This is a genomic window from Paraburkholderia sp. JPY465 (assembly GCF_050436725.1).
GTDB classification, from domain to species: Bacteria; Pseudomonadota; Gammaproteobacteria; order Burkholderiales; family Burkholderiaceae; genus Paraburkholderia; species Paraburkholderia youngii.
In genome coordinates this window covers 2181804-2239474 of record NZ_JBNDMT010000002.1, presented here as the reverse complement: position 1 = coordinate 2239474, position 57671 = coordinate 2181804, and the positions used below count along the sequence as shown (strand labels likewise).

The window sequence follows — 57671 nt, the reverse complement described above, 5'->3', positions numbered from 1 at the left end:
TTTCCTGATCTCCCACGTCGGCGCACTCGCGCTGCTGCTTTGCTTCGGCATCCTGCAGGCGCGCACTGGCGACTACACGTTTGCCAACCTGCGCGCGCAGTCGCCCGACGCGTTCTGGGCCTCGCTCGCCTTCCTGTTCGCGTTGGTCGGCTTCGGCGCCAAGGCGGGCGTGTTCCCGTTGCACGTGTGGCTGCCGGACGCCCATCCCGCGGCGCCATCCCCGGTATCGGCGCTGCTCAGCGGGTTCGTGCTGAAGGTCGGTCTGTATGGGCTGATCCGCACCGTGTTCGACCTGCTGCACGTGCAGATCGCGTGGTGGGGGGTGCTGCTGCTCGTGCTGGGTATCGCCACAGCGCTGCTCGGCGTGGTGTTCAGTACGATCCAGGTCGACATGAAGCGTCTGCTCGCGTATTCGTCGATCGACAACATCGGCCTGATGATCGTCGCGCTCGGGCTCGCGGTGCTGTTTCGCGCGTACGGGATGACGGAGCTGTCCGCGCTTGCGCTGACCGCGATGCTCTACCAGATCGTCGCGCATGCGGCCTTCAAGAGCCTGCTGTTCCTCGGCACCGGGGCTGTGCTGCACGCGACCGGCGAGCGCAATCTCGGCAAGCTCGGCGGCCTGATCCGTGTGATGCCGTGGACCGCCTGGGCCGTGCTCACAGGCGTCGCAGCCAGCGCTGGCTTGCCTCCGATGAGCGGCTTCGTTGCGGAGTGGCTGCTGCTGCAAAGCTTCCTGTTCACGCCCGGTCTGCAGAATTCCGTGCTGGCGATGACGGTGCCGATCGCGGCCGCGCTCGTCGCGATGACGGCAGCGCTGGCCGGTTACACGATGGTCAAGTTCTTCGGCATCGTCTTCCTCGGGCAGCCGAGAGAAGCAAAACTGAGTCGCGCACACGACGCGAACAGATGGGAACGGCTCGCGTTCTGCTGGTTCGCGGTGGCCGGTGTGCTGCTGGGACTGATGCCCACGCAGTTCGTCAAGGTACTGGACCGGGTCACGCGCGCGCTCGTCGGCGCCGGCATCGGCGCGGAGAATCATGGCTGGCTAATCTTCGTGCCCGTATCGACCGCGCGGGCGAGCTACATGCCCGTCGTGTTCATGCTGTTTTTCGTCGCCTGCTGCGGCCTTGCGTGGGTGCTGGTGCGGCGCTTCTACCACGGTCGGCTGCGACGGGCCGCGCCGTGGAGTTGCGGCTTCCCGTTCACGACCGCGCGGATGCAGGACACGGCCGAAGGCTTCGGGCAACCGATCCGGGAGATCTTCGCGCCGCTGCTGCGCATCGAGCGGCAACTGCCGTCGCCGTTCGACGCGCAGCCGTCCTACCGCGTCTCGGTCGCCGACCGCACGTGGTCGATTCTGTACGACCGTATCGCGGCACTCACGCAACGCGCGGCGGAATGGGCGGGTCGATTGCAGACGGGCCGGATCGCCGTGTACCTGACCTACAGCTTCGCCGTGCTGATCCTGCTCCTGATGCTGGTGAGACGATGGTGACTGTATCCGGCGTGCTATCGCAAAGCCTCGAGATCATCGTGGCGCTTGCCGCCGCGCCACTGCTCACGGGCTGGGTCAACCAGTGCCGCGCGTGGCTGCAGAACCGGCGCGCGCCCAGCATCTGGCAGCCGTACCGGATGCTCCACAAGCTGTTCAACAAGGAGTCGGTCGTCGCTCATGGCGCGAGTCCGGTGTTCCGCGGCGCGCCCTATGTCGTGTGGGCAGCGATGACGCTCGCCTGCGCAGTCGTGCCGACGCTGTCGACCGAATTGCCGCTGTCTCCCGCCGCGGATGCGATCGCGCTCGTCGGCCTGTTCGCGTTCGCGCGCGTCGCGTTGTCGCTAGCGGCAATGGATATCGGCACGGCATTCGGCACGCTCGGCGCGCGCCGCGAGATGCTGGTCGGTTTCCTCGCAGAACCGGCCCTGCTGATGGTGCTGCTGTCGGCCTCGCTGATCACGCAGTCGACCCTGCTTACGAGCATCGTCGCGACGCTCGGCCACAGCGAACTCACCATCTACCCGAGCCTGGCGTTCGCCGGCATAGCGTTTACACTGGTGTCGCTCGCCGAGAATGCGCGGCTGCCGGTCGACAACCCGACCACCCACCTCGAGCTGACAATGATCCACGAGGCGCTGATCCTCGAATATTCGGGGCGGCACCTCGCGCTGATGGAATGGGCGGCCAGCCTCAAACTCTTCGCCTACTCGTGCATCGGCATTGCGCTGTTCATGCCGTGGGGGATCGCCGCAGCCGGTAATCCGCTCGCGCTGGTGTTCGCGGTGCCGGCGCTGTTCGTCAAGCTGATGGTCGGCGGCGCTGCGCTGGCGGTGGTCGAGACCGCCAACGCGAAGATGCGGATTTTCCGGGTTCCGGAGTTCCTTGCGACCGCCTTCCTGCTCGCCGTGATCGGCATGCTCGTCCATCTGCTGCTGGGAGCCTGAATGCACGCCTACGCGACGCAACTGATCAATTTCCTCGCGGCTGTACTGCTGATGCTGTCGTTCGCGATGCTGAGCCAGCGCCGCATCCTGTCGCTGATCCATCTCTATACGTTGCAGGGCATGGCGCTGGTGCTGGCAATCCTGATCCTCGGTTTCGTGACGGATGATGCGCATCTGTACGTGTCGGCCGGACTGACGCTCGTGCTGAAGGTCGGCGTGATTCCGTGGATCCTGTATCGGCTCGTGCGCAGGCTCGACATTCAGGCCGACGTCGAGCCGCTGATCAACATTCCGACCACGCTGCTGATCGGCATCGTGCTCGTGATCATCGCGTTCAACGTCGCGTCGCCGATCAGCCAACTCGCGACCTCGGCCGCGCGCGGCACGCTCGGGATCGCGCTGGCGTGCGTGCTGTTGTCGTTCATGGCGATGATCACGCGCGCAAAGGCGGTTCCGCAGGTGATCGGCTTCCTGTCGATGGAGAACGGGCTGTTCTTTGCCGCCACTGCCGCCACCAACGGCATGCCGATGATCGTTGAACTCGGCATCGGGCTCGACGTGCTGGTCGGGATCCTGATTCTGGGCGTGTTCATGTTCCAGATTCGCGAGCAGTTCGACAGCCTGGACATCCATCACCTCGAGAAGCTCAAAGATGAATGACGCCCACGTCGTGCTCGCCGTGCTCGGCATTCCGCTGGTGGCGGCCGCGTCTCTGGCGGCCGTGCGCCCCGCCCCGGTCGCGCGCAACCTGAACGCCGGCTTCAGCTTCGTGACGTTCGCGGCGACGCTCGCGCTCGCCGCGCGTACCGTCGAGCACGGACCGTCGTTCGCGTTCGACCGTGCATTCTTCGTCGATCCCCTGAACGTGTACCTCGTCGCGCTGACTGCGTTCGTCGGCTGGACGACGTCGCTGTTCTCCCGGCCGTACATGCAGATCGAGGAAGCGCGCGGCCGGATGACGGCGACGCGGATGCGCCTCTATCACAGCATGTACCAGTTGTTCATGTTCGCGATGCTGCTCGCGTTGCTGACCAATAATCTCGGCGTGCTATGGGTCGCGATGGAAGGCGCCACGCTCGCGACGGTGCTGCTCGTCAGCGTCTATCGAACCGCTGCAAGCCTCGAGGCCGCCTGGAAGTACTTCATCCTGTGCGGTGTCGGCATCGCGCAGGCCTTGTTCGGCACGATCCTGCTGTACCTCGCCGCGAGCCGGCAACTGAGCGACGGCGATGCGCTGCTGTGGACGAGCCTTGCCGCCGTCAAGACGCACCTCGACCCGTCCATCGTGTCGATCGCCTTCGTGTTCCTGCTGGTCGGCTACGGCACGAAAGTCGGACTCGTGCCGATGCACAACTGGCTGCCGGACGCGCATGCCGAAGGCCCGACGCCGATCTCAGCGGTGCTGTCCGGGCTGCTGCTGAACGTCGCGCTGTACGCGGTGCTGCGCTGCAAGGTGCTGGCGGACGGCGCACTCGGCAATGGCCTGCCGGGACGATTGCTGGTCGGCTTCGGGCTCGTGTCGGTGCTGATCGCGTCGTTCTCGCTGTTTCGGCAGAAGGACGTCAAGCGGCTGTTTTCGTATTCGTCGATCGAGCACATGGGACTGATGACGTTCGCGTTCGGCCTCGGCGGCCCGGTCGCGACATTCGCCGGTCTGCTGCACATGACCGTCCATTCTCTCGTCAAGTCGGCGATCTTCTTTGCCGTGGGCCACGCGGCGCAGAAGGCGGGGACGCAGGCGATCGAAGGCATTCGCGGGCTGCTGCAGGTCAGCCCGACGGTCGGCTGGGGCATGATGCTCGGCGCGCTCGCGATTCTCGGTCTGCCGCCGTTCGGCGTGTTCGCAAGCGAATTCCTGATCCTGACGACCGCGATGAACACGCTACCGTGGACGGCGCCGCTGTTGCTGCTCGGCCTCGCCGTCGCGTTCGCGGCGATCTTCGCGCGCGTGCAGCGAATGGTGTTCGGTGAGACGACGACGGCCAAGCCGCTCGAACATCGCCCCGCACCGCTGCCGGTATTCGTGCATCTCGGCTTGGGGCTGATGCTGGGGCTCTATGTGCCGCCGTATCTGGCAACGTGGTATCGCCAGGCCGCAACGATGTTGGCGGGGTGAACGATGCGACTCGAATCGATACAGCTTGCCGCCACCTGCCTCACACATCGTGCGGGCCAGATTCCCGCAGCAGTGGTGAGCGCCGATGAATCAGCGTGGCTCGAGCTTGCGCGCACCGCGCGATCGGAGCAGCGGCGCCTCGTTGCAATGTGGGGCAGTGAAGCAGTCGAAGACGGATTCTCGGTGAACGCCGCGTATGAATGCGATGACGGCATCGTGTGGGTGCGCCTGCCGATCGGGCGTCAGCAGAGTGCCGGTGGAGACTATCCCGATCTCGCCACCGTTTTCCCTTGTGCGACTCGCATGCAACGGGCGATCTTCGATCTGATCGGCCTGCGCGCGCGTGGCGCCCCGGACACGCGCCCGTGGCTCAATCACGGCAACTGGCCCGACGACTATTTCCCGCTGCAAAGGCAGGCGACCGGTGTCGAAGCCTTCGAGTCGAGCGAGGCGGACTACCCGTTCGTGCAGGTTGCGGGCGATGGCGTACACGAGATCGCTGTCGGGCCGATTCATGCCGGCACCATCGAGCCGGGGCATTTCCGCTTCTCGGTCGTCGGCGAGAAGGTGCTGCGCCTCGAAGAACGTCTCGGCTATGTGCATCGCGGCGTCGAGCGGCTGTTTGAACGGACTCCTGGATCGCAGGGTCATCGGGTTGCCGCCAGAATTGCGGGCGACTCGACCGTCGCGTTCTCGTGGGCCTTTTGCATGGCGCTCGAGCAAGCCAGCGGCACGCAGCTGTCGAAGCGCGCACTATATCTGCGTGCGCTTCTGCTAGAACGCGAGCGCGTGGCCAACCACCTCGGCGACCTCGGCGCGCTGGGCAACGACGCCGGGTTCGGCTTCGCACTCGCGCAATTCTCGCGGCTCAAGGAGGACTGGATACGGACGAACGCCCGTCTGTTCGGACATCGATACCTGATGGACCGGATCGTACCGGGCGGTGTATCGGTCGACGTTCGCGCCGACCACGCGGCGGTGCTGACGGAGCAATGCGAACGCATCGAACGCGAGGTTCATGTGATGCGAAAAGTCTACGAGGACCAGTCCGGGCTGCAGGATCGATTCCTCGGCACGGGCCGATTGACGCCCGCTGTCGTCGAGCATTTCGGCGTGCGTGGCATGGCCGCTCGCGCCAGCGGTCGGACCTTCGACGTTCGCGCGAACTTGCGCGCCGCTCCGTATGACGACGTAGCGGTCAATGCGGTGACTGATGCGCGCGGCGACGTTGCGGCGCGCGTGGCCGTGCGCTTCGCCGAAATCGATGAATCCCTGCGCCTGATCCGCGAGCTGCTGGCCAATCTTCCTGATGACGGTCCCACGGTCGTCGCGATGGCGCCTGCAACGGCGGACGCGCAAGGCATAGGCTGGGTGGAAGGCTGGCGAGGGGACGTATTCGTCGCACTGGATCTCGCCCCGGGCGACGTCATCGGCCGATGCCATTGCCACGATCCGTCATGGCAGAACTGGCCGGCGCTCGAACACGCGATCATCGGCAACATCGTTCCCGATTTCCCGCTGATCAACAAGTCGTTCAACCTGAACTACGCGGGGCACGACCTCTGATGTGGCAACTGATCCGGCAATTCGCGCGCACCGATTTCCCCGACGAACCCGCGCCGGCGGCGGAAGACGCATGGCTTCACGAGGAGCGACGCATTCGCGAGGACATACTCGGTCTGCTCGGGCGGGCGCTGTGCATCCGGCAGATCGATGCGGGTTCATGCAATGGTTGCGAGCTGGAGATCCACGCGCTGAACAACCCGTACTACAACCTCGAAGGGCTCGGCATCAAATTCGTCGCGAGTCCGCGGCATGCGGACTTGCTGCTCGTGACCGGGCCGGTGACGCTGAATATGCGCGCGGCCCTGCTCGCCGCGTACGACGCGACACCCGCTCCGAAACTCGTCGTTGCCGCCGGCGAATGCGCATGCACGGGCGGCATATTTGCCAATAGTTACGCGGTGTGCGGCCCCGTTTCGTCGATCTTGCCGGTCGACGTGACGATCCCCGGCTGTCCGCCGCCGCCGATCGATTTGCTGCGAGGCATCCGCACAGCCTGCCGGGCGCGTTGAACCGCGGGTCCTTTTCGCTTTTTTCCAAGCGCAAAACGTGCAATTTCGCACGTGTTTGCGCGATTCCAGCCGGGTTCCCCCGTGGTCATTGCGCATATTGGCCTGCCTTTATTGCGCAGATCGGCTTTGCGCTTGCAGCGCGTTTTTAATACCGTTGTAGCTGCGCCTGCAACGGCACTTAAATTGCTGCTCAATGGTTTTGTGTCAACGCGATGCGTTGGACATCGACGCGTCGTCAGCCTGCATTGACCTTTCAATGGAGTCAACAGATCGTCATGACCACGCCTACAGAATGTCAGCATTGCGGGGACACCCCCGCTTCAGAGTCGACTGCCGAGCAAACCACCACACCTTCCCAACCGTCCCGCCGCCGCTTCCTGCAATCGGCGGCGGCCGCCGCGACGATCGGCGCGGCGCCGCAACTGCGCGCGCAAGCGCAGGCACCCACCGGACCCGCGCCGCAAAGCAACCCCGTCGTGCCGCCGCGCTCCGTCACATTGACCGTCAACGGCCGCGCGTACGCGCTGCAACTCGAACCGCGCGTGACGCTGCTCGATGCATTGCGCGAATACGCCGGTCTGATGGGCACGAAGAAAGGCTGCGACCGTGGTCAATGCGGCGCCTGCACGGTGCTCGTCGACGGCCGCCGCATCAACTCGTGCCTGACACTCGCGGTGATGCATGAAGGCGAGAACATCACGACCGTCGAAGGACTCGCGAACAACGGCACGTTGAGTCCAGTGCAGGCCGCGTTCATCGAACACGATGCGTTCCAGTGCGGCTACTGTACGCCCGGGCAGTTGTGCTCGGCGACCGCCCTGCTCGGCGAATTCCGCAACGGCACGGCGAGCACCGTGACCGCCGACGTGCGCGCGCGTCCCGCCGCGCTCACCGACGACGAAATCCGCGAGCGCATGAGCGGCAACATCTGCCGCTGCGGCGCGTACGTGAACATCGTCGCCGCGGTGCGCGCCGCGCACGAGCACGCCTGACGGAGAGCGACATGGATGCGATCTCCTACGAACGCGCCGGCGACGTCGCCAGCGCGGTGCGCGCCGCGCAACAGCCCGGCGCGGTGTTCATCGGCGGCGGCACGAATCTGCTCGATCTGATGAAGGGCGGCATCGCGCGGCCGGTGCGGCTCATCGATATCACGCACATCGGCGGCCTCGACTCGGTGACGACGCTGCCCGGCGGCGGTATCCGCATCGGCGCGCTGGTGCGCAATAGCGACGCGGCCAATCACGCGCTGGTGCGCGAGCAGTACCCGCTGCTGTCGCAAGCGCTGCTCGCGGGCGCGTCGCCGCAGTTGCGCAACATGGCGACGGTCGGCGGCAATCTGCTGCAACGCACCCGCTGCGGCTACTTCTACGACACCGCTTTTACGCATTGCAACAAGCGCATCCCCGGCAGCGGCTGCGCCGCGCTCGACGGCCATAACCGCGCGCACGCGATCCTCGGCGCGAGCCCGCAATGCATCGCGGTCAACCCTTCGGACATGAGCGTCGCGCTGGCCGCGCTCGATGCGCTGGTGCGCGTGAACGGCCCCAGCGGCGAACACACGATCGCGTTCGCCGACTTCCATCGGCTGCCGGGCGACCGGCCCGACGTCGATACCACGTTGCAGCCCGGCGAGCTGATCACCGCGGTCGATCTGCCGCCGCCGTTGTTCAGCGCGCATTCGCACTATCTGAAGGTGCGTGACCGCGCGAGCTATGCATTCGCGCTCGTATCGGTCGCGGCCGCGTTGCAGATGGACGGCGAGCGCGTGCAGAGCGCGCGCATCGCGCTCGGCGGCGTTGCGCACAAACCGTGGCGCGCGAACGTGGCCGAACACATGCTGAGCGGCCAGCCGCTCAACCAGGCCACGCTGAAGGACGCCGCCGCGGCCGCGTTGAGCGGCGCGCAGCCGCGTCACGACAACGCCTTCAAGGTCCAGCTCGCGCAGCGCGCGATTGTGCGCGCGGTCAACCAGGCCGCCGGCAATGCGGGAGGTGTCGCATGAATCTGATCGGACAACCGCTCGATCGCGTCGACGGACTGCTGAAGGTGACCGGCGACGCGCGTTACGCAGCCGAATTCCCCGGGGCGCGCCTCGCGCATGGGGTGCTCGTGACGAGCACGATCCCGGCCGGCACGATTTCGTCGATCGATGCGAGCCGCGCCGAAACCGTGCCCGGCGTGCTGCTCGTGATGACCTACCAGAACGCGCCGCGTCTGCCGAACGGCGGCAAGCCCGCGCTCTCGCCGCCGGCCGGCCGGCACCTGTCGCTTCTGCAAGACAACCAGGTGCACTACAGCAACGAGCCGGTCGCGGTGGTCGTCGCCGATACGCTCGAACATGCGACCGATGCCGCGCGCCAGCTGCGCATCGTCTATCAGCCGGGCGCCGCGGCGCTCGACTTCGAGCAGGCGAAGCCGCACGCGCATGCGCCGGACAAGCCGCAAGGCCGGCAAACCGACACGCAGCGCGGCAGCTTCGAAGACGGCATGCAAAGCGGCGACGTGCATATCGAGGCCACCTACACGACGCCGATCGAGCATCACAACCCGATGGAGCCGCACGCGACGATGGCGCACTGGGACGGCCCGCAGTTGACGGTCTACGACTCGACCCAGGGCGTGAGCGGCGCCGCGCAGGTGCTCGCGAAGACGTTCGCGATCCCCGTGTCCGACGTGCGCGTGATTTCGCCGCTGATCGGCGGCGGCTTCGGCTGCAAGGGCTCGTCGTGGTCGCACGTGTCGCTGTGCGCGATGGCCGCGCGGCAAACCGGGCGGCCCGTGCGGCTCGTGCTCGAACGGCCGCAGATGTTCGGCCCGGTCGGCGCGCGGCCGCGCACCGAACAGCACTTCGTGATCGCCGCGCGGCATGACGGCACGCTGACCGCGATGCGCCACGACAGCATCTCGAACACGTCGATGATCGAAGACTGGACCGAGACCTGCTGCATGGTCACGCGCATGCTGTACGCGGTGCCCAACCAGGTGACGACGCACCGGCTCGTGCAGCTCAATGTCGGCACGCCGACCTTCATGCGCGCGCCGGGCGAGACCACCGGTTCGTTCGCGCTCGAATCGGCGATGGACGAACTCGCCGTTGCGCTGAAGATGGACCCGCTCGCGCTGCGCCTGAAAAACTACGCGGAAAGCGATCCGCAGGAGCACAAGCCGTGGTCGGGCAAGTCGCTGCGCGAGTGCTATCAGATCGGCGCCGAGAAGTTCGGCTGGTCGCGCCGCTCGCAAACGCCACGTTCGATGCGCAACGGCAACACGCTGATCGGCATGGGCATGGCGACCGCGACCTATCCGGCCAACCGCAGCGAGGCGTCGGCGCTCGCGCAGATTCTGCCGGACGGCACCGCGGTGGTCGCCTCGGGCACGCAGGACATCGGCACCGGCACCTACACGGTGATGACCCAGGTCGCCGCCGACGCGCTCGGCTTCACGCCCGAGCAGATCCACTTCGCGCTCGGGGATTCGTCGCTGCCGCGCGCGCCGGTGTCGGGCGGCTCGCAGTCGGCGGCCAGCGTGTCGCCCGCCGTGCGCGACGCGGCGAGCGAGGCGCGCAGCCAGCTGATCGCGCTGGCGCTCGCCGATACGGCTTCGCCCGTGCATGGCTTGCCGCTCGACGACGTCACCGTCGAAAGCGGCTGGGTCGTGAGCCGCTCGCAACCAAACAAGCGTGATCCGGCCGCGGCGATCATCGCGCGCGCGGGCGGCAAGCCGATCGAGGCGACCGCGACCGTGAAGCCCGGCGACGAGAAGCAGAAGTACTCGTTCCACTCGTTCGGCGCGGTGTTCGTCGAAGTCCACGTCGATGCGGAGTTGGGCACGATCCGCGTGCCGCGCGTGGTCGCGGTGTACGACGTCGGCCGCGTGCTGAATCAGAAGACCGCGCGCAGCCAGATGATGGGCGGCATCGTATGGGGCATCGGCGCGGCGATGCAGGAAGAAAGCACGCTCGATGAGCGCTTCGGACGCTTCACCAACGCGAACCTCGCCGAGTATCACGTGCCGGTGAACGCCGATATCGGCACGATCGACATTGCGTTCATCGACCGGCCCGATCCGTACATCAACTCGCTCGGCGTGCGCGGTATCGGCGAGATCGGCATCACGGCCGTGGTGGCCGCGATCGCGAACGCGGTGTACAACGCGACCGGCGTGCGGGTGCGCGATCTGCCGATCACGCTGGACAAGGTGGCGCGGACCTGAACCGGCGGCAGCGCCGGAAAATGAGCAACAGCGAAAGCGGGAGCGGCGGGCTTGCGTTGCCGCGCTTGCCTCCCGCCCCGTTGCATCGCACAATCTGCGCATTCCTCTCTACCGGTATCCGCCGATGGCCTATGCCTCGCTCGCCACTGGCGTGTTGCTCGCCGCCGGTTACGGCTCGCGCTTCGATCCGCGCGGGCTGCACAACAAACTGCTCGCACGTATGCCCGATGGCACGCTGGTCGCGCATGAAGCCGCGCATCGGCTGCTGCAGGTCGTCACGCGGGTGCTCGCCGTGGTGCGGCCGGGCTCCGACGCGCTCGCCCGCGTGCTGAACGATGCCGGCTGCGATGTTGTGTTCGCGGCTAGCGCCGAGCGCGGCATGGGCGCGAGCCTCGCCGCCGGCATCGAAGCGAGCGACGACGCCGAAGGGTGGATCGTCGCGCTCGCCGACATGCCGCGCATCGCAATTCCGACGATCGAAGCGGTAGCCCGCGCGCTCGACAACGGCGCGCCGCTCGTCGCACCGTTCTACGACGGCCAGCGCGGCCATCCGGTCGGCTTCGGCAGCGAGCACCGCGACGCGCTGCTCGCGCTGGACGGCGACACCGGCGCGAAAGCGCTGCTCAAGTCACGAACGCTGACACGCATCGACGTCGACGATCCCGGCATTCTGCGCGACGTCGATACGCCGGACGATTTGCGCACGCTTTAGCGGCTAACCTCTGCGTTGCCGGGACGCGACCTGTCGCGTATCTGACAGATTTTCGGCGGCTTCGAGTACATCATATGGACTCGTATCGTCAAACGAGGAGTATCGACGTGAGCTCATCCGCCATCAGTCTGAAGAACGACGTCTCCCCGGCCGAGTGGGAAGCACGCGTCGATCTCGCGGCCGCCTACCGTCTCACCGCGCTGTTCGGCTGGGACGATCTGGTGTTTACCCACATCTCGGCGCGCGTGCCGGGCCCCGAGCATCATTTCCTGATCAACCCCTACGGCATGATGTTCGATGAGATCACCGCGTCATCACTGGTCAAGATCGACCTCGACGGCCGCAAGGTCAGCGAATCGCCGTACGAGATCAATCCGGCCGGCTTCACGATCCATAGCGCCATACATGCGGCACGCGAAGATGCGCTTTGCGTGATGCACACGCACTCGATCAACGGCGTGGCCGTATCGGCTCAGGCGGAAGGCTTGTTGCCGCTGTCGCAGCAGTCGCTGGGTGTGCTCGCGTCGCTCGGCTATCACGACTATGAGGGCATCGCGCTCAACGAAGCGGAAAAACCGCGCCTCGTTCAGGACCTCGGGCACAACACGAATCTGATGTTGCGCAATCACGGCTTGCTGACGGTCGGCCGGACGCCGGCGGATGCGTTCGTCGCGATGTATTTCTTCGAAGCGGCCTGCATGATTCAGGTCCGCGCGCAGGCGGGCGGCGGCAAGCTTCTCCCTATCGCGCCGCCGATTCTCGACAACATCAAGGAGCAGATCAAGCTTGTGACGCGGGGCGCGACGCCAGGCGCGCTCGTCTGGCCGGGGCTGCTGCGTCGGCTCGAGCGCCGTAACCCCGGCTTTGCGGACTAGAGGGTGTTGGTTGGCGATTCGTACCACGCGGTTTCCTCGATCGCGGTTGCGACGCGGCAGCCGGAGGGCTGAAGGGCCTGGTGCTCTCGGGTGTTTTGCCAGGAGCCCGATCACCTCGCCCTTGCTCAAGATGCTGGCGGCGCTTGCACCGTTCTTCCCGGGCCCTTTTATCGACGGTTGACTCTTTCATTCCAGGATTGCGACGGCTCGGCAAACGCGTGTCCTCCGGCGAGGCCGTTGGCGTATCATCGAACGAGGTTCCCGAACCGTTATCCGGGGCTGCAGATCGATCTTCGCGATGGAATCCGTAGTGACTCGGTGTAGCGCTGTGGGGGATCGTCAGGGTTGCCCCCGGCCTGCGTAACCACCAATGCAAACGATCGACGTGACATCGCGAGGCAAACCCTCCCTGCTTCTGACCACGAAACTCGTGCCGCCGCGCTTGCCATCCGGCTTGATCGAGCGGCCGCGGCTCGTCGCTCTGACGGCCCAGGCCGAAAACAAACGGCTCATCGTGATCAAGGCGCCCGCGGGCTTCGGCAAGACGTCGCTCGCACTCGTGTGGCTCGAGCGGCTGCGCGCCACCGGCGCTCACGTGGCGTGGCTGTCGCTCGACCCCGAGGACGACGAGCCCGCCCGCTTCCTGCACTATCTCGCGCAGGCCTTGCGACACGCGTGCGGCAATGTCGGCGCGTCGGCGATCGGCCTGACGGCCGAGGCGTCCCTCGTGCCCGCGCAATCGATCGTCGCAACGCTGATCAACGAACTCGTCGAAGTCGATGACGAGGTCTATCTGTTTATCGACGACTATCACCTGATCGGCCTGCCCGTCATTCACGATGCCGTTGCGTTCTTCATCGAGCACATGCCGTCGCGGGTGCACCTAGTGGTCTGCACGCGGAACGATTCCACGCTGCCGCTCGCGCGCTTGCGGGCCAGCAACGAACTGCTCGAAATCGACTCGGCGGCGCTACGCTTCAGCTTCGACGAGACGCAGCGCTTCATCGAACATGAATGTCCGGGCCTGGGTCCGTCCACCGTCAAGTCGTTGTTCGCGAGCACCGAGGGCTGGGCCGCGGCGCTGCGCATTTCGGCCTCGGTGCTGGCCCGCGAGCAACGTCCCCCCGGTGCGGAAGCTGATATGCCATCGGGCGCGTCGCGGCCGTTCGCCGCCTACCTCGAAGACATGCTCAAGCATCTGCCGGCGGACATGGTCGACTTCATGTTGCGCACGTCGATACTCGACCGGCTTAGTGCATCGCTGTGCGCGGCGGTGACGGGCGTCGAGGACAGCCAGCACATGCTGGAGGCGATCGTCGCGCGTCAGCTTCTGCTGCAACCGCTGGACATCGAGGGACGCGCGTTCCGCTATCACCATCTGATGCGCGACTACCTGTGCCAGCGGCTCGAAACCCGGTACGGTAAAGAAGTCGCCGACGTGCATCGCCGCGCTTGTCGGTGGTACGCGCAACAGCAGCAATGGACGGACGCGGTGCGCCACGCGATCGCGGCAGGGGCAACCGACGACGCGATCGCGCTGATGGGTCGCTGCGCGATGTCGCTCGTCACGAAAGGCGATCTGCTGACGCTGCTCGGCTGGCAGCGCCAGTTCCCCGCGCACCTGATGCGCGGGCAGTTGCAGGTCAGGCTCGCGATCACGTGGGGCATGGCGCTGGCACTGCGCTTCGACGACGCGCTGACGATGCTCGATGCGCTCGAACGCGAAACCGCAATCGACAAAGACCCCAAGACCACGCGCATGCGCTGGGAGTGCGAAGCGATCCGAGCGGTGCTCGCGGCGTTGCAGGACGATCCGCAACGCGCGCTGTCGCTCGCGCAGGCCTGCCTCGATCATCCAGCGGCCGACGCGTGGACCGCCAACGTCCTGTCCAACGTGATCCGTTTCGCGCACTGGAAGGCGGGCCGCCTCGAAGCGCTGTATGCGACCCCGTGGATTCCCGATTCGATCGAGGACGACCAGCGCAACGTGTTCTCCTCCACATACCGGCTGTGCCTGCTCGGCCACGCGGAAATGCAGCGGATGCACTTCGTGCTGGCCGAGCGGTATTTCACCAGGTCGATGCATCTGGCCGAGCGTTACTCCGGCCCGCAGTCGATCTCCGCCGCGCTGTGCGCGCCGATGCTCGCGCAGATCCGCTACGAGCAGGGCCGCCTCGACGAAGCCGAAGCGCTGCTGCTCGATCTGATGCCGATCGTCGATGCGGCCGTGCTGCTCGATAGCGTGCTGATCGCGTATCGAGTGCTGATCCGGATCGCGATGGCGCGCGCGAACACCGCGCACGCCTATGCGCTGCTCGAGCACGCGCAAGACCTTGGCCATCGGCGAGGCTGGCGGCGTCTGGTCGCCGCGGGGTTCGTCGAACGCACTCGGCTGCATCTCGCCGAAGGAAGAATGACCGAAGCCGCCGCATGTGTTCATCAACTCGACGGACTCGCGGCACGCGACCCGCAATCGTCGACACCGGTGTCGGCGGAAATCGACAACTATCGCGCACTCGCCGCGGGCTGCCTGGCGATGGCGCGGGGCCGCACGAGCGAGGCCGTCGACCATCTGAACGCGGCACGGCGCAGCGCGGAGAGCCGTCACGGCGACTACCTGGCATTGCGCTTGCGCACCACGCTCGCGCTCGCGTGGATGAGCGCGGGCCGGTTGAGCGAGGCGATCGAGGCGTTCGGCGAGGTCGTCGAAGTCGCCGCGCCGGCCGGCATTTATCAGTCGATTCTCGACCAGGGCGCCGGCATCGGTTCGCTGCTGCAGGCGATGCGCGACGACAGCCGCAGCGTCGCGGGGAACCCCGTGCGAACGAAGGACGCGGCGCATTACATTGACCGTCTTTGGGACGGCTGGCGTGCTCTTTATCAGCCCCGCAGCCAAGCGCAGCGCGACGCCGAACGCGAAGCGCTGAGCGCGCGCGAAAGCGAAATCGTCGGGCTGATCGCGCAGGGGCAGTCGAATAAGGAAATCGCGCGCAGTCTCGGCATTGCGCCCGAGACCGTCAAATCGCACGTGAAAAGTATTTTCGTGAAACTCGCGGTCGACAAGCGCGCGCATGCGGTGTCGCGCGCGCAAGCGCTGGGACTGTTGCGCAACGGCCAATGAGGCGCTATCGCGCCAGCCATTGCGCCAAGGCTTTTGAAGCGTTGCGATCCATCAGGCGAATTGCGCGCGCAACCACTTCTTGTTCAGCTTGCCGACGCTGGTCTTTTCGAGCGCGTCGACGAACCTGACGATCTGCGGCACCGCATACTTCGAGATTCGTCCCGACTCACTGAACGTCAGCACGTGACGCTTGATGTCGTCCTCGCTGACCGCGGCGCCTTCGCTGAGCACCACCAGCGCGACCGGCCGCTCGCCCCATTTCTCGTCGCTGATGCCGATGACCGCCACTTCCGATACGCCCGGGTACAGCGAAATCAGGCTCTCGATTTCCAGCGATGAAATCCATTCGCCGCCCGACTTGATCACGTCCTTCAGTCGGTCGGTGATCTGGATGCTGCCGATCGGGCTGATCGTCGCGATGTCCTGCGTGTGCAGGTAGCCGCCGCTCCATAGCTGCACCGACGCTTCGGGGTTGTTCAGATAGCCTTGCGTGAGCCACGGCGCGCGCACGACGATTTCTCCGTACGCGCTGCCGTCGTGAGCCGCCTCCTCCATGCCTTGATCGACGATGCGCAGATCGACGAGCGGAACCGGCCGCCCGGTCGTGCAGCGCAGGCGCAACTGCTGTTCCGCGTCGAGCGCCTCGGCACCCGGCGGCAGTTGCGCGAGACTCAGCAACGGACACGTTTCGGACATGCCGTAGCCGGCAAAGATGTCGATGCCGCGCTCGAGCGCGGCACGCACGAGTCCGTGCGTGAGCGCACCGCCGCCGATCACGATCTTCCACTTGCTGAAGTCGACGGAGCGCGCCTGTTCACAGCCGAGCATCATGTGCAGGATCGTGCTCACGCAGTGCGAGAACGTCACGCCTTCGTCGCGCACCAGCTTCACGAGCCGGTCCGGCAGGTAGCGGCCCGGGTAGACCTGCTTCACGCCGAGCACGGTGGCGATGTAGGGCATGCCCCAGGCGTGCACGTGAAACATCGGCGTGAGCGGCATGTAGACATCGCCGCGGTGAAAGCGCTGCCCGGATTCGGGGCTCGCCAACGCCGCCATGCCGGTGATCGTGTGCAGCACCAGCTGCCGATGCGAAAAGTAGACGCCCTTGGGCAAGCCGGTCGTGCCAGTCGTGTAAAAGGTCGTCGCACGCGTGTTCTCGTCGAAGTCGGGGAACTCATAGTGATCCGAACTTTCTTCGAGCATCGCTTCGTATTCCGCCGAGAACGGAATCGTATGGGTAGCGACTTCGCTGCCTTCCTCGTCGATCCAGACGAAGGTGCGCACCGTTTCGAGCTGTCCCCTGATCGCTTCGACGAGCGGCAGAAAATCGCTGTGGACGAACAGGATCTCCGCGCCGGCATGGTTGATCGTGTAAGCGATCTCCTCCGGCGACAGGCGCACGTTGACCGTCTGCAGCACCGCGCCCATCATAGGCACCGCGAAATAGCATTCGAGGTAACGATGACTGTCCCAGTCCATCACCGCGACCGTGCTGCCGTGCCGCGCGCCGAGCCGCGACAGTCCATTGGCGAGCCGCGCGATGCGCTCGCGCAGCGTCGTATAGGTCATGCGAAGCTGTCCGCGATACACGATCTGTTGGTCCGGCGCCTGAACGAACGGCGTGTGCAGCAACTGCTTGATCAGCAATGGATAGGCGTAGGCCGAGGGCGCGTCGGCCGTGGCGTTGTCGCGCATCTGAGTCTCCTTGAGTCCTGAACTGGATGGATGGCCTTCCCGAATGGGCCAATGATCGGCGCGGCCGCGCGGGGGAACAATCCCCTGAACGGGGGAGGCGGGAGGACAGTGTTCGGAGAATTCGCGAACTACACAAAACACGTGCGCTCCAAAGGCCACGACAGCGACGCACGACGAGCCGAAAAGCCGCGACCGTCGCTGGATGGACCGATTGAGACCTTCGTCCGCGAACTTTCAGGCACGCGATTTGCGCGCTGCAAGTTTCGCGCGCAAGCCGCGCCGATTACGCCTAAGCTGAGGTGACGCCACGTTTTTTTACGTGCGGCGCCATGACGACCGATGGCCTCGACGCCTCATCCGCCCCGCCTCGAACCCCCAGACGCAAGCCCATGAGCGAAACCACTCCACGCCTTTTCATCGTCTCGCCCCATTTCGACGACGCCGTGTTCAGTTGCGGCGCATTGCTCGCAGCCCATCCCGACGCCGCCGTCTGCACCGTGTTCGCCGCGCCGCCCGAACACGACATGCATACCGAGTGGGACCAGAAAGCGGGCTTCGCGAACGCTCATGAAGCGGTCCGCGAACGCACGGTCGAAGACAACCGCGCGCTCGAAGTGCTCGACGCGATTCCGCTGCGCATGCCGTTTCGCGACAGCCAGTACGCCGACTCGCCGTCGATCAGCCAGATGGCGGCGGCGCTGGAGGAAACGATTTACCGCACGACCGCCAACACGCTGCTGATGCCGCTCGGCCTGCATCACGAGGATCATGCGCGGGTATTCGAAGCGTGCTGCGAAATCCTGCCGCGCCTCACGCATCTGGACTGGTTCGGTTACGAGGAAGCGATTCACCGGCTCACACCGGGCGCGGTGCAGGCGCGGCTCGCCGATCTCGCGCAGCGCGGCATCGTCGCGACGCCGGCGACGCCGAGCGCGGGCCACACGATCGACGTGCAGCGCCGCGCGCATCTGAAACGCGAAGCGGTCAACGCGTACGCGAGCCAGTTGCGGGCGTTCGGCCCCGGCAATTACGAAGACGTGTTCGCGACCGAGCGCTACTGGCAGCTCAGCGTTGGCCGCAAGCGCCCGAGAAAATAGCAAAAGGAGCGAGCAGGAAGCGCGGCGAGCGCCTACGCTTGAAGACAGATAACCGACGCGGCGGCGGGCATCGGCGGTAACAACCGCCCACGCCGGACCCGCGCATTTCAACCACAAGGGTGACGCAATGAGCTACGACATGCATACCAGCCCGATTCCCGACCCGAACGCCGATCCGAACCGCGACCCGGAAGCCGACCCGCTGGTGCCGCCGTCGCCGGGGCATCATGTCGAGGAGCCGCAGCGGCCCGACGGGCCGCCGGACAAAGACCCGGTATAAGCGAGCCGCGCTCGACGCAGCGTCAGCCTGCCAAGTCGCTGAAGCCCTGCAGCAGGCGGTCGATATCGGCCGCGTGGATGTTGCCCATCGTCGAGATGCGGAACAGCTCCGCCGACAGCCCGCCCTGCCCCGCATAGATCACGAAGCCGCGCGCCTTCAGCGCGTCGTGCAGTTGCGGATACGCGATACCGTTGGGCAAGCGGTACGCGCGCAACACCACCGACGACTCCCCGGCCGGCAACACACTGCCGATGCCGCGCGCGGCCAGCCCCGCGCGCACCTGCTCGGCAAGCGCCGCATAGCGCGCATGACGCGCGCGCCAGCCGCCTTCGTCGGCGAGCTCGCGCAGCGCCTCGACCAGCGCGTAATACGCGTGCACCGAAGGCGTAAACGGCGTGTTGCGCTGATCCTGCAAACGCGCGAGCCGCGCAAGATCGAGGTAGTACGTGCGGCTCGCCGCGCGTGCGAGCGCCGCACGACGCACCAGCACGAACGACGCGCCCGGCACGCCATGCAGGCACTTGTTGGCGGTCGCCGCGAGCGCGTCGAGGCTCGCGTCCGCGAAATCGATCGCTTCGGCGCCGAAGCTGCTGACACCGTCCACCAGCAAACGCAGGCCGCGCTCGCGGCACAACGCGCCGAGCGCCGCGATGTCGTTCAGACGGCCCGTGGTCGTTTCATGATGAATCACCGCGACGTGCGTGAACGACTTGTCGGCGTCGAGACGTTCGGCGATCTTCGCGAGATCGGGCGCGGCCATCCAGTCGTGCTTCAGCGCTTCGTGCGCGATGCCGTATTGCGCGGCGATCTGCGCGATGCGCTCGCCATACACGCCGTTCTCGACGACCAGCAGCTTGCCGTTCTGCGGCACCAGCGCGGCCGTCATGCTTTCGACGGCGGCCGTGCCGGAACCGGTCATCAGCACTGCCTGCCATTCGTTCGGGTCGAGCCCGTACACGTCGACGAGACGCGTGCGCGCCTCTTCCTGCAAATCGAAGAATTCGCTCTCGCGATGGCACAGATCCGTCTGCAACAGGCTGTTGCGGACACGTTCGGTGAGCGTCACCGGGCCGGGATTGAGCAGCAGCATGGGCGCTCCTATTTGGTACGGGTTCAGATCGCGCCGATGTGGCGCATCAGGCGCGTCTTCACATCGGGCGGCGTAATGGTCGGGCGCGGCAGGCCGTCGGGCGTGCCGCGGCGGATCGTCAGGCGCGCGAAGCGAGGGCCGTCGAGCGGCGGCGCCGCGAACAGCTCGTCGATGACGGCCGGATCGTCGCTCTCGACCGCCGACGCGTAACCGCATGCGGCCGCGACACCAGCGAACGACACCTGCGACGACACCGTCGCCTGGCCGCCGGTCGAATCGTGCGCGCCGTTATCGAGCAGCACGTGCGTGAGGTTCGACGGTCCGTACGCGCCGAGGGTCGCGAAGACGCCCATGCGCATCAGCGCGGCGCCGTCGCCGTCGAGCGCGACCACGCGCAGGTCGGGGCGCGCGAGCGCGAGGCCGAGCGCGAACGGGGTCACGCAGCCCATCGAGCCGACCATGTACAACTGGTTCGCGCGATCGTCGATCGCGTAGAGTTCGCGGCCGCAAAAACCGGTCGACGCGAGCACCACCGTTGAGTCGAGCGGCGTATGCGCGATGACCTTTTGCAGCGCGTCGTGGCGCGTTGCGAGTTCGTTCGCGGCGACACCGCGGAACTGAGCGCGCGGCTCGACCGGCGTGCGCCGCGCGGGCGCGCCGCCGTCTTTCAGTTCATACGTCGCGACGCTGCCCTTCTGCATCACGAGCGCGTACGGACGGCCGGTGGCGTCCATGTGCGCGATCGCGCGATCGAGCGCCGGGCCGATCGCGTCCGCCTCGGTCGGGAACGTCTCCCACGGAATTTCCATCGTGTCGAGCATCGCCGGCGTGATCGGGCCCATCAGCGCGTGCTGCGGCTCGTCGGCAACGCCGGGCTGGCCGCGCCACGTGACGATCAGCAGTTGCGGCAGACGGAAAGTCCACGTCAGCGACGTCAGCGGGCTGACCGCGTTGCCGAGCCCGGAGTTCTGCATCATCGTGATGCCGCGCCGGCCGTTCTTCGCGCCGAGCGTGACGCCCGCGATCAGCGCGACCGCGTCGCCCTCGTTGGCCGCCGACACGTAGTGCAGCGATTCGTCCTGCAGCACGTAGTTGATGAACGGCGTCAGATACGAGCACGGCACGCCCGCATACCAGTCGATACCGCGCTCGCGCGCCGCCTCGACGAACTGTGCTGCTTCGATCATTGCGCGCCTCCGTGTGCATCGTTCGCCGTTGCGCCGCCGACGGCCGTCGCGAACGGCGCCTGCGCGTGCGCGAAGTCGCCCGCGCGGCGGAAATCGTCGAGATCGTTGACGCCGCGCCAGTGGCCGTGCACGTATTGCACCTCGATCGACTCGCCCGCTTCGATCAGTGCGTTCAGCAGCGCGGGCATGTCGAGCGACGCGAAATCGCCGCGCGTCTGCAACTCGCGCATCACCGCTTGCAGGCGTTCAAGGCCCGCGCCGCGCACATTCAGCAGACCCACCCAGCGGCCGTGCGGCACCTGCGCGGCACTCGCCGACGACGACTGCTCCCGCCCGCTCGCGACATGCCGCAGCACGACCTTGTTGCCGAACAGACCGCGGTCGTCGGCGGCCGAGCACCACGCGAAATCGCGCACGCTCGCGTTCTCCGTATCGGTCAGCGACGAATCGACGACCACGCTGAAGGCGGCCTCGCTTTCGACGAGATCGCGCAGGATGTAGCTGCGAAACAGCAGGTCGCCGTACGAAATGACGGTATCGCCGGTCAGTTTATCGAGTGCGCATGCGAGCGACGCGAGCTCGCCGGTCTGCGCGTGCTGCTCGTTGACGACGAGGCGGATGCCCGCGGTATCGATCGCGTCGGCGCGATAGCCGCCGACCACGGTGATGTCGTTGACGCCCTGCTTCTTGAACGCATCGACGAGCCAGCGCAGCAGCGGTTTGCCGGCGATCGGCAGCATCACCTTCGGACGCTCCCCGGTCACCGCTTCGAGGCCCTTGCCGCGGCTCGCGGCGAGCACGACGGCCGAGCCGGCCGCGCGGCCGCCCGACAGATAGCGGTCTTCGGCCTCCGAATATTCGTCGGCGTCCTGCAGACGGAAGATTTCGTTGACCGCGGCGATGCTGTCCTCGACGTTGACGAGCGTCTCGCTCGCATGGATTTCCTTCGCGACGGCCTGCATCGCCGACGTCGCCGCGCGGATCAGATGGTTCGCCCAGATCACGGTGCTGATGCCCGCTTCGCGGAACACTTCAGTGGGCGTGCTGTAGTACTTGGTCGGCACGATCACGAGCGGCGCGCGGCCGGCCCATTCGCGCGCGAATTCGAGGATCTCGTCGGGGCGCGACAGCTTGCTGTGAATCAGGATCGCATCGGCGCCGGCCCTTCGATACGCTTCCGCGCGGCGCAGCGCTTCGTCCATGCCCCAGCCCGCGATCAGCGCCTCGACGCGCGCGACGATCGAGAAATGCTCGTCGTTCTGCGAGTCCTTGCCGGCCTTGATCTTGCCGCAGAATTCGTCGATATCGGCAAGCGGCTGCGCCTCGCCATTGATGAAGCTGTTGGTCTTCGGAAACTGCTTGTCCTCGATGCATACGCCGGCGATGCCGCGCTGTTCGAGCTTGCGCACGAGGCGGCGCACGTTGTTGAAGTTACCGTAGCCGGTGTCGCCGTCGAGCAGGATCGGCAGATCGCTCGCGTCGGCCATGAATTCGAGCGTATCGACCACCTGGGTCCAGCTCGCCTCGTTGTTGTCGCGCACGCCGAACTGCGCGGAGATCGCGAGACCCGAGCCCCAGATCGCCTTGAACCCGGCTTCGCGAACGATGCGCGCGGACAGGCCGTTGTGCGCCTCCATCATGAATTCGAGTTCACTGCTGACGAGCATCTGGCGCAGGCGCGCGCTGCGGGACTGGGAAACGAAAGCGGGTTCGCGTGCATTCATTCTTCGGGACTCCTGGTGGCGGGCTGATTGACGTTCTTCTATGCCCGGCTGGCAATCGGAAAAGGGCGACTATAGCGGAATTTTTTATCGCGAGTCTTTTGAATGTCTGAGCGGTTTTTCGTGGTTGCGCTTAAGTGGAAAAATGTGTCGTTTTTTGCATGCGCCGTCATTTAATGGGATTCCTGCATTTGATTGGCGTTTTGTGGAATGTTGATGCGAACCCTGCTGGATTTGGCTCCACAGCTTATCCGGCACCTCGTGGCGGCCGTTTTTACGTCGATTTTCGTGCGCATTTTTCAATCGCTGTGCCTTATCGAAAAATCGCCGGTTAATTCAAATTCCCGAATATTGCGCAAATGTCTTTTTCGAATTAGGCGCGCGCAGGCGCCGCTAAAAAACCAATAAATCCGCTTATTAATCAGATGAATAGCGATGTAAGACAGCGGGTTTCCCCTGCCTCGACCAACAAGATTTCCCGCCGTTAACACAGCGAGCGGCATCCGACCGCAAACCACTAGACCTACTGGCAACAACGTACATTTCCCTCGCTATGACTCTGAACCGAAAACTGACGTCGATGATCGCCGTGCTGTGGGTTGGCCTGATCCTGATCGGCGCGTTCGGCGCGTGGCAGAACCGCGCGTCGATGATCTCGGACCGACGCGAGCAATTGCGCTCGCTGATCGAAGAGGCGAACCACGTCACCGCCCATTACTACACGCTCGCGCAGCAGCATGCGCTGTCCGAGGACGACGCGAAAAAACAGGCGCTGGCGACGCTCGGCGCGATGCGCTACGGCAAGGACGGCTACCTGTCGATCAACGACTCGCAGCCGGTCATGCTGATGCATCCGTTCAAGCCCGAACTGATCGGCAAGAACCTCGCGCAGTTCACCGATCCGGCCGGCAATCATCTGTTTGTCGATATCGTCAACGCGGGCAATCACGACGGCGGCGGCTTCGTCGACTATCTGTGGGCCAAACCGGGCAGCGAACAGCCGGTCGCGAAGACCAGCTACTCGATGCACTTCGCGCCATGGGACTGGTACCTCGTGACCGGCATGTATATGGACGACGTGCAAAGCGCGTTCTACCGCAATCTGCTGCGCTGGCTCGCGATCACGGTCGCACTCGGCGCGCTCTCCACGGCTGTGATGCTGGTCGTGCTGCGCAGCATCCGCCGCTCGCTCGGCGGCGAACTCGAAGTGGCGGTCAAGCATGCGCGGCTGATGGCGCAAGGCAACCTCGCGACGCCGGTGCCGATCGCGCCGCACGACAACGGCAGCCTGCTGCATGCGCTGCGCACGATGCAGGCGGGACTCGTCGACACGGTCTCGCGCGTGCGCCAGGGCACCGAGAACATCAACGTCGGCGCGAACGAAATCGCCGCGGGCAACACCGACCTGTCGCAGCGCACCGAGGAGCAGGCGGCCGCGCTCGTGCAAACCGCGTCGAGCATGGATCAGATGACGGTCAACGTGAAGCAGAACGCGGACAGCGCAAGCCAGGCCGCGCAACTCGCGAGCGACGCCGCGAACGTCGCGACGCGCGGCAGCCGCGTCGTCGACGACGTGGTGCGCACGATGGGCGAGATTACCGCGAGCTCGCGGCAGATCGGCGACATCATCGGCGTGATCGACGGCATTGCGTTCCAGACCAATATCCTCGCGCTGAACGCGGCCGTGGAAGCGGCCCGCGCCGGCGAACAGGGCCGCGGCTTCGCGGTGGTCGCGGCCGAAGTGCGCAGCCTCGCGCAGCGCTCGGCGACGGCCGCCAAGGAGATCAAGGCACTGATCGAAACTTCGACCGATACCGTCGAGACAGGCGCGTCGCTGGTCGCGAACGCGGGCGCGACGATGGGCGAGATCGTGCAGTCGGTGCGGCGCGTCAACGAAATTCTCGAAGAAATCAGCCACGCGTCGCGCGAGCAGAGCGCGGGCATCGAGCAGGTCAATCGCGCGGTCGGCGAGATGGACCAGGTCACGCAGCAGAACGCGGCACTGGTCGAAGAGGCCGCGGCCGCCGCGCATTCGCTGAAAGACCAGGTCGGCGTGTTGCGCGACGCGATTGCGAGTTTCGCGTTGCCGGCTTGACGCTCCCGCGCCGCGCCCGCGACGGGCGCGCATAAAAAGAAGGCGCTCCACAGGCGGGGAGCGCCTCATCAACACGCCGCGTCGGAGTCGACGCATCAATCGAACGAATCAGCCGCGCGGATTTTGCAAGTCCGCGCGGCTGTTCGTTTTTTGAGCTTCGGCTCGGCTCGCGGTTGCTCGAAGCCAAACGCCGCTTCTTTCACATGCCTCGCATTTAAATTACGTTTTGTTTACACTCGGCCCAGCGACAGTCCTTGCCGCCAGGCCTCGTGGTTTTGGCGGCCTTGTTCAATCGAAGCTACGTAGCGCCCGCTGCCCGCCGCCATGATCCGCCAGAAAAAACCTCCGTCACCCGATCCCTATGCGTTAGCCGCGAAGAACCCGCTGCTCGATGCGCGGCTGCCCGCGTGGCGCTCGAAGTTCATCGTGCTGCTGGTGTTCGCCGCGTTCGCGACGCTCGCAGCCCGTGCGTTCTGGGTGCAGGTCGTAAATCAGGACTTCTACGTCGACCAGGGGCAGAAGCGCTATCAGCGCCTGCTCGAACTCGACGCGACGCGCGGCCGGATCGTCGATCGCAATGGTTCGATGCTCGCGGTCAGTCTCGCGACGTACGAAATCTGGGCCACGCCGAAGCTCGTCGACGAAAGCGCGTTCGCGCCGCTCACGAAGCTGCTCGATCTGCCGCCCGCGGAACTGCGCCGGCGTCTGAACGGCGAGCGCAGCTTCGTGCTGCTCAAGCGCCAGGTCGATGCCGACACCGCCGAGCATCTGTCGCGCCTCGGGCTCGCCGGCATCACGCAGGTCGCCGACACCAAACGCTTTTATCCCGAAGGAGAGTCGGCCGCGCACGTGGTCGGGTTTACCGACATCGAGGACCACGGCCAGGAAGGCGTCGAGCTCTCCGCCGACGCGCAACTGCAAGGCGTGCCGGGCGAGCGTGAAGTGATCCGCGACCGGCTCGGCCGCGTGATCTCGGAGACGCGGCCGCTCGTGCCCGCACGCAACGGCGCGACGATCCAGCTGACGATCGACCGGCGTATCCAGCAACTCGCGTACACGCAACTCAAAGCCGCGATCGCGGAGCATCGCGCCGAAGCGGGCAGCGTGGTTGTGCTCGATGCGCGCAACGGCGAAATCCTCGCGCTCGCCAACTACCCGAGCTTCGATCCGAACGACCGCACGCACCTGTCCGGCCGGCAACTGCGCAACCGCGCGGTAATCGACACGTTCGAGCCGGGTTCGACGATCAAGCCGCTCGTCGTCGCGCTATCGATCGACGAAGGCAAGGTGCGGCCGCAAAGCATCATCGATACCGCGCCAGGCTGGTATCGGATCGGTCCGGCCGTGATTCACGACACGTCGAATCACGGCGCGATGACGGTCGCCGAGGCGGTGCAGAAGTCGAGCAATATCGCGCTCGCGAAGCTCGCGCTGAACCTGCCGGCCGAAACGATCTGGACCAAATACCAGCAATACGGTCTCGGCATGAAGCCCGAGCTGCCCTTCCCCGGCGTGGCCGCCGGCAAGCTGCGGCCGTACAGCCGCTGGCGCCCGATCGAGCAGGCCACGATGGCGTATGGCTACGGGCTGTCGGTGTCGCTGCTGCAAATCGCACAGGTCTACACCGCCTATGCCGGCGACGGCTCCCTGCGGCGCGTGAGCCTGCTGCGCGAGCCCCTCGATGCGAACGACCCGACGTCGTTCGCCGCTCGCAGCGAACCGGTCACGACGCCCGCCACCGCGCGCGCGATCCGCAACATGCTCGAAATGGCCACGGGCGCAGGCGGCACCGGGCGCGCCGCGAGCGTGGCGGGTTATCGCGTCGGCGGCAAGACCGGCACCGCGCGCAAGCAGATCGGCGCGGGCTACGCGCCGAATCGCTACCGCGCGCTGTTCGTCGGGATGGCGCCGATGAGCGATCCGCACCTGATCGTCGCCGTGATGATCGACGACCCGGCCGGCAAGGCGTTCTATGGCGGCACGGTCGCCGGACCGGTGTTCAGCGGCGTGATGGGCGGCGCATTGCAGCTGCTCGGGGTGCCGCCGGATGCGGCCGGGGTGTGATGCGCAGTTGGTGTTGGGGTTGGCGTCGCTCGATCAGCCCTGCTCATCGAGCGCATCGGCGTGCGCCTCGATGCGATTGCGGCCGTTGCGCTTGGCCTGATACATCGCGCGATCGGCCTCGTCCATCATCGCCTGACCGAGCGACATCGCGTCGGCCGGGCTGCCCGCGACCACGCGCGCAGCCACGCCGATCGACACCGACAACTCGATGCGCTCGCCGTGCGCGTCGCGCACATCGAGATTCTCGACCGCCAGCCGCACGCGCTCGGCGACGGTCAGCGCGTCGCTGAGATCGCCTTGCACCAGCGCGGCGAACTCCTCGCCGCCGTAGCGCGCGACGGTGTCGCCAAGCCGCACCTGCTGTCGCACGCAGGCCGCCACCGCGGCGAGCGCGCGGTCGCCGATCTGATGGCCATGGCTATCGTTGATGCGTTTGAAACCGTCGATATCGATGAACAGGCACGCGACCGGCGCGCGATAACGGACCGCGCGCATCAACTCCTCGCGCAGCCGCTCGTCGAAATAGCGGCGATTCGCGAGGCCGGTCAGCGCATCGGTCATGCCGAGCTGCTTGAGCCGCTCGCGATGCGCGACGTTGTCGAGACTCGCGGTGACGATGCTTGCGAAGCGCTCCAGGATGTCGGTGGCCATGCCGGCGACGAAGCGCGCGGGGTCGTCGCTGCCGAGGCATAGATAGCCGCTGACGCTCTTGCCCGCGGCGAGCGGCAGCAGGATCGCGCTGGCCGGCACCTGGGCCGGCACGGCGCCGAACAACGCGCGGCGCGCGTCGTCGTCGATCTCGCCAGGGCGGCCGAGCCACGGCCGATCGTCCTCGCACAGAGACCGCGCGATGAGACCGCCCTCGCGCGACGTCTTCAGCTGCGCATGATCGAGCGCTTGCAGGTTGCCCGGCTCGAGCAGTTCGAGCAGCATCGGCGCGCGGTCGTCGAGCCACAGCACCACGTTCGCGAGAGCGAATTCGCGCGGCAGATGGCTGAACAACGTATCGAGAAACGACGCGAAATCCTGCGCGCCGATCAAACGCAACTCGACGTTCTGGAAGCGCCGCAACGTGCGCTCGTTGTGCTGCACGGTGTCGACGAGCGAGCGAAGACGCTCGGAAAGCGGCGATTGGGCGGGTTTCGTCACGGTATCAGCAAGGCGGCCCTGAAGGCGAACGGGGTCGACGCCCCAACTCTACTGATAACGGCCGATCCGCCGGGGTCTTGAGGGCAGGCTCGCGACGCTTCGGCCAGCATGGGAGCGTGCGCGTCCACTGTTGTCAACTCTCGCTTGCATTCGCTTGCACTCGCTTACACGCTGCGAGGTCCGTTTGCGTAATGATTGCGGCTCTTAAGTTTCGCTTAATAGTTCGCTGCAAGTATGTACTTCATCCCCTGTTGAGCCGCCAGAACATCGGCGGCGTTTTTTCTTGAAGGGTGCCGAAAACGCGGCCGAGCATGGTCCCGCGCACAAGAAGAAGGAGGTAAATCATGGTTGAAGAGATGGTAGTCGAACACCTGCGTGCGATGCCCGGCCATCAGTGGACTCGCCAGATTCATTCCTGCAAGGTCTCCGATCCGCTGCAACAGCCTTGGGGCCGCTCATACCGGCTCGTCGAATGGACGATGAAGCACGAACCCGAATCGAGCCGTCGCGTCGTTCCCGCCGAAAGTACTCCACTCGAAATCGCCCAGGCCGTGGTCTCACATGTACCGGGCCGGCGCTTCTGTCAGCAGGCTGATTGAGCGCTCCGGTCGACGTTCATTGGCGCGCCGCGATCGCGTCGCAGTAGTCCAACGCGTCCTCCAGCCTGTCATTCCCCCAGAACATCTCGCCGCCGACAAAAAACGTCGGCGCACCGAAGATGCCCTTGCCGATGGCCCGTTCGGTCTGCTCGCGCAAGCGGAGCTTGTTCGCGTCGCTTTGCGCGGCGTCGATCACGCTCTGCACGGGTAAGCCAAGCGAGTCGAGCGCTTCGCTGACGACGTCGATCGAGCCGATGTCGCGGTCGTCGGCGAAATTCAACCGCATGATCTGGCGGCACCAGGCACCGATCCACGGCTCGTTCGCACCCAGCAGCGCGATGCGCATCGCGAGAAGCGCCGCGCGCGGAAACGTGCTGGGACGCGTGAGCGCAAGGCCGTATTTGCGGCATTGACGCTCCATGTCTTTCCACACGTATGCGCCTTTTTCTTTCTGCAATACGAAGGGCGAGTTCTCGAACCCGAGCTGGCGAAATACCGGGCCGAGCAGAAACGGCCGCCAGACGATCGTCACGTTGCGCGCGGCCGCCAACGCTTCGATCCGCATCATGCTCAGATAGCTGTAGTTGCTGCCGAAGTCGAACCAGAACTCGATCGCGCGCGCCGACGAGGTTGGATCTTCATTCATCGCTGTCTCCGGAATCGTGCGTGCCACTCGCGCATCCGCACTCAGCGTGTTTGCACCGCCACGCGCAGGCCGAGTGAAATGAACAGCACGCCGATGAGCTTGTTCTGCCAACGCGTCAACCACGTCAAACGCTTCACGAGTTTGCCCAGCGGCCGGATCGTCAGAACGATCAGCGTCGTATAAAGCGCGCTCATGGCAACGAAAATCAGCCCGAGGGTCGCGAACTGCAGGAAGGTCGAGCCATGTTCGGGGCGAACGAATTGCGGCAGAAACGCGAGGAAAAACAGCGCGGTTTTCGGGTTCAGCACTTCCGCGGGAATCGCCTGCAAGAACGCCTTCGAACCCGACACCGGCGCGACGACCGGCAGATGCGCACTCGCCTGCTTTTCGCGCAACGCGCGAATGCCCAGATAGACGAGGTATGCGGCACCGACGAATTTCACCGCATTGAACGCGAGCGCGGATGTCATCAGCAGCGCGGAGAGGCCGATCGCGGCGCCCAGCGTATGCACGAAATCGCCGGCTGCGATGCCGAGACCGGTCAGAATGCCGGCCTTGCGTCCACCTTGCATGGTGCGCGTCAAAACCAGCAGCACGGCCGGGCCTGGAATCAGAAAGAGCCCGAGCACGACGGCAACGAAAGTCCCCAACGTGGATAGATCAAGCATGTCGTCTCCTCGCGATGCGCGGCATCGAAATGATGGGCGCGGGTTCAGCGGACCATTGTAGTCGAAGCCGCGAACCTGCCCGCGGCGCCTCGCTCGCCTGGACGATCCGTTACCATGTCGGACATCGCGACGCGTACCGCGTGCTTCTTTTCATCCACCGACGTTTCCGCCTTGCCCACCTATACCCTGCCCGCGCCGCTGAGCGCGGAACTCGAGATTCGCAAGAGCCGCTTCATCGCGTATGCGCTCCCGGTCGCCGATCGCGATGCCGCGATGGCCGAATTGCAGCGTCTGCGCGACGAACATCCGGCCGCGACGCACGTGTGCTGGGCGCTGCTCGCGGGCGGCCAATCCGGCATGTCCGACGACGGCGAACCGTCCGGCACCGCCGGTCGGCCGATTCTCGAAGTGCTGCGGCATCACGATCTGGATGGCGTGCTCGCGGCCGTCGTACGCTATTACGGCGGTGTGAAGCTCGGCGCGGGCGGTCTGGTGCGCGCGTACACCGATGCGATCGCGTCCGCGCTGCTCGACGCGCCGCGCGTCGAGAGGATTGCCCAGGTTTCGCTGGGCGTCGAAGTCAGCTATGCAGACGAAGCCAAAGTCCGTCGATGGATGGACGCCGAAGGCTATCCGCTGGTGGACAGCGCCTACGGCATGCTGGTGAAGATGACGATGCGCGTGCCCGCCAATGCTTTCGACGGCGCCAAGGCAACGCTGACCGACATCACGCAGGGCAAGGCGGGCTTTTTCTGAGCGGCTGTGGTCGAACGCCCTTCGGGCGTTGTCCCGATGTCCATCGCTATCGCGGCCCGTTATGATGGCCGGGCTAGCCAGCCAGACGCAAGCTTCGCTGCTACCATGCTGTTCTTCACCGGGCTGACTCCACTTAAAAGGGCAACTCCTCTGACTTCGACCGCCGCTTTCTCCCGCATGGCTGCTGCGCGTTCGCCGTTGAGATCCGTTGTGCTCAAGGGCTGCGGCGCCGTGCTTCTGCCCACGCTGCTGTCCGCGTGCTCGTGGTCGTGGTTCGGCCTGAATAGCAGCGCCAGCGCGACGCACCCGAAGACCCACGGCACCGGCTCGCTGAGCGTCGCCCCTGCAAGCGACTTCGCGTATCTGCCCGCGCGCGACGGTCGTCTGTCCCCGAACCGCATCGAAAACACCGGGATGACCGGGCTCGTGCTGAAGGACGAGGTCAGCCTCGTCGTGCGCAATGGCGTCGCGAACAGCCTGCGAGTGGCCGGTTTCCGTATCGACGACAACAAGCGCGTGCTCAGCGGCAGCATCGAAGCCTTTACGGTGGACGATAAGCGCTCGCCGGCGCTGTGGACGCTGAAAATGCACTACGTGGTCGTCGATGCGGCGACCCAGAAGGTCGTGTACACGACCACGCGCACCGTGAAGCAGAAGTCACCGAAATTCACCAGCAACACGATCGCGATCGAAGACACGGTCAAGCTCAGCGTCGATACGTTGATCGGCGATCCTGGCTTTGTCAAGGCGGTGAACTAAACACTCGGCAGGCGGAGGCGCGGCGTGGTTTCGCTACAATCCCGGTAACGCATCGCGCGCGATCCTCCGCGCGATGCATCATGATCTATTCGGAATGCAGCCGTCATGTCCCTTACCGCCTGGCTATTCTTCTTGCCCGCCTGCTTTGCCATCAACCTCGCACCCGGGCCCAATAACCTGCTTTCGATCAACGTCGCGGCACGGCATGGCTTCATCAAGGCATTCGTCGGCGGCAGCGGCCGGCTGCTCGCCTTCGCGATGATGCTCGCGCTCGCCGCGACCGGTCTCGCCGTCGTGCTGCATGCGTCCGAGTGGATCTTTCTGACGATCAAACTCGCGGGCGCCGCGTATCTGATCTGGCTCGCGATCCAACTGTGGCGCAGCGACGCGCCCGCCATCGACACCTCGCAACCCCAGGAAGCCGCGCTCACGCGCATTGCACGGCACGAATTCTTCGTGGCGGCCGGCAATCCGAAGGCAATTCTGGTTTTCACCGCGTTTCTGCCGCAATTCGTCGACGTCGCGCAGCCGATCCTGCCGCAATTCGCCGCGCTCGGTGCGAGCTTTCTGATACTCGAATGGGTCGCGATCGCCTTGTATTCCTGGGCCGGCATGTATCTCGGCAAATGGCTGATGCGCGCGAAGATTCGCCGCTGGTTCAATCGCTGCTGCGGCGGCTTTCTCGCGGCGATCGGCGTGAGTTTTCTGCTGGTTCGGCGCGCGTGAGGCGGGGCCTTTTCATAACGAATAGCTAATACATCGGCGGAGAAACTTTAACTATCAGCTTTCGTTGCTCCCCCTTATGCTCGAACCGTGACCGGCCGCGAAGTGGTGCAATGCGGCATTGGGCGAACGGCTTTTTCATCGTCACGGAGCGACATCATGAAGATCTGCATCTTCGGAGCGGGAGCGATTGGCGGTTTAATGGGCGTGCAATTGGCGCGCGCCGGCGCGGACGTCAGCTTCATTGCGCGCGGCCCGCATCTGGCGGCCATGCGTGAACACGGCGCGCGCCTGATCATGGATGGCGAAACATTCAGCGCGCCGGTGCGCTGTACTTCAGACCCAAGCGAACTCGGCGTCCAGGACGTCGTCATCGTCACGCTGAAGGCGCATTCGCTGCCCGGCGTGGTCGATTCGATGCAGCCACTGCTCGGCAAGCACACAGCGATCGTTACCGGCGTCAACGGCATTCCCTATTGGTACTTCTATCAGCATGGCGGACGCTTTGCCGGTACCCGCCTCGCGAGCGTCGACCCCGACGGTTCGCAATGGACCAAGCTCGGACCCGAGCGCGCGATCGGCTGCGTACTCTATCCGGCGGCGGAAATCGTCGAACCGGGGGTGATCAAGCACGTGTACGGCAAGAAGTTCCCGATCGGCGAACCGAGTGGCGAACGCACCCCGCGCATTCAGCAATTGCACGAGATCATGCAGGCAGCCGGCTTCGAAGCGCCGATTCGCGACAACATTCGCGACGAAATCTGGCTCAAGCTGTGGGGCAATCTGTGCTTCAACCCGATTAGCGCGTTGACGCATGCAACGCTCGATGTCCTCACGAGCGACCCGGGCACGCGCGCGGTTTCACGCACGATGATGCTCGAAGCGAAGCGAATCGCGGAACAGTTCGGCGTGCACTTTCGTGTCGATGTGGAAAGGCGTATTGACGGCGCCGGCGCGGTCGGTGCGCATAAGACATCGACACTCGTCGATCTCGAGAACCGCAGGCCGATGGAAATCGATCCTTTGCTGACCGTCGTGCAGGAAATGGGCCGACTCGTTGCCGAACCGACACCCACCATCGACGTCGTGCTCGCACTGATCAAATTGCGCGAGAAGATGGCATTGCAAGGTAATTGACCAGGTACCCGTTAAGCTCATTTTTCTTCTTGCAACACGACAGAAAGGATCGGATGCCATGCATCCGATCCTTTTTCACATTAGCCGCTATTGATCGATCGCTACCCACACCGCTTTCGGTTCAGTGAAGTTCTCGATCGCGACATCGCCATGCTCGCGACCGAAGCCCGAATCGCCAGCACCACCCCACGGCAAACGCACATCCGTATAGCCGTAGGTATTGATCCACACCGTGCCCGCCTTCAGGTCGCGCGCCACGCGATGCACGCGGCTCAGGTCAGCGCTCCATACGCCGGCCGCGAGACTATACGATGTGCCATTGGCGATGCGGATCGCGTCCGCTTCGTCTTCGAACCGGATCACGCTTGCCACGGGCCCGAAGATTTCTTCCTGTGAAATGCGCATCTCGTGCTCGACATTCGCGAACACGGTGGGCTCGACGAAAAAGCCGCGATTGCCGACGCGCGCGCCACCCGTCACGAGCGACGCGCCTTCCGAGCGACCTGTGTCGACATAGCTCAATACGGTCTTCATCTGAGCGGCCGAAATCAGCGGTCCCATCGACGTTTCGCGTAGCGACGGATCGCCGACCTTGATCGACTTCGCGCGCGTTGCCAGACGCTCGACCACTTCGTCGTACACGTCACGATGCGCGAGTATCCGCGACCCAGCGGAGCACACTTGCCCCGTATTGAAGAAGACGCCCGACGCCGCGGCGCGCACCGCATTGTCGAGATTCGCATCCGCAAAGATCACGTTGGCCGACTTGCCGCCGAGTTCCAGCGTCACGCGTTTGAAGTTGCCCGCCGCGCCCTGCAGGATGCCTCGGCCGACCGAAGGCGAACCGGTGAACGTGACCTTGTCGATACCGGGATGCGTCACCAGCGCGTCGCCCACCACACTGCCCTTGCCGGTGACGATATTGAGCACGCCCGGCGGCACACCGGCTTCGAGCGCCAGCTCGCCGACGCGCAACGCGGTGAGCGGCGTGATCTCGGCGGGCTTGACGATCAGCGTGCAACCGCATGCGAGCGCGGGCGCGATCTTCCACATGCCGATCATCAATGGAAAATTCCACGGCACGATTGCGGCGACCACGCCGACCGGCTCGCGCAGCGTATAGGTCAATGCATCGGGACGCGTCGGCACCACCTGGCCGTTGATCTTGTCGCACCAGCCTGCGTAGTATTCGACGGTATCGATCGCGGCGGGCACGTCCTGACGCATCACCGCGGCAATCGGCTTGCCGCAGTCGAGACTTTCGAGCGAGGTGAGTTCTTCCATGTTCTCGCGCATCAGACCCGCAAGCCGTTGCAGGATGCGGCCGCGTTCGGCGGCGCGAATCGAATTCCATACCTTCAATGCGCTGCGCGCCGCGCGCACCGCGGCATCGACGTCGGCGGCGCTGCCTTGCGCGACCAGCGCGATCGGCTCCTCCGTCGCGGGGTTGATATCGACGGAATATTCGCCGGTGCCTGGCGGCATGCGCTTGCCGTCGATCAACAGATCATGTTGCCTGAGGTCGGACTGGATATCCATCATGAAGCTCCTTGAGTAGGACGTTATATGGCTGACTGGCGGCGCATCGATCGAATCCCGCGCATTGCGCGAGCTTGTCGGTCGGCCCCTATCTAAGGTTCTGGCAACAGGCTTTGCCGCACGGACTGCCAGCTGAAGCTTTGCGTTGCGACAGCGGCTGCGGCAGGCATTTCGTCGGCGATCCGCGCATGACCGGTCGTCGATGCGACGAACTGTGCCCACGCAGCAGCCGCATTGGGACGAAGCGAGCGGTTTCTGCGGTGCACGAGTACCGTCGTCAATGTCGCTTCGGGGATCAGCGGACGACTCACCAATGAAGCTCCCGGCGATGGCCAATACGCATCGACAGGCAATACGCCGACACCCAGTCCCAATTCGACCATGCGCACTACTGCCGCAACGTGTCCGAGTTCCTGCATCGGCCGGCGCTTCAATTCGTTCGCGGCGAGTACCGGTTCGAGCGCAGCGCGCACGCCGGTATCGCCATTCAGCGTGATCAACGGACATTCGCGCAACGCGTGCCATCCGATGCTGTCGTGCTGGGCTAGCGGATGCACCGACGGAAGCACCGCATGCAATGGCGTAGTGAAAAGTACCTGAGCATGTAATAGTGGATTATCGACGGGTGCAGTCACACAGAGAGCGCCGAAATCCACCTCGCCCTGCTCGACACTGGCCAGTACGCTGCATTGAGGCTGATCCTTCACCGACACGACCAGCTCGGGATAAACCGACGCGCACTGCGCCAAAGCCCGCGGCACCCAGCCCGACGACAACACCGGATTACTCGCGAATAACACGACGCCCGTCTGTCCGTCGTAAGCAGCGCGCTCTTCGAGCAGCGTCAATTCGATTTCGTCGAGCAGCCGGCCGATTCTTCTCTCGAGACTCGCACCCGCATTCGTCAGTTCGACCTGGCGTGTCGTGCGATCGAATAGCTTCAATTGGACCGCGTCTTCCAACTCTCGCACACAACGGCTGATGGCCGACTGCGTCAGATCGAACTCGCGCGCCGCGCGCGTGAAACTGCGCTCGCGCGCGACCGCGACGAATACCTTGAGCTGCTGCAACGAAACATTCATGGCGTCGGTTCCGGGCGCGCGACGCTCAGCTTATTCGCCGGACTGTTCCGGCCAGTGACTCATTCTCGACGCATTGCCATTGCCATGGCCCGCGACGGCCAGCGCGCCCTGAGGTTCATCATGCGATTCGATCCAGCGCGTGCGCATCGGCTCGAGGATGAACTTCGCGGAAATACCGGCTGCGATCGTGATGACGGCAGAAACGATGAAGACGAGGTTCCAGCCGCCCGTCGCCGCGAGCACCGACGCGATCGGCACCAGCAACGAGGCCGTGCCCTTCGCGGTGTACAACGTGCCTGCATTGGCGGCCGCATACTTGCTGCCGAACGTATCCGCGCAAGTCGCCGGGAAGATCGAGAAGATCTCGCCCCAGAACAGGAAGATCAGCGCGGCAAAGACCATGAAGGCATACGGATTGCTGCCGAACTGCATCATGCCGAGCAACGCGAGTCCCTCGCCGATGAAGATCACGAACATCGTGTTTTCACGGCCGATCTTGTCGGAGATGAAGCCGCACAGCGGACGCGTCAAGCCGTTGAAGATATTGTCGATCGACAGCGTGAGAGTCAGCAGCGGCAACGTAGCGCCGAAGACCGACATCGGAATGCGCGCTAAGCCCCAGTCTTTCGCGATCGGGCCGATCTGTGCGGTCGCCATCAAACCACCCGCCGCGACCGCGACGAATGACGCGTAGATCACCCAGAACACTGGCGTTTTGATCATCTGGCGCGACGTGAAATCGACTTTCGACACCGCGAAGCGGCTCTTGCGTATCCCTGCCTGACGCAAGATCGGCCGCGTCAGGAGCATCGCGAGCAGCAGAATGCTGACGCCTTGCACGATGCCGAAGAACAGGAACGTCGCTTCATAGCCGCGGCTCGTAATCATGTTTGCAATCGGAATCACCGTCAGCGCCGCGCCCGCGCCAAAGCCCGCGGCCGTCAAACCCGCGGCTAGACCGCGCCGGTCGGGAAACCACTTCAGCGCATTGCCGACACATGTTCCGTACACACCGCCCGCGCCTATCCCGCCAATCACCGCGGCGAAATACAACATGCCGAGCGTCGTCGCATACGAATTGAGAATCCAGGACAAACCCGCGCATATCGCGCCGCCTGCCACCACCGGGCGTGGCCCGAATCGATCCACCAGCCAGCCCTCGAACGGCACGAGCCACGTCTCGGTCAGAATGAAGATCGAGAACGCGAGCTGGATCGACGCCTCGCTCCAGTGATGCCGCGCATGCATAGGAGCCACGAATAACGTCCACGCATATTGCAGATTCGCCACCAGCGCCATGCATATCATGCCGATGACCAATTGCGACCATCGGTTGCGCCACGACATACCGGTCGTCGATTGCTGGGTGATATTGTCCATGAGCCTTGTCTCCACTATTTATTTAGTGCAGCCGGCTTACGCGCCGCGCTGGATGTGTCCCGCCTTATCGTTATGGCCCGAGAACTTCGCTATTCGGGAAATCTAGAAGTCGATGCTTTTATGCTTTTCCGCAAATCCCCCGAACCCGTTTTTTGATGATAGTTCTTGCTTTATTCCGACCAGAACTTCGCTTCGGCCGGTAAGCATTACAGCTTATTCCCTGCTATTGAGTCCGCCACACCACATATCTATGCGTTAACCCGCGTATTTCAGTGGCTATTCGGCTTCTTATAGGTTTCATGCTAGGGTCATTGCTGAATTACTCATAATTAAAGTTTGTTATTATGTCGATTCACGTTTCCTTATACATCGACCATGACGATGCGCAATGCAACGCTGCGGCAACTGAAGGTCTTTGAAACGGTGGCGCGCCACCTGAGCTTTTCGCGCGCCGCGGAGGAATTGCATCTGACCCAGCCGGCCGTTTCCACCCAGGTCCGGCAACTCGAAGAACATGCGGGGCTGCCTCTGTTCGAGCAACTCGGCAAAAAGATCTATCTGACGCCGGCCGGTACCGAAATGCTCCACTACAGCCGCGCGATCATGCAGCAGTTCCATGAAGTCGACGAAGCGATGAGTCAGTTGAAGGGCGTCTCCGGCGGCAAGCTGAATGTCGCCGTGATCAGCGCCGGCGACTATTTCTTTCCGCGCCTTCTCGCCGAATTCACGCGTCGCTATTCCGGTGTCGATCTGAATCTCGCGGTGCACAACCGCGAAGAACTGCTGCATCAGTTGGCGACCAATCAGACCGACCTCGCGGTGATGGTGCGTCCGCCGCACGAAACCGACGCGACCAATGAACCGTTCGCGCCGCATCCGTACGTGATCGTCGCGGCGCCCACTCATCCGCTTGCGCACAAGCGCAATATCCGCTTCAGTCAACTCGCGAACGAAGCGTTCATCGTGCGCGAACGCGGCTCGGATACGTGGAATTCGATGGAAGAGGGTTTTGCCGGCCGTCTGTCCAATCTGAAGATCGCAATGGAGATCAAGAGCACGGAGACGATCAAGCAGGCGGTCATTGCCGGAATGGGCATCGCGTTTCTGTCCGCCCATACGATCAGCCTCGAATTGCAATTGGGTCATCTGGTCGTGCTCGACGTCGAGAGCTTTCCGGTCATGCTCAATTGGTACGTCGTGCATCGGAAGAACAAACGTCTGCCGCCGGTGGCCGTCGCCTTCAAACGCTTTCTGATGGAGGAAGGTGCCAATCTGATCGAAAAGATCACGCGCGTAAAGGAACTGAGCGTGCATAAGCCTTAAGCTATGGAAAGCCAATAAAACTTTAACTATTGCAAATCGATCGCGACTTCTATGCTGCAAGCGAGTTCTCTCACTTGCGAGCCGAGGAGGCCGATCATGAACCACGCTCCTGTTGAATCCCGTATCAGTACACGCAACGCTCGCACAGCGGCGGCGGATCGCGAAGACCATTCCGAGGATGCGCATCTGAGCGCCTACAATGCCGCGTTCAGCGATCTCGGCCTGCGGTTTCGCTGGGACCGTGCGACGCTCGACATGCTGAAAGAGTTCAATGGCGAGTTGGCGCGAATCACCGCTTATATCGAGCGCTATCACAGCCATCTGCATCGCGCGTACGATGCCGACTTTCTCGCGCAACTCATTCTGCACAGGAAGATGCAGTACTACAGCGAATTCGCCGCTGCAGTTGGTGAATAGAAGTATTGAAGAAGACTCGGGCGGCGGGATCATCATCCCGCCGTCGTCGCTATTGGCAATCAGGTTTGTCAGCGGCGTATGCATCGTCGATTAGCGGCGCGTGGTGAAATGAACCGGCCGCTTGTGCGTACATTTGCGTGAACCGTCGCGCTGCCGTCCATTGCTTCGTCTACCGTCACGCCCATCCCGACGCTCTGCACAGGCGCTCAAGCGCATCATCGCCGGCGCGTCATCGCGAAGCGCCCACGTCTGCTCTTCCCCACCGTGCCACTCGAGGTTCGCGAGCAGGCCCGGTTTGCCGATCGCCAGGCCATCGCTGCGCGCGGCGAACGCACGCATGCGCGGAGCGCAACTGTCGTGATGCGCCGCGTGAACGGGTTCGGCCGAGTACTCGCGGCTCAGCATCAGGTGCACGCCCATCGCCACCGCCAGCGCGCCCGTCGCGAGCAATGCCGCGAGTCCGAATGGCTGGGCCTGTTCGGTGACGAAGCTGTAACCGAGCCAGCCGCATAACAGCAGCGCAAACAGATTGACGACGTGATGGCCCGGCAGCGCGACTGCCTCGAGTTGCAATACGCCGCGTAGTTTGAAGAACGCGATCGCACAGGTCGCGAAGATCAGCGCGCCGATCAGTACGGCTGAAAATAGTTCGATGCGTTCGGTGCTCTCGCGCGCCGCAGCCAACAGGTCACCCATAAAGCCTACCGACGCGACCGCCAAACCGATGCCGCAGCCGAGCAATGCAAGCATCCGGGCCCTGTGTGTCGGATCTGGTTCGCGCACACATGTGTGCCGATGCGCCGAACGCGCGCCGAAGCGTCGTCGCGTGAGCGCGGTCACCGCCACCGTCAGCACGGTGACCAGCGCCATCGCGACGGCCACCGCAAGCAGCAGCAACAGATCCATCAACACGGCACTCCCACAGGCTTGCGGCACGCGTGATCCTCCGTGATGCGACGACAAGGCAACAGCCCCGAGGTCCCTGCTCTCGTCAACCGACGTTCGCGGTATCGCCCAATCGCCGTGGCTCGTCGCGCGGCGCCGCGCTCAAGGTATTGCTCAGCGTGCCGATCCCGTCGATCGTGATCGACACCGTTGCGCCGTCCTTGATCGAGCCCACGCCCACCGAAGTGCCGCACGCGATCACGTCGCCGGGTTCGAGCGTCAGATCCTGCGAAATCAGACTCACCTGCTCGGCCGGCGAAAAGACCATATCGGCGAGCGGATAGTTCTGACGCTCGAGGCCGTCGAGCGTCGTCAGCAGACGCGCCGCCCGCCAGTCGAAACCGGAGACGATGGCCGGACCCAGACAACAGAACGTATCGAAGCTTTTCGCGCGGCACCACTGCGGAAAATGCGGATTTTCGTTGAGCAGATCAGCGGCGGTGACGTCGTTGACGAGCGTGTAGCCGAAAATCGCCGCCTCCGCCTGCTGCACATCCAGATCGCGGCAACGCTGACCGATCACGATACCGAGTTCGCCCTCGTAGACGATCTTGCCCGCGTAATGCCGCGGCCGGCGGATCGGCTCGCCCGCGCCGATCACCGACGCCGCCGGCTTCATCAGAAACAGCGGATGGGTAGGCACGGGTTTGTCGAGCTTCGCCGCGAGCGCGTGATAGTTATTCCACAGCGCGACGATCTTGCCCGGCGCGCATGGCGCCAGCGGCGTCAGTGCGCGCAGCGACAGAACCGCGCCGGTCGGCACCGGCTGCGCGAGACTTTCGTACTCGTGCAGGTAGGCGCCTTCGACACGGCCGAACACGATGCCGCCGTCGCCCGACATGAACCGCATCCACGTCTGCATGCCTCGCTCCTAGATCGCGCCAGCCGTGCGCAGCGCCGTGATCTGCTCGGCCGAGTAGCCGAGTTCGGCCATCACTTCGTCGGTATGTTCGCCAAGCAGCGGCGAGCGTTTGACGTCGGTCGGGCTGTCGGACAGCTTGATCGGATTGCCGACGGTTAGATACTTGCCGCGCTGCGGATGATCGACTTCGACGATCGTGCCGGTTTTGCGCAGCGACGGCTCCTCGGCAATTTCCTTCATCGACAGGATCGGGCCGCACGGAATGTCGTATTTGTTCAGGATCTGCATCGCCTCGAACTTGGTCTTCGTCATCGTCCAGCGTTCGATTTCCGCGAAGATCTCTTTCAGTCGCGGCAGGCGCGCGGGTGCCGTCGCGTAGTCGGGGTCCGTGGCCCACTCTTCCTTGCCGATCACGTTGCAGATCTTCGCCCACACGGGCGCCTGGGTGATGAAGTAGATATACGCGTTGGGGTCCGTCTCCCAGCCCTTGCACTTCAGAATCCAGCCCGGCTGCCCGCCGCCCGACGCATTGCCCGCGCGCGGGACCGCGTCGCCGAACGTGCCGTTCGGATATTGCGGATACTCTTTCATCACGCCGGTGCGGTCGAGCCGCTGCTGGTCGCGCAATTTGACGCGGCACAGATTGAGCACGCCATCCTGCATCGCGGCGAGCACGCGCTGGCCGCGTCCGGTATGCGTGCGTTGATAGAGCGCGGTGACGATGCCGAGCGCGAGATGCAGCCCCGTGCCGCTATCGCCGATCTGCGCGCCGGTCACGACCGGCGGGCCGTCGTCGAAGCCGGTGGTCGACGCCGCGCCGCCCGCGCATTGCGCGACGTTCTCATAGACTTTGCAGTCCTCGTACGGACCGGGACCGAAGCCCTTCACCGATGCGACGATCATGCGCGGATTCAATTCCTGAATCCGCTCCCACGTGAAGCCCATCCGGTCCAGTGCGCCCGGTGCGAAGTTTTCGACCAGTACATCGCATTTCTGGATCAGCGCTTCGAGCACCTGCTTGCCTTCCGGATGCTTGGTGTCGATCGTGACCGAGCGCTTGTTGTGATTGAGCATCGTGAAGTACAGGCTATCCACGTCGGGAATATCGCGCAGTTGCTCGCGCGTGATGTCGCCCGCGCCTGCCCGTTCCACCTTGATCACGTCCGCGCCGAACCATGCGAGCAATTGCGTGCAGGTCGGCCCCGATTGCACATGTGTGAAATCGAGGATGCGCACACCGTCGAGTGCCTTGGCCATGTCGTATCTCCTGAACGATGAAGGTTATTTGTACATGGTCTGGTTCTTCGTGCCCGGTGCGTATTCGCGCGGGTCGACCCAGATGTTGACCACCGCCGAGCGGCCGGTGCGATGAATCGCTTCGCGCGCACGCTGCAGCGCGCTCGCGATCTGCGCGGGATCGCGCACTTCCTCGCCATAGCCGCCGAGCATTTCGGCGAATTTGCTGAACGGCACGTCTCCGAGCAGATTGCCGACGTTGCCGCGTTCCTCGCCGTATTTGGCAAGCTGGCCGTAGCGGATCTGGTTCATCGCCGAGTTGTTGCCGACCACCGCGAGATACGGCGCACCGAAGCGGTTCGCGGTTTCCATGTCGAACGCGGTCATGCCGAACGAGCCGTCGCCGTAATAGCACAGCACTTCCTTGTGCGGATGCGCGAGCTTCGCCGCGAGCGCGAAGCCGGTGCCGACGCCGAGCGAGCCGAGCGCGCCGGGGTCCATCCACTGCCCCGGTCGGCGCGGGCGCACCGCTTGCGCGGAGATCGTCACGACGTCACCGCCGTCGCCGATATAGATGGTGTCGTCGGACAGGAATTCGTTGAGTTCGTACGCGACGCGATACGGATGAATCGGCGTGCTATTCGAGCGGAACAGCGGCAGCAGTTTTTCGGTCGCGGTCGCTTCGGCGTCGCGCAATTGCGCCATCCATTTGCGGCGCGCCTGACGCTTGTCGTCCTTGATACGACCGCTCGCGGCTTGCAGCACCGCAGCGAGAATCGCGCCCGGATCGCCGACGAGGCCCAGATCAATATCACGATTCTTGCCGACGGTTCGGTAGTCCATATCGATCTGCACCAGCGTCAATTCCTTGCTGATGCGTCGGCCGTAGCCCATGCGGAAATCGAACGGCGTGCCGACCACGATCAGCACGTCGGCATTCGCAAACGCCTGCGAACGCGTGCGATCGAAGTGATGCGGATCGCCCGGCGGCAGCAGTCCGCGGCTCGCGCCGTTGAAATAGCCGGGAATCTCGATGCCGCGCAGCAGCGCGATCGCTTCGTCGTGCCCGCGCGCGGTCCACACCTGCTGGCCGTACAGGATCGCGGGGCGTTCGGCATTGACGAGAATGTCGGCGAGCTTCTCGATGTCGTGCGGGTCTCCGATCGATTTGGTCGACGCGCGATAGTGGCCCGGCCGCGGCACGATCGCGCGCGTCGCGTCGACTTCGCGGTCGAGCACGTCGCGCGGAATTTCCAGGTAGGCGGGACCGGGCGCGCCGTTGAAGCATTCGCGCGCGGCCATCGAGATCATGTCGGCGACGCGCTCGGTGCTCGATATGCTCGCGGCGAACTTCGTGATCGGCGCCATGATGTCGACGTGCGGCAGGTCCTGCAGCGAACCCATCTTGTGCTGGGTCAGCGCGCCCTGCCCGCCGATATGCAGGATCGGGCTTTCCGAGCGGAACGCGGTGGCGATGCCGGTCACCGCATTCGTGCAGCCGGGGCCGGCGGTAGTCACCACGCAGCCGAGCTTGCCGGTCTGGCGCGCGTAGCCGTCGGCCGCATGCGCGGCGACCTGCTCGTGGCGCACGTCGATGATGCGGATGCCTTCGTCGACGCAGCCGTCGTAGATATCGATGATGTGGCCGCCGCACAGCGTGAAGATCGTGTCGATCCCCTCGTTTTTCAGCGCCTTCGCAACCAGATGGCCGCCCGACACGACGCCCGCGTCGCGGGTCTTCTGCTTGAGCGTGTCGTCGGCGGTCGTGGTGGCCGTGGCCGGACTCAGGGATGAAACAACTGCAGACATGGTCATCTCCTCATCTATCGGATGTGCAACGGTTATCGACGGACGCGTCCGCTTCGATATACGTCCGGCTGCACCGACGTCTCGCGGCTTCGAAGATACCGTATGTGATATATCACATTCGTTCAAGCCCAATTTCGAGACAGAAACGGCGCGAAATTCTTACTGCTCAAGCCTGTCAGCCGTAGCTTTGCGCTGAATCCGCAAGGCTTTGCGGCGGTTGTTTCAAGGGAAAACACTGAGTCGCGAATGGCGGCTGTCATTGTTGATATATCACATACCATATTTTTCAGGCCGTCAAGCACGGTTTATCCCGCAGCGGGGTGCTCGCTCGAAGCGCGCGAACGCAAAAAGCCCGCGGTGCTTGCACACCGCGGGCTTTTCGAAGTCAGCAGGCAATCAGGGGCCTACGCCGCCATCAATCGAGAAAATCGCAATTGGCTTCGACGAACGCCGCGAGATCGAGCGAATGCTGACGCGTGAGCCGCTCCGCGAGTTCGGTATCGCGCTTCTCCAGCGCCTCGATGATGCGCAGATGATCGACGATCGAGCGCGCGGCCCGGTCGCTCTGCGAGATGGTCATGCGCCGGATCGCGCGCACGTGGATGAAGATGTTCTTGATCGTGTCGAGAATGATCTGCGACTTCGACAGCTCGACGATCGCCTGATGAAACGCGATGTTCGCATCCGAATACTCGGCGATATGCTCGGCCGGCGTCGTATCGCGGAAATTGTCGAACATATGGCGCAGGCGGCCGATTTCCTCGTCGGTCGCATGCAGCGTGGCGAGGCGCGCGGCCATGCTTTCGAGCGCGGCCCACATCTGGATCATCTCGACGATTTCGCGCTTGCTCTTGCGCACGATGTAGATGCCGCGCCGCGGCACCATGCGCAGGAAGCCCTCCTGCTCGAGCAGTGTCATCGCCTCGCGCACCGGCGTGCGGCTCACGCCGAGCGATTCGCTGAGCACGCGCTCGTCGAGACGGATTTCTTCGCGATTCTGGTAGATATCCGCGTCGGCGATTGCCTGACGCAGCATCGCATACGCCTGATCGCGCAAGCTCGCGCTAGCGCCGATGGGCTGCAACGACAGGGTCAACGGGGTGGCCACTGTTTCAGTTGGAAGTTCTGACGACATTCATCGCCTCTGCTTGAACACGCGCGCGATTCGGCGCCGCCGCTTTGCCGCGCTGCTCGCCGAGCCCCACGAAGCGGCCATGTTGCGATGCAAGCGCTCCGATCGAGTCGGGAATCCAGTCGGTCAGCAAAACGGTGGCGGCACAGCCCAACCCTACGACAGCAACGGCGAACAGCGCGAGAGGTACGAATTCCACGTGCGACTCCGAACGATTGAGAAAGATGATTCCTCAATCATATGCTGCAACGCCGCAATTTTCAATATTCGGTATGTAGTATATCAACGTCTGTTGTTTTTAAGATGCCCCACGTTAGCACGCCACAGGGCTTCATGGTTCGCCCACATCATTGCCCGCGATTGTCTCGTTGGCGCTTGGCGTAAACACGCAAAACGCGCGCTATTCGCGCAGCCCCGTGCGATGATCGCGCACTTTCACCATTGCGCGGATTGTGAATTCCGGGGCGCGTCATTAACCTTCCGGACGTCCTGCCGCGGAGCGATCGCGTCGAATGCCTTACCGGCGCGGCGCGATCGACTCAAGCCCATGTCACGTTGAAGGAGACTCGATGAGCACCACCCACCCGCAGGCCGCAGTGGCCACTCACCGCAAAGCGCGCAATCAGGCTCGCAAGGCCGCACTCGGCAGCTTTGTCGGCGCCGTGGTCGACTGGTACGACTTCCTGCTGTACGGCATCGTCGCCGCGCTCGTGTTCAACGCCGAGTTCTTCCCGAACGTCGGCCCGGCGATGGGCACGCTCGCCGCGTTCGCGACCTTCGGCGTCGGTTTCCTGTTCCGCCCGCTCGGCGGCTTCGTGTTCGGCCACTACGGCGACCGGCTCGGACGCAAGCGGATGCTGGTGCTCACCGTGATGATGATGGGTCTGTCGACGGCCGCGATCGGTCTGCTGCCGGCGTTTTCGACGATCGGTTGGCTCGCGCCGGTGCTGCTCGTCACGCTGCGCGCGATCCAAGGCTTCGCGGTCGGCGGCGAATGGGGCGGCGCGGCGCTGATGGCGGTCGAGAGCGCGCCTGAGAAAAAGAAAGCCTTCTACAGCAGCGGCGTGCAGGTCGGCTACGGCGTCGGGCTCGTGCTGTCCACAGGTCTCGTCGCGCTGATCAGCCGCTCCATGGACAACGCCGCGTTCCTCAGCTGGGGCTGGCGTCTGCCGTTCCTGTTCAGTGTCGTGCTGGTGCTGATCGCGTTGTGGATCCGCTCGAGCATGGAGGAGTCGCAGGAGTTCGTCGAGAAGGTCGGCAAGCATGGCGAGCGCCGCGTGCGCCTGCCGATCGTCGAAGCGCTGCTGCGCCATCCGAAGGCCTTCCTGCTGATCATCGCGCTGCGGCTCGCCGAACTGTTCACGATGTACATCGTGACCGCGTTCGCGCTGAGCTACTCGACGACGAACCTGCACATGCCGCGCGAATTCTTCCTGACGATCGGCTTCGTCGTCGGCGCGCTCAGCTGTGTGACGATCCCCTGCTTCGCGTCGCTCGCGGATCGCTTCGGCCGCCGTCGCATCTATATGATCGGCGCGCTGGTCGGCGTGTTCAGCGCGGTGCCGTTCTTCCTCGCGCTCGAAGCGCGTTCGACCGTATGGATCGTCGTGTTCGCGGTGATGCTCGCCAACATCGCACACGACATGGTCGTCAGCGTGCAGCAGCCGATGTTCACCGAGCTGTTCGGCACCGAGTACCGCTATAGCGGCGCGGGTGTCGGCTATCAGGTGGCGAGCGTGGTCGGCGGCGGCTTCACGCCGTTCATCGCGGTAGCGCTGGTCAGCTTCGCGGGCGGCTCGTGGCATCCGGTGGCCGCATATCTGGCAATCGGCTGTCTGATTTCGGTACTCGTTGCAGCGCGCATGAAGACCGGCCGCAAGATCGATTGATACCGGCGAAACTAGTCGTCGATACACGACGGGCCGACGCGGCAAAGAAGCCGCGCCGGCCCGTTTTTCTTTTTGCCGCGCGACGGGCGCGGCTCGTTTATTGCCGGGTTTGCATAGTGCCTCTAATCGGAAAGTTGGCGCGACCAGCTCGGCGCGTCCCACGATTTGCAGAGTCGCCTGAAGAATCCCCGCGTGTGACCAGGATCACACCTTATGTCCGCGCGCTTCATATTGCGAAGCCATCGTCCGCGTCCTATTGTCGACCCAGGCATGATTTTCGGGTGCTTGGGACGGGCCATATGAAATAAAAGTACATATAGCGATGACGAGACGGTCTGCACAAGTTACACTCCGCCGCCTCAGGTAAACGCACGAAACGCCGATAAACAGAACAACTGTAAGGAGACCCACTTATGAGTAGCATCAGCGAGCCGGGCAGCCAACAAGGTTCAGCCCCATTCTTTTCGAAACAGGCCACCATCGCGCAGCCCGGTTTCTCGCGCTGGATGGTGCCTCCGGCCGCGCTTGCCGTGCATCTGTGCATCGGCCAGGCCTACGCGTTCTCGGTCTTCAACGGACCGCTGACCAAGGTGATCGGCATCACGCAGTCCACGCCCGATGACTGGTCGCTGACCGCCTTGGGCTGGATCTTTTCGCTTGCGATCGTGTTCCTCGGTTTGTCGGCGGCGTTCGCCGGCAAATGGCTCGAACACGTCGGTCCGCGCCGCACGATGTTCACGGCCGCTTGCTGCTTCGGCGGCGGCTTCCTCGTGTCCGCGCTCGGTGTGTACCTGCATCAGATCGTGCTGCTGTATCTGGGCTACGGCGTGATCGGCGGGATCGGGCTGGGGCTCGGTTATGTGTCGCCGGTGTCGACGCTGATCCGCTGGTTTCCGGACCGCCGCGGTATGGCGACCGGCATGGCGATCATGGGCTTCGGCGGCGGCGCGATGATCGCGGCGCCGTTGTCGGTCGCGCTGATGAAGCACTTTCAAAGCGCGACGAGCATTGGCGTCGCGGAGACCTTCATCGTGCTCGGCATCGTCTATTTCATCTCGATGACGATCGGCGCGCTCGCGATCCGCGTGCCGCCGCCGGGCTGGAAGCCGGCCGGCTGGACGCCGCCCGCGGCGACGCAGCACCGGCTGATCACGAGCAATCACGTGCATATCGACCAGGCGCTGAAGACACCGCAGTTCTATCTGATCTGGCTCGTGCTGTTCCTGAACGTGACGGCTGGCATCGGCATTCTCGGACAGGCCTCGGTGATGATCCAGGAGAGCTTCAAGAACACGGTGACGGCCGCTGCGGCGGCCGGCTTCGTCGGGCTCCTGTCGCTGTTCAACATGGGCGGCCGTTTCGTGTGGGCGTCGGCGTCGGACTGGATCGGCCGCAAGAACACCTACTACATCTTCTTCGCGCTCGGCGCGGTGCTCTACTACCTCGTGCCGAGCTTCGCCGCGAACGGACAGATCGCGCTGTTCGTGCTGACGTACTGCATCATCCTGTCGATGTACGGCGGCGGCTTCTCGACGGTGCCGGCCTATCTCGCCGACATGTTCGGCACGACGTTCGTCGGCGGCATTCATGGACGTCTGTTGACCGCGTGGGCCGCGGCCGGCGTCGCGGGTCCGGTGCTCGTCAACTACATCCGCGCGTATGAAGTCGCGAACGGCGTGGCGAAAGCGGACGCGTACACGATGACCGTACACATCATGGCCGTGCTGCTCGTGATCGGCTTTATCTGCAACCTGCTGGTCAAGCGTGTGGATGAGAAGCACCACATGACCGATGCACAAGTCGCCAAGGGCGCGTGAGGAGATCCGTATGTCGACCGTTCAAACTGTACATCCGACCAACAAGGTGATGCTCGCGGTGTTCTGGCTGTATGTGATGATTCCGCTTGCGTGGGGAGTGATCAATACGCTGACGCAGGCGACGAAGTTGTTCAAGTAAGGATGTGATGTGGTGCGCACCCCGGCCCGGTTGAGGGACGGGGTGCCGAAAACAGGCCACGCCGCGGTGCCCCTCTCACCGCCCCAACCCGCTATGCGCGATTTGCTGCTCGACGAACTGCGCAAACAATGCATGCATATGCGTGGTCGGATGCAGATCATCGGCGAACATGTAAGTCTGATCCGCATTGGCGCTCACATAGGTCGCCGGCGAGCATAGCAGCGAGGTGTCATCGGGCGTTTTCTTCGGGTCGCAGGCCTGCCCCGTATTCGACACGGTAAAACCGTTCGCCTGAAAGTTTCCGATCACCTGATTCGTCCACGTGTACGAATCGACCTCGATCACCTTCGATTGCAGCCCATCGGTTTGCAGCGCGGTATTCAACGTAGCGTTGAATAGCTGCGACAACTGCGTGAGGTTCGCGCCACCATCGGGCGAAGCGAGCCCCTTCGGCGACAGCCCGATATTCGGCACATTGATCACCACCACATGCACGCCGCCGTTCTGCACGATCTGCCCGACGAGCTGGGCGAGCGTGGTGGCCGCCGCCTGCACGACCGGCGCGGCGGAGGGCAGGTTGCCGGCGCGCAGCACATCGTTCGAGCCCGCCCACACGAGCACGAGCTGATTGGCGTTGAAGCTGCCGTGAGCGCCCAGATAGCTCGACAGTTGCTGATTGACGGGCATTTCGATGTTGCCGATGACGTCGCTCAGGTAGTCGTACTGGTTCGCCGGTGTCGCCACGGTCGAGCCGCCTTCCGCATAACCGAGGCCGTTCTGCGCACTCAGCTTGTGCGTGAAATCGATCGTGAACGCGGCGCTCAGCGTATCGCCGTAGTATTGCGCGACGTTCTGGGCCCATACCTGGCCGGGATTGGTCGTGAAACGCCCGCCGCCCACCGCACTCGCGAGCGGCGCATAAGTCCCGACGTCCGACAGGCTGTCGCCGAACGACACCACCTGCAGCTTGACGCCGCCGGCGGGCTCGGTCGCCGTGCTGCCGCCAGTACTCGATCCGCCGCTGCCGCTACCGCCCCCGCCGCAAGCGGACAGCAGCACGATCGACATGGCAAAAACTACAGCGCAGACCTTGTCATTTATGCCTCGCATTTGCTCCTCCTCGCCGGGCGGGCCAGACAGTGCCGCGTGCCTGACGTGCGCGGTCGGTACCTGACCGCACGCGGCTCTTCAACCAAGCATCGCTTATGCCCAGCAAGGAAGTGCGGCCGCTCAGAGCCTCTCGAAGACCACCTCCTGCGCGCCTTCCCACAGCACCTTGGTGCCGAGTTCGCGCAGTTTCTCTTTGCCTTCGACGATCGTCAGAAAATGATTGCCAGCGAGCTGCCCCAGCTTGCTCGCGAAGCAGCACGAGCCATAGGCGAGGATGATCTCGGTCTCGCTATAGCCGCCCGGATAGAACAGAATGTCGCCGACCGATGGATGGCTAGTGTGATTCTCGAAGCCGACCGCGACGCCGTCGTTCTCGAGCTTGAATTCGCCGAGCGGCACCCAGCAGCCCTCGCCGCTCCAGCGCACGTGGATCAGCTTCTGCCGGTACGGCAGCAGTTTCAGGAACGCGGCCACGGTCTGCGGCGCATCGGGATGCGTTTCGGCGATGAAGGTGTGGCCGCAGGCGGTCATCTTGAGTCGGGTCATGGCGCGTTATCCGGTGTGTGAAATTGAAAGGCGCTTCGATTCTGTCGTCCGATGCAAGGCTTCGACAGGCACAGTTGTCCGCGTCCCGGTCAGTCCAGTTAGACCACCTACGATCGCGGGTGGCGGGCCGAGCCGCAAAGCCTTGCGCGACGTGCCATGCCAGCTTGCAGTGCGCGCCGCCACGAATGTTCGTAGTTTGCAAGCCGCGCAATGCAACGCACACTGCGCAGGTGCGTGATTCCGACTGGAGAAAAGACGAGCCATCACGGCTCGTCCATCTCACCCGCGCAGCCGGTAGGCGAGCGGCGTCGCGCCATAGCCACGCTTGAATTGCACCGAGAAGTGACTGGCATTCTCGAAGCCGACTTCGAGCGCGATTTGCAGCACGGTTCGATCCGTGGCGCGCAGCAGCCTCGCCGCTTCCTCGAGCCGTAAGCGCGTGACGAACTGATGCGGCGTCTCCCCGGTCTCGCGGCGAAACACCCGGGCAAAATGAAAACTGCTTAGGCCGGCCTGCTCGGCCAGTTCGGCGATCGCCAGGTCTTCGGCGAGATTGGCGCGGATGTAGTCCGTCACCCGGCGGATGCGGCGCGGCACCAGCCGTTCCGGTTCCGTCGCGTTGTGGCGCCGCGCGCCGTCGCCGCCCGAATAGTGCTGCAGCAGGTGCGCGGCGAGCGCGTGAACCAGCGTATCGACATACAGACGCGAATCGGCGGGATCGCGGGCGGCGCGATGCAGTGCGGCAAGCATCGCGGCGATCAGCGGATCGTTGAAGCGCATCGCGTCGCCGAGCGACAGTTCACGCGACGTGTCGAGTCCCATCTGTTGCGCGACGCTGTCGATCAGATCGCGCTCGATGTGCACGTGCAAGGTAGACAACGGCTCGTCGCTGATCGAATGCCAGCGCCACGAGATCGGCGTGGGCGGCACGAACCACAGGACGTTCACGCGCATATCGGCGCTTTCCCAAGCTCCGCCGAGGTTGCGTTCGAGATGCTCGGCGCCGCTCGCGAGCGTCATCAGCGTGAAGTCGCGCAAACCGGGCGCTTCGAGCAGGTCTTGCCGCACCGGCTCGAGATACGAGCGCAGCACCAGATGCCGCCACTCGCGATCCACGCTCGACACGAGTCGCTGGCCGGCCATATAGCGGTCGTAGGCGAGCGTCGTCGTGAGCTTGGGAATTCGTGCCATCACATCCCTTCGAAGGAGGTGCCGTATGGAAGGAGAAGCGCCGCCGTACCTGTATTGCCGGTCCACTGTCAGCGCAAGATCACAAAAATGATAGCAAGGAACCGGCTACCGACATTTCACGAAATCGCTAATCATTGAGGTTGTCGTATTTCACGCGTTTAGAACGCCGGAGCTACCCGTTTCATGGAACATGAATGCGATACGCTGCCGCAATGGCTGAACGGCTCGCCGCAAGGCGAAGCCGGGCACGCGTCGGCAGTACACCCGAGAGCGGCATCCGCCCAACCGGCTTACCCGGCCGGCGCGCGGCACGCCGCGAAATCAGCCCACGCGGCTGAAGCAGTGAAGATGTCTCCCCGCACCGCGAATGGCGCGGGGCGCAGTGGCTTTCTGACTCTGTTTACCGAGGAAGAGATCGGCACGCCGTCGCCCGCGGCGCGCCGGGCCGCGCCGCTGATCAGTCCGCTCGGACGGTTCGGCAGCGCGCAGGACCGCATGGAGTTCGTGCGCCAGCGCATCAGGCAGCTGGGCTTCGACTCGTTCAGCTATACCGCCACGCGCACGTCGTCGCATCACAAGACGATGTTCGTGTTGACGAGCTACGAGTCGCAGGCATGGCTCACGCGCTATTTCCGCGAGCGCTATTTCGAGCTCGATCCGCGCGTCGCGCACGCGTCGCCGACCGGCATGCCGTTTCTGTGGAATACCGCCGATCTGCGCGCCGATCTGCCGCGCGCGCAGTTGCGCAGCGAGCGGCTTGGCGCCTTGATCGACATGCTGGAAGCAGCCGGGCGCAAGAGCGGCATTCTCACGCAGATGCCGCTGCCGGAGCCGGAGCTGAGCGCGAGCCTGTGCTTCAACTCGGCGATCGGCAACCCGCGCTGGATGACCGAATCGATCGTCGCGGAAACGCTGATGTTCGCGCACTCGATTCACGAGTTCATCTGGACGCACGCGAAAAGCGTGATCGGCATCGCGCCCGCGCAGCAGCAGCGCATCGCGCTGAGCAAGCTGCAGCATGCGGTGCTGAAGGCGGTCGTGCAGGGGCAGCGGGACAAGGAGATCGCGTATTTCCTCGGACTCTCGCCGCATAACGTCGACTATCATCTGCGGCGCTTGCGGCAGTTGTTCAACGTGCGCAACCGCGTGCAGTTGATCAATGTCGCGCAGGCGTATCTGTCGTAGCCGGCGTCACCGCGCATGATGAAGAGGGCGCGACGGCTTTTCGCTGTCGCGCCCTCTCCTCATTACAGCCGGGGATATGGCGGCTAACTTTTCAACCGATAGCCGGTCCTGAAGATCCAGCCGACGATCACGAGGAACACCGCGAGAAACAGCAGCGTCATGCCGAGACTCAGACCGACGCCGACGTCGCCCAACTCGAAGAAGCTCCAGCGAAACCCGCTGACCAGATAGACGATCGGATTGAACAGCGTGACGGCGTGCCAGAACGGCGGCAGCATGTCGACCGAATAGAACGCGCCGCCGAGAAACGTCAGCGGCGTGACGATCAACAGCGGCACCAGTTGCAGCTTCTCGAAGCTGTCGGCCCAGATGCCGATGATGAAGCCGAGCAGACTGAAAGTGACCGCCGTCAGCACGAGAAACAGCACCATCCAGAGCGGATGCATGATCTGCAACGGCACGAACAGCGCGGCGGTCGCGAGAATGATGAGTCCGAGCAGGATCGACTTGGTGGCCGCCGCGCCCACGTAGCTGACGACGATCTCCAGATACGATACTGGCGCCGACAGCAGCTCGTAGATCGTGCCGGTGAAACGTGGAAAGTAAATCCCGAACGACGCGTTCGCGATGCTTTGCGACAGCAGCGACAGCATGATCAACCCCGGCACGATGAACGCGCCATAGCTGATGCCCTCCACTTCCTTGATGCGCGACCCGATCGCCGAGCCGAACACGACGAAATACAGCGAAGTGGAAATGACCGGCGCGATGATGCTTTGCATCAGCGTGCGCCACGTGCGCGCCATTTCGAACTTGTAGATTGCGCGCATTGCGTAGATGTTCATGGGTTCCCCCGCAGCAGGCTGACGAAAATGTCTTCGAGCGAACTCTGCGTGGTGTGCAGGTCCTTGAAGCGGATGCCGGCATCGTCGAGCGACTTCAGCAGCGCGATGATGTCGGTGCGGCCGCCCTCGCCTTCGTAGGTATAGATCAGCTCGTTGCCGCCGTTCGCGACCGCGAGCCCGTAGCCGGCGAGCGCAGCCGGCACATCGTCGAGCGGGTACTCCAGTTGGAGCGTCAACTGCTTGGTGCCGAGCTTGCGCATCAGCTCGGTCTTCTCTTCGACCAGCATGATCTCGCCCGCATTGATCACGCCGATGCGATGGGCCATCTCTTCCGCTTCGTCGATGTAATGCGTGGTCAGGATGATCGTCACGCCGCTCGCCGCGAGCGAGCGCACGAGCTTCCACATGTCGCGCCGCAGCTCGACGTCGACGCCGGCGGTCGGTTCGTCGAGAAACAGCACGCGCGGCTCGTGCGACAGCGCCTTGGCGATCAGCACGCGCCGCTTCATGCCGCCCGACAGCGTGATGATCTTGTTGTTGCGCTTCTCCCAGAGCGACAGGTCGCGCAGCACTTTCTCGATGTAAGCAGGGTTCTTCGGCTTGCCGAACAGGCCGCGGCTGAACGACACGGTGGCCCAGACGGTTTCGAACGCGTCGGTGGTCAGCTCCTGCGGCACGAGGCCGATCAGCGAGCGGGCCGCGCGATAGTTCGCGCCGATGTCGTGACCGTCTACCGTCACGCTGCCTTCGCTCGCGTTGACGATGCCGCAGACGATGCTGATCAGCGTGGTCTTGCCCGCGCCGTTCGGCCCGAGCAGCGCAAAGATTTCTCCACGGTGGATCGCCAGATTGATGTTCTTCAGTGCCCGAAAACCGCTGGCATAGGTTTTCGACAGATTCGTGACCGAAACGATTGGCTGCATGGACTCGATGATGGCAGACACCGCTGTTGAATGAGGGAAACCGGCGCGAACGGACGCGCCGCATCCGCAATGTAATGGAAAGTGGGAAAGCCTGCAGAGCACGAAAGCACGCCGCCGCGGATTCGCCGCGGCGCGGGATAGTTCGGCTTACTGATGGCAGCCTTTTACGCCGACGCGCTATGTTGCGCGCCCGGAAAGCGGCTTGCGATCACATTCTGGATTTCCTCGACCGACACCGGCTTCACCAGATGATGATCGAAGCCGGCCTCGCGCGAGTGCTGCCGGTCGGTGGCCTGGCCATAGCCGGTCACGGCGATCAGCAGCGCGCCCACGGTGGGCGGACGGCGGCGCATCTCCCGCGCGAGCTCGAAGCCGTCCATGCCGGGCAGGCCGAGGTCGAGCAGCACGATCTGCGGCTGGAAGTGCGCGGCCAGTTTTAGCGCGGTGTTGGCTTCGTGCGCGACGCGCACCGCGTACCCGTCCGCCTGCAGCACCAGCGACAACGCAAGCGCCGCATCGACGCTGTCGTCGACGAGCAGCACGCGCAACGCCTCGCCGCCGTGGCGCGGCACGGCTTCGGGCGCCGCCGTCGACGCTTGCGCGGCGTCGGCAAGCCGCGTCAGCGGCAAACGCACGACGAACTTGCTGCCGCGCCCCAATCCCGCCGAGAACGCCTCGATCCGGCCGCCGTGCAACTCGACCAGTGTACGCGCGAGCGGCAGGCCGATGCCGAGGCCGCCTTCGGAGCGTTCGATCGAGATTTCCGATTGCACGAACAGATCGAAGATGTGCGGGATCGTTTCGGCGCCGATGCCCACGCCGTTGTCGCGTACGCTGATCAGCACGTCGTCGCCCGCTTCGCGGACTTCGATGCGGATGTCGCCGCGCTGCGGCGTGTACTTCGCCGCATTCGACAGCACATTGCCGAGCACCTGCGCGATCCGCACGCCGTCGCCGACGACGAACAGCGGCTCGCCGGGCAGATCGGTGGTGAGCGTATGGCCCTTGCGATTCAACGCGGGCCGCACGGTTTCGATCGCGGCCTCGAGCGCGGCGGCCAGCTCGACGATCTCGTGGCGCAGCGTGATCTTGCCCTGCGTGATGCGCGCAACATCCAGCAGATCATCGACGAGCCGGCTCAGATGCTTGACCTGGCGCCCGATCACCGCGCGCATCGCCTCGAAGCTTTGCTGCGACGGCGCACGGCTCGGGTCGAGCAGTTCGATCGCGTTGCGAATCGGCGCGAGCGGGTTGCGCAGCTCGTGCGCGAGCATCGCGAGGAACTCGTCCTTGCGGCGATCGGCGTCGCGCAACGCCATCTCGTTGGCCTTGCGATCCGAAATATCGTTGACGATGCCGGCGAGCCGATAGATGCGCCCGCGCGCGTCGCGCACCGGAAAGCCGCGCTCGACGGCCCAGCGCGTCTCGCCGTCGGGCCGCACGATCCGGTATTCGATCTCGTACGCGACACCGGTCGCGAGCGCGCGATACGCGGCCTCGACCGCGGCCTCGTCCTGCGGATCAATGTGGTTGGCCCAGTGGCGCCCGCTCGGCGTCGGCTCGTGCGCCGCGTCGCCCCACAGACGTCGATACGCGGGGCTCACATACAGCAGTTGCGCGCTCGATGGGTCGAGCATCCAGAACACGTCGTCGATGTTCTCGGCCATCTGCCGGAAGCGTTCTTCGCTCTCGCGCAACGCGCCCTCCGCGCGGCGCACGCGCAGCAGCGCGCGCACCTGCGCGATCAGCTCGGCCGGCTCGACCGGCTCGGTCAAATAGCTGTCCGCGCCGCCTTCGAGGCCGCGCACCCGGTCCATGCTCTGCACCGCCGCCGCCGACGTGTGGATCACGAGCACGCCCGAGGTCTCCGGCGCGGCCTTGATGCGGCGGCACACTTCGAAGCCGTTCAGATCGGGCAGATTGACGTCGAGCAGCACGAGGTCCGGCTGCGAAATGCGTGCGCGCTCGATCGCTTCGGCGCCGTTGCCGGCCTCGATCACGATGAAGCCCGCGCGCGAAAGAATGCGCGTTTTCGCGTAACGAGCGCCTTCGTTATCGTCGACGTTGAGGATCAGATTCGCGTTCGCATCGGTCATGAAAAGGCGTGTCCGTAGGAGAATGCCCGCGCGCCGCCCAGACCCTCGCCCAATCCGCTGCGGCTCGTGAAACCGTCGGTCAACGCCACCTGAAGATCAGCAATTCCCGGACCCCGTTCGATGAAGGCGAGCCGCGGACCGATGCGGCCATTGCGTTGCACCGTGCAGGAGTAGACCTCGCCGCCGCGGCCATACGTCAGCCCGTTGCGCGCGAGTTCGCTCGCCGGGCTCACCGTTTCAGCGTCGAGCACACGCGCCATCGCGGCGGTCTCGCCGATCATCGGCCGATGAACCCCGAGGCACACCCCTTGCGAGGTTCACATGGCACCAACCCTTTTCGTGGAGGTGAATCATGAAACGCATGACCAGGACAATCTTTGCTTCCGCGCTCGTGATGGCGTTGTCGGGTGGCATATACGCGCAGGCGGGCGGCGCTGGCGGCGCGGGCGCCGGCGGTAGTGCAGGAGGCGCGGGCGGCGGTGCTGCCGGCGGCACGAGCGGCGGTGGCGGTGGCGCGGGGGGCACCGGCATCGGCGCCGGTGGCGGCACGACCGGCGGCGCGGGCGGTACGGCCACTCCGGGCGTCGGCCCGGGCTCGGTCCGCACGCCGGGCAACACCGGCTCCGGCTACGGTTCGCCTGGTGTGACGGGCACCGGCGGCGGGATGGGCACCGGCACCGGCGCGACCCCGAATAGCCCGGCGACCGGTGGTTCGACAGGCGGCATGGGCAACAACATGAACGGAACCGGTAACAACATGAACAACGACATGAACAACGGCAGGATGCAGAACGGGCAATAACGGCCGTTGAGCTTCACCGGGCGACGCGGCATCGAGTTGCCGCGTCGCCGTTTTTTTTGTGCGGCCCGCTCGTCGACATAGCGCTGCGACGACTCAGACCTCAAGGCTGCACACAGACAAAACTACTCGCCAGATTTACATTGCCTTTGCCGATATAACGCGGAAACCCGGGATAGCGGCA

General features: G+C 64.3%; 52 protein-coding genes (2 of these 52 cut by a window edge). 28 read left to right on the top strand and 24 right to left on the bottom strand.

The annotated features are described in order from the left end of the window. The 12 genes from hyfB to QFZ94_RS12375 all read left to right on the top strand — a co-directional run. Window positions 1–1498 carry the 3' portion of a hydrogenase 4 subunit B gene (hyfB, locus tag QFZ94_RS12430; RefSeq protein WP_429457187.1) on the top strand. The gene continues 509 nt to the left of window position 1, outside the view, so only the last 1498 of its 2007 coding nucleotides appear in the window; the start codon falls outside the window, past its left edge; it ends in the stop codon at window positions 1496–1498. After that, a complete protein-coding gene (locus tag QFZ94_RS12425) occupies window positions 1492–2442 on the top strand; it encodes a respiratory chain complex I subunit 1 family protein (protein ID WP_410850302.1) in 951 nt (316 codons plus the stop codon). The genes hyfB and QFZ94_RS12425 overlap by 7 nt, the downstream gene beginning before the upstream one ends. Continuing rightward, window positions 2443–3102, top strand: coding sequence for a formate hydrogenlyase (locus QFZ94_RS12420; RefSeq protein ID WP_429457185.1), 660 nt, complete (start codon window positions 2443–2445; stop codon window positions 3100–3102). Then, entirely contained in the window at window positions 3095–4558 is a 1464-nt protein-coding gene (locus QFZ94_RS12415; RefSeq protein ID WP_429457183.1) for a hydrogenase 4 subunit F, read from the top strand. The genes QFZ94_RS12420 and QFZ94_RS12415 overlap by 8 nt, the downstream gene beginning before the upstream one ends. Before the next feature lie 3 nt (window positions 4559–4561). Next, window positions 4562–6124 (top strand): NADH-quinone oxidoreductase subunit C, encoded by a 1563-nt coding sequence (locus tag QFZ94_RS12410; RefSeq protein WP_410850300.1) that lies wholly within the window; start codon window positions 4562–4564, stop codon window positions 6122–6124. Further along, window positions 6124–6633, top strand: coding sequence for an NADH-quinone oxidoreductase subunit B family protein (locus QFZ94_RS12405; protein ID WP_429457180.1), 510 nt, complete (start codon window positions 6124–6126; stop codon window positions 6631–6633). Before QFZ94_RS12410 ends, QFZ94_RS12405 begins: the two co-directional genes overlap by 1 nt. Window positions 6634–6908: 275 nt before the next feature. Beyond that, a complete protein-coding gene (locus tag QFZ94_RS12400) occupies window positions 6909–7625 on the top strand; it encodes a 2Fe-2S iron-sulfur cluster-binding protein (protein ID WP_429457178.1) in 717 nt (238 codons plus the stop codon). Window positions 7626–7636: 11 nt separating this feature from the next. Next, window positions 7637–8638, top strand: coding sequence for an FAD binding domain-containing protein (locus tag QFZ94_RS12395; protein ID WP_429457176.1), 1002 nt, complete (start codon window positions 7637–7639; stop codon window positions 8636–8638). Then, window positions 8635–10848 (top strand): xanthine dehydrogenase family protein molybdopterin-binding subunit, encoded by a 2214-nt coding sequence (locus QFZ94_RS12390; protein ID WP_429457174.1) that lies wholly within the window; start codon window positions 8635–8637, stop codon window positions 10846–10848. The genes QFZ94_RS12395 and QFZ94_RS12390 overlap by 4 nt, the downstream gene beginning before the upstream one ends. Window positions 10849–10972: 124 nt before the next feature. Next, a complete protein-coding gene (locus QFZ94_RS12385; protein ID WP_410850296.1) occupies window positions 10973–11560 on the top strand; it encodes a nucleotidyltransferase family protein in 588 nt (195 codons plus the stop codon). A gap of 107 nt (window positions 11561–11667) precedes the next feature. Then, window positions 11668–12435, top strand: coding sequence for a class II aldolase/adducin family protein (locus tag QFZ94_RS12380; protein ID WP_410850295.1), 768 nt, complete (start codon window positions 11668–11670; stop codon window positions 12433–12435). A gap of 370 nt (window positions 12436–12805) precedes the next feature. Continuing rightward, the gene (locus QFZ94_RS12375) at window positions 12806–15556 is read left to right on the top strand and encodes a LuxR C-terminal-related transcriptional regulator (RefSeq protein WP_429457172.1); all 2751 of its coding nucleotides are present in this window, start codon (window positions 12806–12808) and stop codon (window positions 15554–15556) included. Between the two features lie 51 nt (window positions 15557–15607). Here the strand turns inward: QFZ94_RS12375 and QFZ94_RS12370 are convergent, their stop codons facing one another. Then, window positions 15608–17251 carry a fatty acid--CoA ligase gene (locus tag QFZ94_RS12370; RefSeq protein ID WP_429457170.1) on the bottom strand — a complete coding sequence of 548 codons (1644 nt, stop codon included), beginning with the start codon at window positions 17249–17251 and terminating at the stop codon, window positions 15608–15610. A gap of 389 nt (window positions 17252–17640) precedes the next feature. Between QFZ94_RS12370 and QFZ94_RS12365 the strand changes: the two genes are divergently transcribed. Beyond that, window positions 17641–18348 (top strand): PIG-L deacetylase family protein, encoded by a 708-nt coding sequence (locus tag QFZ94_RS12365; protein WP_368584670.1) that lies wholly within the window; start codon window positions 17641–17643, stop codon window positions 18346–18348. A 127-nt stretch (window positions 18349–18475) separates the two neighbouring features. Continuing rightward, complete coding sequence (locus tag QFZ94_RS12360) at window positions 18476–18628, top strand: hypothetical protein (protein ID WP_008921009.1); 153 nt, start codon at window positions 18476–18478, stop codon at window positions 18626–18628. A gap of 22 nt (window positions 18629–18650) precedes the next feature. Here the strand turns inward: QFZ94_RS12360 and QFZ94_RS12355 are convergent, their stop codons facing one another. The 3 genes from QFZ94_RS12355 to aepX are packed head-to-tail and all read right to left on the bottom strand — an operon-like array spanning window position 18651 to window position 22629. Continuing rightward, entirely contained in the window at window positions 18651–19718 is a 1068-nt protein-coding gene (locus tag QFZ94_RS12355; protein WP_410850292.1) for a 2-aminoethylphosphonate aminotransferase, read from the bottom strand. A gap of 23 nt (window positions 19719–19741) precedes the next feature. Beyond that, entirely contained in the window at window positions 19742–20905 is a 1164-nt protein-coding gene (gene aepY, locus QFZ94_RS12350; protein ID WP_429457167.1) for a phosphonopyruvate decarboxylase, read from the bottom strand. Beyond that, window positions 20902–22629 carry a phosphoenolpyruvate mutase gene (gene aepX / locus QFZ94_RS12345; protein WP_429457165.1) on the bottom strand — a complete coding sequence of 576 codons (1728 nt, stop codon included), beginning with the start codon at window positions 22627–22629 and terminating at the stop codon, window positions 20902–20904. Before aepX ends, aepY begins: the two co-directional genes overlap by 4 nt. Before the next feature lie 550 nt (window positions 22630–23179). Here aepX and QFZ94_RS12340 point away from each other — a divergent pair. After that, window positions 23180–24721 (top strand): methyl-accepting chemotaxis protein, encoded by a 1542-nt coding sequence (locus QFZ94_RS12340; RefSeq protein ID WP_429457163.1) that lies wholly within the window; start codon window positions 23180–23182, stop codon window positions 24719–24721. A 324-nt stretch (window positions 24722–25045) separates the two neighbouring features. Continuing rightward, complete coding sequence (locus QFZ94_RS12335; protein ID WP_410850287.1) at window positions 25046–26785, top strand: peptidoglycan D,D-transpeptidase FtsI family protein; 1740 nt, start codon at window positions 25046–25048, stop codon at window positions 26783–26785. A gap of 33 nt (window positions 26786–26818) precedes the next feature. On the opposite strand, the gene QFZ94_RS12330 is transcribed toward QFZ94_RS12335, so the two are convergent. Then, complete coding sequence (locus QFZ94_RS12330; protein ID WP_429457160.1) at window positions 26819–27934, bottom strand: diguanylate cyclase; 1116 nt, start codon at window positions 27932–27934, stop codon at window positions 26819–26821. A 344-nt stretch (window positions 27935–28278) separates the two neighbouring features. Between QFZ94_RS12330 and QFZ94_RS12325 the strand changes: the two genes are divergently transcribed. Further along, window positions 28279–28533, top strand: coding sequence for a DUF2866 domain-containing protein (locus QFZ94_RS12325; RefSeq protein WP_013091226.1), 255 nt, complete (start codon window positions 28279–28281; stop codon window positions 28531–28533). 16 nt (window positions 28534–28549) lie between these two features. On the opposite strand, the gene QFZ94_RS12320 is transcribed toward QFZ94_RS12325, so the two are convergent. Next, entirely contained in the window at window positions 28550–29179 is a 630-nt protein-coding gene (locus QFZ94_RS12320) for a 2-hydroxychromene-2-carboxylate isomerase (RefSeq protein WP_368584663.1), read from the bottom strand. 41 nt (window positions 29180–29220) lie between these two features. After that, entirely contained in the window at window positions 29221–29847 is a 627-nt protein-coding gene (locus QFZ94_RS12315) for a LysE family translocator (protein ID WP_368584662.1), read from the bottom strand. Between the two features lie 114 nt (window positions 29848–29961). Between QFZ94_RS12315 and QFZ94_RS12310 the strand changes: the two genes are divergently transcribed. The 4 genes from QFZ94_RS12310 (at window position 29962) to QFZ94_RS12295 (ending at window position 33222) form a co-directional block, all read left to right on the top strand. After that, window positions 29962–30603: an IMPACT family protein gene (locus QFZ94_RS12310; RefSeq protein WP_429457157.1), complete on the top strand. Its 642-nt coding sequence runs from the start codon at window positions 29962–29964 to the stop codon at window positions 30601–30603. Between the two features lie 177 nt (window positions 30604–30780). Next, the gene (locus QFZ94_RS12305) at window positions 30781–31362 is read left to right on the top strand and encodes a hypothetical protein (RefSeq protein ID WP_368584660.1); all 582 of its coding nucleotides are present in this window, start codon (window positions 30781–30783) and stop codon (window positions 31360–31362) included. Between the two features lie 105 nt (window positions 31363–31467). Further along, on the top strand, window positions 31468–32088 hold the full coding sequence (locus QFZ94_RS12300; protein ID WP_429457154.1) for a LysE family translocator: 621 nt from the start codon (window positions 31468–31470) through the stop codon (window positions 32086–32088). 156 nt (window positions 32089–32244) lie between these two features. Further along, window positions 32245–33222, top strand: a complete 978-nt coding sequence (locus QFZ94_RS12295; RefSeq protein ID WP_176107661.1) for a 2-dehydropantoate 2-reductase — start codon at window positions 32245–32247, stop codon at window positions 33220–33222. An 87-nt stretch (window positions 33223–33309) separates the two neighbouring features. Here QFZ94_RS12295 and QFZ94_RS12290 read toward each other — a convergent pair whose 3' ends face one another. The 3 genes from QFZ94_RS12290 to oxlT all read right to left on the bottom strand — a co-directional run bounded on the left by QFZ94_RS12290 (window position 33310) and on the right by oxlT (window position 37223). Further along, complete coding sequence (locus QFZ94_RS12290; protein ID WP_368584658.1) at window positions 33310–34761, bottom strand: aldehyde dehydrogenase family protein; 1452 nt, start codon at window positions 34759–34761, stop codon at window positions 33310–33312. A 92-nt stretch (window positions 34762–34853) separates the two neighbouring features. Then, window positions 34854–35843, bottom strand: a complete 990-nt coding sequence (locus QFZ94_RS12285) for a LysR family transcriptional regulator (protein WP_429457152.1) — start codon at window positions 35841–35843, stop codon at window positions 34854–34856. A 30-nt stretch (window positions 35844–35873) separates the two neighbouring features. Continuing rightward, window positions 35874–37223 (bottom strand): oxalate/formate MFS antiporter, encoded by a 1350-nt coding sequence (oxlT, locus tag QFZ94_RS12280; RefSeq protein WP_429457150.1) that lies wholly within the window; start codon window positions 37221–37223, stop codon window positions 35874–35876. A gap of 375 nt (window positions 37224–37598) precedes the next feature. On the opposite strand from oxlT, the gene QFZ94_RS12275 reads away from it, so the two are divergent. Together QFZ94_RS12275 and QFZ94_RS12270 are read left to right on the top strand one after the other, a co-directional pair. Next, a complete protein-coding gene (locus tag QFZ94_RS12275) occupies window positions 37599–38546 on the top strand; it encodes a LysR family transcriptional regulator (RefSeq protein ID WP_176107657.1) in 948 nt (315 codons plus the stop codon). Between the two features lie 96 nt (window positions 38547–38642). Further along, on the top strand, window positions 38643–38963 hold the full coding sequence (locus QFZ94_RS12270) for a hypothetical protein (RefSeq protein WP_368584654.1): 321 nt from the start codon (window positions 38643–38645) through the stop codon (window positions 38961–38963). Window positions 38964–39053: 90 nt separating this feature from the next. Here the strand turns inward: QFZ94_RS12270 and QFZ94_RS12265 are convergent, their stop codons facing one another. The 6 genes from QFZ94_RS12265 to QFZ94_RS12240 all read right to left on the bottom strand — a co-directional run bounded on the left by QFZ94_RS12265 (window position 39054) and on the right by QFZ94_RS12240 (window position 45146). Next, window positions 39054–39899, bottom strand: a complete 846-nt coding sequence (locus QFZ94_RS12265; protein ID WP_410851476.1) for an NAD(P)(+) transhydrogenase (Re/Si-specific) subunit beta — start codon at window positions 39897–39899, stop codon at window positions 39054–39056. 55 nt (window positions 39900–39954) lie between these two features. Then, window positions 39955–40770: a fumarylacetoacetate hydrolase family protein gene (locus tag QFZ94_RS12260; protein WP_429457147.1), complete on the bottom strand. Its 816-nt coding sequence runs from the start codon at window positions 40768–40770 to the stop codon at window positions 39955–39957. A gap of 9 nt (window positions 40771–40779) precedes the next feature. After that, window positions 40780–42027, bottom strand: a complete 1248-nt coding sequence (gene frc, locus QFZ94_RS12255; RefSeq protein WP_429457145.1) for a formyl-CoA transferase — start codon at window positions 42025–42027, stop codon at window positions 40780–40782. Window positions 42028–42051: 24 nt separating this feature from the next. Then, window positions 42052–43815: a thiamine pyrophosphate-binding protein gene (locus QFZ94_RS12250; RefSeq protein ID WP_429457143.1), complete on the bottom strand. Its 1764-nt coding sequence runs from the start codon at window positions 43813–43815 to the stop codon at window positions 42052–42054. 415 nt (window positions 43816–44230) lie between these two features. Beyond that, window positions 44231–44950, bottom strand: coding sequence for a GntR family transcriptional regulator (locus tag QFZ94_RS12245; RefSeq protein ID WP_013091210.1), 720 nt, complete (start codon window positions 44948–44950; stop codon window positions 44231–44233). Next, window positions 44928–45146, bottom strand: coding sequence for a hypothetical protein (locus QFZ94_RS12240; RefSeq protein ID WP_410851480.1), 219 nt, complete (start codon window positions 45144–45146; stop codon window positions 44928–44930). Before QFZ94_RS12240 ends, QFZ94_RS12245 begins: the two co-directional genes overlap by 23 nt. A gap of 370 nt (window positions 45147–45516) precedes the next feature. Between QFZ94_RS12240 and shiA the strand changes: the two genes are divergently transcribed. From shiA to QFZ94_RS12225, 3 genes are all read left to right on the top strand, one after another. After that, the gene (gene shiA / locus QFZ94_RS12235) at window positions 45517–46836 is read left to right on the top strand and encodes a shikimate transporter (protein WP_429457141.1); all 1320 of its coding nucleotides are present in this window, start codon (window positions 45517–45519) and stop codon (window positions 46834–46836) included. Window positions 46837–47249: 413 nt separating this feature from the next. After that, a complete protein-coding gene (locus QFZ94_RS12230; protein ID WP_368584648.1) occupies window positions 47250–48653 on the top strand; it encodes an L-lactate MFS transporter in 1404 nt (467 codons plus the stop codon). 10 nt (window positions 48654–48663) lie between these two features. Then, window positions 48664–48792 carry an MFS transporter small subunit gene (locus QFZ94_RS12225; protein ID WP_018437177.1) on the top strand — a complete coding sequence of 43 codons (129 nt, stop codon included), beginning with the start codon at window positions 48664–48666 and terminating at the stop codon, window positions 48790–48792. A 75-nt stretch (window positions 48793–48867) separates the two neighbouring features. Here the strand turns inward: QFZ94_RS12225 and QFZ94_RS12220 are convergent, their stop codons facing one another. The 3 genes from QFZ94_RS12220 to QFZ94_RS12210 form a co-directional block, all read right to left on the bottom strand. Continuing rightward, on the bottom strand, window positions 48868–49902 hold the full coding sequence (locus QFZ94_RS12220; protein ID WP_429457139.1) for an SGNH/GDSL hydrolase family protein: 1035 nt from the start codon (window positions 49900–49902) through the stop codon (window positions 48868–48870). Between the two features lie 120 nt (window positions 49903–50022). Next, complete coding sequence (locus QFZ94_RS12215) at window positions 50023–50448, bottom strand: DUF3830 family protein (protein ID WP_410851483.1); 426 nt, start codon at window positions 50446–50448, stop codon at window positions 50023–50025. A 279-nt stretch (window positions 50449–50727) separates the two neighbouring features. After that, window positions 50728–51639 (bottom strand): helix-turn-helix domain-containing protein, encoded by a 912-nt coding sequence (locus QFZ94_RS12210; protein ID WP_429457137.1) that lies wholly within the window; start codon window positions 51637–51639, stop codon window positions 50728–50730. Window positions 51640–51822: 183 nt separating this feature from the next. Between QFZ94_RS12210 and QFZ94_RS12205 the strand changes: the two genes are divergently transcribed. Next, complete coding sequence (locus tag QFZ94_RS12205) at window positions 51823–52824, top strand: helix-turn-helix transcriptional regulator (RefSeq protein WP_368584645.1); 1002 nt, start codon at window positions 51823–51825, stop codon at window positions 52822–52824. 83 nt (window positions 52825–52907) lie between these two features. Here the strand turns inward: QFZ94_RS12205 and QFZ94_RS12200 are convergent, their stop codons facing one another. The 4 genes from QFZ94_RS12200 to QFZ94_RS12185 all read right to left on the bottom strand — a co-directional run bounded on the left by QFZ94_RS12200 (window position 52908) and on the right by QFZ94_RS12185 (window position 56969). Next, window positions 52908–53669, bottom strand: coding sequence for an ABC transporter permease (locus QFZ94_RS12200; RefSeq protein WP_368584644.1), 762 nt, complete (start codon window positions 53667–53669; stop codon window positions 52908–52910). Then, window positions 53666–54592 (bottom strand): ABC transporter ATP-binding protein, encoded by a 927-nt coding sequence (locus QFZ94_RS12195; protein ID WP_429457134.1) that lies wholly within the window; start codon window positions 54590–54592, stop codon window positions 53666–53668. Before QFZ94_RS12195 ends, QFZ94_RS12200 begins: the two co-directional genes overlap by 4 nt. Window positions 54593–54756: 164 nt before the next feature. Next, a complete protein-coding gene (locus tag QFZ94_RS12190; RefSeq protein WP_429457132.1) occupies window positions 54757–56688 on the bottom strand; it encodes a hybrid sensor histidine kinase/response regulator in 1932 nt (643 codons plus the stop codon). Then, on the bottom strand, window positions 56685–56969 hold the full coding sequence (locus tag QFZ94_RS12185; protein ID WP_429457129.1) for a hypothetical protein: 285 nt from the start codon (window positions 56967–56969) through the stop codon (window positions 56685–56687). Before QFZ94_RS12185 ends, QFZ94_RS12190 begins: the two co-directional genes overlap by 4 nt. Window positions 56970–57040: 71 nt before the next feature. On the opposite strand from QFZ94_RS12185, the gene QFZ94_RS12180 reads away from it, so the two are divergent. Then, window positions 57041–57490 carry a hypothetical protein gene (locus QFZ94_RS12180; protein WP_368584641.1) on the top strand — a complete coding sequence of 150 codons (450 nt, stop codon included), beginning with the start codon at window positions 57041–57043 and terminating at the stop codon, window positions 57488–57490. 100 nt (window positions 57491–57590) lie between these two features. Here the strand turns inward: QFZ94_RS12180 and QFZ94_RS12175 are convergent, their stop codons facing one another. Further along, on the bottom strand, window positions 57591–57671 hold the end of the coding sequence (locus tag QFZ94_RS12175) for a tannase/feruloyl esterase family alpha/beta hydrolase (protein ID WP_429457127.1). It continues 1614 nt past the right edge of the window; the window shows 81 of its 1695 coding nt (coding positions 1615–1695); the start codon falls outside the window, past its right edge; its stop codon occupies window positions 57591–57593.

Bases quoted from the DNA above. Each gene is read 5' to 3' on its own strand.
- aepY (WP_429457167.1), bottom strand. From the start codon at position 20,905: ATGATCGAAGCAGCACAGTTCGTCGAGGCGGCGCGCGAGCGCGGTATC.
- QFZ94_RS12190 (WP_429457132.1), bottom strand. From the start codon at position 56,688: ATGACCGATGCGAACGCGAATCTGATCCTCAACGTCGACGATAACGAA.
- QFZ94_RS12390 (WP_429457174.1), top strand. From the start codon at position 8,635: ATGAATCTGATCGGACAACCGCTCGATCGCGTCGACGGACTGCTGAAG.
- QFZ94_RS12410 (WP_410850300.1), top strand. From the start codon at position 4,562: ATGCGACTCGAATCGATACAGCTTGCCGCCACCTGCCTCACACATCGT.
- QFZ94_RS12270 (WP_368584654.1), top strand. From the start codon at position 38,643: ATGAACCACGCTCCTGTTGAATCCCGTATCAGTACACGCAACGCTCGC.
- shiA (WP_429457141.1), top strand. From the start codon at position 45,517: ATGAGCACCACCCACCCGCAGGCCGCAGTGGCCACTCACCGCAAAGCG.
- QFZ94_RS12185 (WP_429457129.1), bottom strand. From the start codon at position 56,969: ATGATCGGCGAGACCGCCGCGATGGCGCGTGTGCTCGACGCTGAAACG.
- QFZ94_RS12220 (WP_429457139.1), bottom strand. From the start codon at position 49,902: ATGCGAGGCATAAATGACAAGGTCTGCGCTGTAGTTTTTGCCATGTCG.
- QFZ94_RS12395 (WP_429457176.1), top strand. From the start codon at position 7,637: ATGGATGCGATCTCCTACGAACGCGCCGGCGACGTCGCCAGCGCGGTG.
- QFZ94_RS12295 (WP_176107661.1), top strand. From the start codon at position 32,245: ATGAAGATCTGCATCTTCGGAGCGGGAGCGATTGGCGGTTTAATGGGC.
- QFZ94_RS12250 (WP_429457143.1), bottom strand. From the start codon at position 43,815: ATGTCTGCAGTTGTTTCATCCCTGAGTCCGGCCACGGCCACCACGACC.
- frc (WP_429457145.1), bottom strand. From the start codon at position 42,027: ATGGCCAAGGCACTCGACGGTGTGCGCATCCTCGATTTCACACATGTG.
- QFZ94_RS12365 (WP_368584670.1), top strand. From the start codon at position 17,641: ATGAGCGAAACCACTCCACGCCTTTTCATCGTCTCGCCCCATTTCGAC.
- QFZ94_RS12325 (WP_013091226.1), top strand. From the start codon at position 28,279: ATGGTTGAAGAGATGGTAGTCGAACACCTGCGTGCGATGCCCGGCCAT.
- QFZ94_RS12360 (WP_008921009.1), top strand. From the start codon at position 18,476: ATGAGCTACGACATGCATACCAGCCCGATTCCCGACCCGAACGCCGAT.
- QFZ94_RS12205 (WP_368584645.1), top strand. From the start codon at position 51,823: ATGGAACATGAATGCGATACGCTGCCGCAATGGCTGAACGGCTCGCCG.
- QFZ94_RS12275 (WP_176107657.1), top strand. From the start codon at position 37,599: ATGACGATGCGCAATGCAACGCTGCGGCAACTGAAGGTCTTTGAAACG.
- QFZ94_RS12335 (WP_410850287.1), top strand. From the start codon at position 25,046: ATGATCCGCCAGAAAAAACCTCCGTCACCCGATCCCTATGCGTTAGCC.
- QFZ94_RS12180 (WP_368584641.1), top strand. From the start codon at position 57,041: ATGAAACGCATGACCAGGACAATCTTTGCTTCCGCGCTCGTGATGGCG.
- QFZ94_RS12315 (WP_368584662.1), bottom strand. From the start codon at position 29,847: ATGCTTGATCTATCCACGTTGGGGACTTTCGTTGCCGTCGTGCTCGGG.
- QFZ94_RS12405 (WP_429457180.1), top strand. From the start codon at position 6,124: ATGTGGCAACTGATCCGGCAATTCGCGCGCACCGATTTCCCCGACGAA.
- QFZ94_RS12300 (WP_429457154.1), top strand. From the start codon at position 31,468: ATGTCCCTTACCGCCTGGCTATTCTTCTTGCCCGCCTGCTTTGCCATC.
- QFZ94_RS12385 (WP_410850296.1), top strand. From the start codon at position 10,973: ATGGCCTATGCCTCGCTCGCCACTGGCGTGTTGCTCGCCGCCGGTTAC.
- QFZ94_RS12310 (WP_429457157.1), top strand. From the start codon at position 29,962: ATGTCGGACATCGCGACGCGTACCGCGTGCTTCTTTTCATCCACCGAC.
- QFZ94_RS12425 (WP_410850302.1), top strand. From the start codon at position 1,492: ATGGTGACTGTATCCGGCGTGCTATCGCAAAGCCTCGAGATCATCGTG.
- QFZ94_RS12415 (WP_429457183.1), top strand. From the start codon at position 3,095: ATGAATGACGCCCACGTCGTGCTCGCCGTGCTCGGCATTCCGCTGGTG.
- QFZ94_RS12215 (WP_410851483.1), bottom strand. From the start codon at position 50,448: ATGACCCGACTCAAGATGACCGCCTGCGGCCACACCTTCATCGCCGAA.
- QFZ94_RS12305 (WP_368584660.1), top strand. From the start codon at position 30,781: ATGGCTGCTGCGCGTTCGCCGTTGAGATCCGTTGTGCTCAAGGGCTGC.
- QFZ94_RS12260 (WP_429457147.1), bottom strand. From the start codon at position 40,770: ATGCAGACGTGGATGCGGTTCATGTCGGGCGACGGCGGCATCGTGTTC.
- oxlT (WP_429457150.1), bottom strand. From the start codon at position 37,223: ATGGACAATATCACCCAGCAATCGACGACCGGTATGTCGTGGCGCAAC.
- QFZ94_RS12370 (WP_429457170.1), bottom strand. From the start codon at position 17,251: ATGCGCGACAACGCCACGGCCGACGCGCCCTCGGCCTACGCCTATCCA.
- QFZ94_RS12225 (WP_018437177.1), top strand. From the start codon at position 48,664: ATGTCGACCGTTCAAACTGTACATCCGACCAACAAGGTGATGCTCGCG.
- QFZ94_RS12195 (WP_429457134.1), bottom strand. From the start codon at position 54,592: ATGCAGCCAATCGTTTCGGTCACGAATCTGTCGAAAACCTATGCCAGC.
- QFZ94_RS12230 (WP_368584648.1), top strand. From the start codon at position 47,250: ATGAGTAGCATCAGCGAGCCGGGCAGCCAACAAGGTTCAGCCCCATTC.
- QFZ94_RS12245 (WP_013091210.1), bottom strand. From the start codon at position 44,950: ATGTCGTCAGAACTTCCAACTGAAACAGTGGCCACCCCGTTGACCCTG.
- QFZ94_RS12200 (WP_368584644.1), bottom strand. From the start codon at position 53,669: ATGAACATCTACGCAATGCGCGCAATCTACAAGTTCGAAATGGCGCGC.
- QFZ94_RS12320 (WP_368584663.1), bottom strand. From the start codon at position 29,179: ATGAATGAAGATCCAACCTCGTCGGCGCGCGCGATCGAGTTCTGGTTC.
- QFZ94_RS12400 (WP_429457178.1), top strand. From the start codon at position 6,909: ATGACCACGCCTACAGAATGTCAGCATTGCGGGGACACCCCCGCTTCA.
- aepX (WP_429457165.1), bottom strand. From the start codon at position 22,629: ATGAATGCACGCGAACCCGCTTTCGTTTCCCAGTCCCGCAGCGCGCGC.
- QFZ94_RS12375 (WP_429457172.1), top strand. From the start codon at position 12,806: ATGCAAACGATCGACGTGACATCGCGAGGCAAACCCTCCCTGCTTCTG.
- QFZ94_RS12420 (WP_429457185.1), top strand. From the start codon at position 2,443: ATGCACGCCTACGCGACGCAACTGATCAATTTCCTCGCGGCTGTACTG.
- QFZ94_RS12355 (WP_410850292.1), bottom strand. From the start codon at position 19,718: ATGCTGCTGCTCAATCCCGGCCCGGTGACGCTCACCGAACGTGTCCGC.
- QFZ94_RS12210 (WP_429457137.1), bottom strand. From the start codon at position 51,639: ATGGCACGAATTCCCAAGCTCACGACGACGCTCGCCTACGACCGCTAT.
- QFZ94_RS12285 (WP_429457152.1), bottom strand. From the start codon at position 35,843: ATGAATGTTTCGTTGCAGCAGCTCAAGGTATTCGTCGCGGTCGCGCGC.
- QFZ94_RS12340 (WP_429457163.1), top strand. From the start codon at position 23,180: ATGACTCTGAACCGAAAACTGACGTCGATGATCGCCGTGCTGTGGGTT.
- QFZ94_RS12290 (WP_368584658.1), bottom strand. From the start codon at position 34,761: ATGGATATCCAGTCCGACCTCAGGCAACATGATCTGTTGATCGACGGC.